Genomic DNA, 57,671 nt, shown 5'->3' on the forward strand with positions numbered 1-57,671 from the left:
GATTATTTTTAATTCTAAATATTTTTAATATTTTAAAAAAGAAAAAGAGCGAAACAAAACTGAAGATTAGTTTTGTTTCGCTCTCAATCTCTATTTAATCCACCCGATACTATTAAATGGTGCAAATCTAAAGGAAACAACTCCCTCAATTGCCTGTCCATCAACCAATCCAAAGGTTCTACTATCACTAGAATTATTACGATTATCTCCCAAAACAAAATAATATCCTTTTGGGATCTTTTTAAATTGTGCCATTTGATCCAAGCTATCCTGCGACAAATTTACTTTGATTGTCCCATCTGGTAATTCATTTGCAGCAGATAACTCAGAAGCTTTAGGTAAAGACTCGGCTTGGTGATTGATAAACAAATCGTTCCCTTCAGTCCAAACTAGATCTCCTGGCATTCCAATCACTCGTTTTACATATTGAAACTCACTTTTCACAGGTGGTTTAAATGTAATGATCTCATATCGTTTAGGTTCCTTTGTACGACGAACAATAACACGATCGCCATTGAGCATAGTGGGTTTCATCGAATCTCCATCAACCATATGTGGTGACGTATTTAAAATAAAGAAAAAGACCAAAACGGCAAATAATACAACTGGAAGCATAAATTTAATGATTTCAATGATATTCTCTTTTCTTTTTTTCTTTTTTCTTTTTTCAAATTCTTCTTTGGTTAATTTTTTCTTTTTTCGCTTTTTCTTGCTTGGCCCGGCTTTTCTATCTAGTTCCACTTTCGGTCTTGCACTACCTCTAGGTTCTTCTCGAATTCCTTCAATGCGTTCTCTATGTTGTGGACGTTTCTTTTTAGGACCAGCTGGTGGGCGTTTTCTATTCTTCGTGTTGTTTTTCACTTTTTGCTTTTTAGCAAATTTTCGTTTTATTTTTCGTTTTAGTCGTTCAAAATATTCCTTTATTTCATCCATGATACACCTCAATCATACCGATTAATACTCTCAATTAAGGATAACAGACTGCTGTCCATTTTTCCATATAAAAACTAGCTAATCAAAACCCTGCCATAAGTTCTCTTCCTAATAAAAAAGGGGAGCTAAGCAAAACTCTAAAAGTTTCGCTCCCCCCACCTAAACGTACTATCAATCGAATACTAATTCTTGTCCCTCAACAATAACACTACTGCTAAGCTGATTTTTGTTCATCAATGTTTGTATAGATACACCTGAATCTTGAGCAATTTCCCATAAGGTCTGACCTTCTTTTACGATGTAGACTTCTTTAGGTACTTCTTTTTCCTTACTTACAGCACTAGCATTTTCAGCTTCTGTTGTCTTTGGCTTTTCTGCTGTCTGTGTCGTTGGAATCGGAGCTACTGGTGTTACAACTTCACCGCCACCTACCGATGCGCCCAAGATCATTGAACTAGACATAAAGTAAATAGCAGTACTAAACAATATTGCAGAAGAAATCAACAGGATAAGATATTTTTTATTGATTCGTTTTTTCATATTGTTCTTCCCTTCATTCGATCGCTGATCGATCGTTTAGTTGCCAGTTTTATCTAGACGTGATAATTTGCTTAAGCGTTCTTCTAATTCACGATAAATCGTCATAACTTCATTCTTAGATTCTTCCACTTCATTAGAGATATTTTTCGCACGGTTGCCAATATTCAACATTTCAAGTTCAGCTGAGTTGACCATGTGTTTCGCTTCAACTTGTGCTTCACTGATGATGCGATTCGCTTCTTTCTTAGCAGAAACCATTACTTCACCGATTTCTTGTTGTGATTTCAAGGCTTCTTCTTGTAATGATTGGTTTTTCAATAATAAGTCATTGATTTGTTGTTTCGCTTGTAATAACTCAGCTAATTGGTTACCCGTTGCTTCACCTGTTGTAGACATGCTGCGCATTGTTTCAAGCTCTGCATTTAAGTTTTCTAATTCTTCTTCTTTTTCTTTGTAAATGCTTCTTAATCCAGCTAATTCAGATTCAAATACATTTTTTTGGATAGAGTATTTATCATTCAAGCCTTGGATACGGCCAAGATTTGTTTCTAAATCACTTTTCTCTTTAAGCACTGACTCTAATTCTTTCTTCAATTCTTCAACACGGCTATTGTCTACAGATGCATCACTGCTTGTTGACAAGGTGATTTCTTTATCTTTTAAGTCTTGATTTTCTTGTTGTAATTGGTGCATTTGTGCTTGAAGATCAGCAAGTTTTTGTGTTAACTCTTGATTTTCTTTATCAGTAGTTTGAAGTTTTTCATTCAATGATTCTAATTCCATCTTCACCGTCTCCAATGCTTCTTGTTTTTCTCCGATTGTTCCTCGGGCTGCTAGATCTGCTTGTAATTGTTGGATTTCTTTTTCTTTTTCAAGAATTTTTGTATCTAACGCTTTGTCTTTTTCAACAAGTGCTGTTTCTAAGTAAGCAATTTGTTCTTGCCCATTAGTATTTTCTTTTTTCAGCTCTTCGATTTGCGCTTTTAAGCGATTGATTTCTTCTGTAGAATCAGCGGATTCATTAGCATCTTCTAACTCAAAAATTTCTGTTTCTTTTTGGTTAAGCTGTGTTGCCAGCTCATCATTTTTTTCTTTTAATAATTCAAGTTCATTTTGGTTACTTTCAACCTTGATGACCAATTGTTTGTTTTGTTGCGATAAACGGAAGTTTTCCTCTTTATTTTGTTCAAATTCAGTTTCCTGTAATCTATATTCTTCGATCAACTCTCTTAAGCGTGTGATCTCTTGTTCTTGTTCAGCTAATAAGCTGCTATTATTTGTTGTCGTTACTGAAACTGGTCGTTGTTCCTCTTCCGAATTGAACTCGATATCTTGCGTCAATTCTTCCTCAGAAACCTCGTTAATTTTTTTAATTAACCGTCTCTTTGCCATCCTTTTTACACCCCGTCTTTTATTTCTAGCTTACTCTATTTATCTAATGTTACTTTTTCTAAGTTATTGTCTTTAGACTCTCTTGTATAAATAATTGACTTTTTAGATAGTTTGTTTGTTTTATCTCGATATGTAAAGTTAAAATCAATCATCGTGATTTCTTTTACAGGCTGTAACTCTTTGATAAAGGTTTCAATGTTTTTCTCAGCTGTTTGGAAATCACTAAATGTCAATGCTGTTGGAAAGACTGAAACTGTTAATGTCTCTGTTTTTTGGCTAATCAAAATTGCTACATTCGCTTCTCCAAAAAAGGGCTGCCAATCTCTTAGAAGTTGAAGTTCGTAGTTATCCAGTGCTTGAGCATCTCGGCTTTCCACGACTTTTTTCCAAGGAAATTCAGCCAATTTCAATGAGTTCTCTTTATAGCTTTCGATTTCAGCGCCAGAAGCTGTACCTCTGGCATCTTTAATCTCTTCTATCTTCAATTCTAAATCTTTATTATCTTTTCTCAAAGTATCTTGATTATAAAGTATCCCAAAAAATAGTAAGCAAAAAATAATTGCTGCAATCATCAAAAATAATAATGATCGATTATTCTCTTGATATTTATAAAAATTGATCTTGCGTTTCATTTTTGGACTATCAGAATCCAAGCTCTCCAGCTGGAATCGGACGTACAACTGATAACTGAAAAAAAGAAACAGTATTACTACTAATACAAACATGAAAATCGTCATCAAATATAAACTCCTTTATTCCTTAATAAAAAAACACTAAATATATCTATTTTTTTGAAAGTTATCCACTTTCTACCCAATTATACATAGTTTATTGTAACATTACGTTACGTTATTGCCAACTTTTTTTTATAAACACAACGAAAAGTCAATAAAAATAGGAGTTTAAGTAGTAAATTTTAGTGGTTTTTTATCATTTCATTCGAATAAAGACATGTATTATGCTGTTAATTTACAGTTTATTCTTTTTGATGTTAGTATTTTCACTAATTATTAATTAATCGTAAAAATAACAACGACTTCCTAGTAAGATTATGTGGTTAGAAACAACTGTCCCTGTACTTATAGCAATTGGTCTGTCTTATGTTCTTCAATTCAAACACCCGATACTTTTACCGATATGTACCAAGATTTTCTTCTAGCTCAGCTTCAAAAATACCTACGCTAACACCTAACGCACGGTCGACTGAATCCATGATGTCGATTCCTAAATGGCAAACTTTTTCTTTTAAGCGTATTTTATCAATGGTGCGGATCTGTTCCAGTAATATAACTGAATCTCGTTCGATTCCAGTTTCTTCTGAGTTGATACCTATATGTGTTGGCAACTTTGGTTTAGCCATCTTTGCTGTAATCGCGGCTACGATAATTGTTGGACTAAAATGATTGCCTAAATTATTCTGTATGACTAGTACTGGACGTACTCCCCCTTGTTCTGATCCTACAACAGGGGATAAGTCTGCAAAATATATGTCACCCCTTTTGACCATTTGAAGCCTCCTATTCTATTTATACTCCCTTGGCATGCGTTCAGAAAATGTACATGCCACTTCATAGTGGATCGTCTCTAATTTATCTGCCACCATCTGTAATGTGATATCTGCTCCGTGATCATGTCCAATCAATGTGACTTGTGTGCCAGCAGTTGTTTCCCCAGGCAATCGAATCATGCATTGATCCATGCAGATTCTTCCGATAATTTCACACGGTTGCCCATCAACTAATACTGAAAAACCTTGTAAATGACGCAACCAGCCATCGGCATAACCGATTGGTATTGTGCCGATCCATTCATTTTCTGTGGTCGTATAGGTGTTGCCATACCCAATTCCTTCTCCAGCCGGCAATTCTTTCACATGAATCAATTCCGATACTAAGCTCAAGGCTGGTTTTAAAGGATAAACCTCAGGCAGGATACGGCCAGATGGATTCAACCCATACATCGCTATCCCAAATCGAATCATATTCCCTACATTATCTGGGTGCCATAATGCTGTTGCACTATTGCTCACGTGGACATATTTTGGCAACTCAAAAAGTCCTGATAACACTGCTTGAAAACGTTCTGTTTGTTTTTCAAAATAGCTGACGTCTTGTTCATCTGCTGTTGAAAAATGAGTAAATAATCCTTCCCAAACCACCATTTGTGTTGATTGCACTAATTCAACTGTTTGTTTTACATCTTTTGGGGTCCTAAATCCAATACGCCCCATACCTGTATCAACTTTTATATGTATTTTTAATGGTGTTAGTGTTTCTATATAATTTAAGCGATCAATTGCTTGTTCCAGCCAATCTTGAGTTGCGACTGTGACAGACAGGTCATATTTCAGCAGCAATTCTATGTAAGAAACATCCACGATACTTAAAATGAGTATCGGCTCTGTAATACCAGCTTCACGCAGTTCCATCGCTTCATCCAAGATTGCTACACAAAAACCTGTAGCACCACCCTGAATGGCTGCTTTAGCTGTTTGAACAGCTCCATGTCCATAACCATTTGCTTTCACTACAGCAAATAATTCTGTCCCTTGCGGCATTCGTTTTACTTCATTGTAAACATTTTCCTTGATTGCTTGTGTATCGATCACTAACTTTGTGGGACGATGCCATCCTACTGCCATATGTGTCCTTCTTTCTTTTATGCTCGAGATAAAAATAAGCCATACTCAGTATTTACTTCATATGAAAAATATCAGCATTTGTCAGATCAATACCGTCTATCTCGACCTTTATTCGATAAAAATTTTAGCTGGCTTCCAAAATAATCTGTGCAATCGCAAAAGTATCTGTATGCGAAATGGATACAAACACCTTTCCATCATGAGGTGATTTTGTCACTTTAGGAGCACCATTGTCTTCTTTTAAAACCTCAATGTCATGTAATCCCACGCGTCCGATCCCAGTTCCCCAAGCTTTAGAAAAAGCTTCCTTGCAAGCAAAGCGACCTGCTAAAAACTCGATCTGGCGTTTATGTGGTAATTTCTGAAAAAGTACATATTCATTATCGGTGAGAACTCTCTGAACAAAAGACGTTTTATTTTCGATAATTTTTTCGATTCTTGACAGTTCTACCATGTCTATACCAATTCCCTTAATCATCCTTCTGAGTCCTTCTTTTTTTATTTTTATAAATCACTCTTATTCTATCAAATTTTAGCAATTTTTCCACACAATAATGTAAAAAATTAATAAAAAGCTGAACAAGTTCGTTCAACTCGTTCATCCAGATAAACAAAAGAGGGCAGAACACAGCTTTTAAGCCTTGTTCTACCCTCTTAAAATTCAATAATTAGCTAAATTAAATTAACTTTGACTTTTTATTGATTTATTAGTTTGAGTTATCTCTAATAACAAAGCTACGTTTTTTATCGTTATGACGTTTTGCTGAACGATTGTCTTTGCTCTTATTGTAGCCGCCACCGTTTCCGCTGCCGCCTGTGCCTTTGTTATTTTTGTTCCCACGGTAACCACCACCGCCATTTTTGTTACGATTACGGCTATTACCACCACCGCTGCGATTGTTTTTGTTGAACCCTTTTTTATTTGATGGTAATGGGCGTTCTGGTGTAATTTTTACTGGTACAGCATCTGATGGATCTTTAGAAATTGTTTTTAGTAATAATGCAGCTAAATCTTCTGCAGAATATTTTTCTAAAAGATTTTTAGCAGATGGTAAGTAGTTTTCTAGACCATTTTCTGAAATTTTTTCTTCAACTGTTTCGATTGCGGCACCCAATTGTCCTTTAAATGCTTCTTGTTCATTTGGTGGACGTAATGGTGTCATACGTTTTTTCGTTAATTCTTCAATGACGTGTAAATAGCCCATTTCATTTGGTGTAACGAAAGTCACAGACATTCCGCCTTTACCAGCACGACCAGTACGGCCAATACGGTGAACATAGCTTTCAGGATCTTGTGGGATATCGTAGTTGTAAACATGTGTGACTCCTGAAATATCTAATCCACGAGCCGCAACGTCTGTTGCAACTAAAATATCTAAGTTTCCGCTCTTGAATGAACGTAAAACGCTCATACGTTTTTGTTGAGATAAGTCGCCATGAATTCCTTCTGCTTTATATCCGCGTGCTTCTAACCCACGAGCTAATTCATCTACGCGGCGTTTAGTACGACCAAATACGATTGTTAATTCTGGTGTTTGAACATCTAATAAACGAGTCATTACATCGAATTTTTCGAAGTCTTTTGAACGAACATAGTATTGATCGATCAAATCAGCAGTCATTTCTTTAGCTTTGATTTTCACGTGTTCTGGTTCTTTCATGAACTTCACGCCGATGTTTTTGATTGCTGGTGGCATTGTTGCTGAAAATAGTAATGTTTGACGTGTTGACGGAATTTTAGAGATGATTTTTTCGATATCTTCTAAGAATCCCATATTCAACATTTCATCTGCTTCATCTAAAACTAATGTTTCGATTGCATCTAATTTTAGAGTGCGACGATTGATGTGATCTAATAAACGTCCAGGTGTACCTACTACAACATGTGGATTTTCTTTTAATCCGCGAATTTGACGGCCGATGTCTGCTCCGCCGTATACTGCTTGAACGCGGATTTTTTTATCGCGGCCTAAACGGTATAATTCCTCTTGTGTTTGGATTGCTAGCTCACGTGTTGGTGCAATTACGATTCCTTGTAATACACGGTTCGAAGTGTCGATTTTTTGTAACATTGGCAAACCAAACGCAGCTGTTTTACCAGTTCCTGTTTGTGCTTGTCCAATTACGTCTTTACCTTGTAATGCTAGAGGGATTGTTTCCTCTTGAATCGGTGTTGCTTCTTCAAATCCTGAGCGCTCGATTGATGCCAATAATTCTGGTTCTAAGCCAAGTTCTTTAAATTTCAAATGATATCCTCCTAATAGTGTTTGTTGCAGAAGAAATTTTTTCTTCTAACATGATGTTACAGGTGATTTGACTTTCACTAACTTCGAAAATGTTCATGGAATCAGTAAACCTTCTACATAGGTTTCGCGTATTTTCTCATTAGTGTTACCGAAAAATCCACCTTATGAAGCTACAGGCACTAGAAAAGCCAAACGAGTTCGTTCAGCTTTTTTAATCTTTATATGATAGAAAAGTATCTTCAATAGGTACTTTCGATTTATCTACTTCGATCTTCCGGCAATAGGTTATTTTAGCATAGTTTTATATTTTCAGCAAGTTTTATGAAAGCTTGCTACATTTCAAGAAGTTTTGTAACGACTTCATTTAATCCCATACCATTACTTGCTTTTAAAACAACCATATCTTCTGGTTCAAGGAGTAACTTTAATGTGTTTATCAATATTTCTTTTTCTTCTTTATCAAAATAGTGAATCTTATCTTCTTGATATTTTTTCTTAATTTCATCATGTAATGCCTGCATCTCAGTTCCGTAGAGAATAACATCCGTAACTTCCGCAGGATTTAAATGCTCACTCACAGAAGCATGCATCAGTGCTGAATCAGGTCCTAATTCAAGCATATCTCCTAACACGGCTACTCTCTTGCCTTGTGTAGGCATTTGGCTAAAACTATCTAAAACTAATTTCATAGCGGTTGGATTCGCATTGTAGACATCACTTAAAATTTCGATGCCTTTACTACTTTTTAACCATTCCGTTCGATTTTTTGTTAATTGAAATTCAGATAAGCCTGCTTGAATTTTTTCTTCTGATAAATCGAACCATTGCCCAATAGTAATTGCAATCAAGGCATTGCCAACGTTGTATTTCCCTGGAACTGGGATCGTAAACAGTGTTTTTGACCCATTGACTTTAAAGGAAGTATATTCTTTTTGTACTTCTATGATTTGGGCCTGACAATCTGCTGCTCCTAAACTAAATGTTTTGATCGTTTGTGGTTGCTCCTTTGTCAACGATACTAGTAAAGGTTCATCTGCAGGAATGATCAGCAGGCCATTTTTAGCAAGACCTGATGCAATTTCCATTTTTGCTTTGGCAATGCCTGCTCTTGATCCCAAATTTTCAATATGTGCTTCGCCGATCATTGTAATTGCTGCTACTTCTGGCTGAGCCAATTTGGATAAAAAATCGATCTCATTTGCATGATCCATACCCATTTCTAAAATCAGTTTTTCAGTTTCATCCGGCATATGTAAAATAGTATACGGTAGCCCGATATCATTATTATAATTCCCTTGTGTTTTATAGGTTTTAAACTGTTTAGCTAAAACGGCTTCGGTCATATCTTTTGTTGTCGTTTTACCATTGCTTCCTGTAATCGCAATCACTGTTGGCTGCATTTTCTTTAGATAATACACAGCTAAGTCCTGCATAGCCTTCAATGTATCCGCTACTTGTAAGATCGGTAATTGAGCAGGTGCGGCCTCTGTTCTACTCCAAAAGGCTGCGTGCGCTCCTTTATCCATAGCACCTTTAATAAATGAATGCCCGTCATTTTCACCTTTCAACGGAACAAAAAGATTTCCTGGTCCAATCAATCGGCTGTCAAATTCGATCCCTGTCAATTCAAAATCTGCCCATTGTCTCCAATCATTTGTCGCTTGTACCGCTTTGGCTGCTTCCCAAAAAGTAAGTTTCATTGGTCTCTCTCCTTAGATTTCCTTTAACATCAACGTTTCTTATAAACAGCTACTCATACATAAAAGGGCTGAAACAAAACTGATTCCGTTTTGTCTCCTCCCTTTTTGTCGTTTATCTTTCGTAAAAACTTTGTCTTTGTTTGAATCGATTTAACGCTAATTGAATTAGTTCTTCAATCAAATCGTTATATTTCAAGCCCATATTTTCCCACAATAATGGATACATACTAAATTCTGTAAAACCAGGCATTGTGTTTAGCTCATTTAAGAACAACTCATTCTTACTTGTTAAAAAGAAATCACATCGGCTTAAACCACTGCCGTCTAATATAGTATAGGCTTTTTTAGCAAATTCTTGTGCTTTTTGATGTACTTCATCGGGCACTTCAGCTGGAATTTGCATCGTGATTTGGTTATCGATATATTTTGAATTGTAATCATAAAACTCAACATCTTTAACGATTTCGCCTGGTAAGGTTGTTCGCACATCTTCATTACCTAAAATCGCTACTTCGATTTCACGCGCTTCGATTCCTTGCTCAACAATTGCTCTGGAATCATAACGGTAAGCTTCTTCTAATGCATTTTGTAGTTCTTCACGATTTTCAGCTTTACTGATTCCCACACTAGAACCCATATTAGCAGGTTTGACAAAGACTGGATAAATCAATGAACCTTCACATTGCTCAAAGACTTTTTTAGGATTTTCTTTCCAATCGCTTCTTAGTACGGGAACAAATGGCACCTGAGGAATCCCAGCTGTTTGTAGTAAATATTTAGTCATGATCTTATCCATTGCATTTGCACTTGCTAAGACGCCTGCACCAACATACGGTAGTCCTAAAGTTTCTAAAAATCCTTGGATCGTACCATCTTCTCCGTTAGGTCCATGTAAAACAGGGAAAACAATCGTATCTTCTTCCTTGATTTCACACGGCATGATCACACGACCTGTAAACTCGCCCCACTTATCTACATCACCATCTTTAGACCAAGTCAATTTAAGAATATCTTTACTCTCAGGTTTTTCTGACAAAAGCGGCCCTTTGACCCATTCACCATCTTTACTAATAAAAACCAATTGAACTTGATAATAATTATAATAAATCGCATTTAAAACTGAATAAGCAGATAATATTGAAACATCATGCTCCTCACTTCTCCCACCATATAGCAAAGTAATCTTCAAATGCTTTTCCTCCTAATTTTTAAAGCTGAAAGAGCTCATTTAGTCTTGACAGGAAAATAGGAAAAATTGACTGTGTCGTTCTTTGGCACATTCCATTTTTGTCTTTTTTTCGAAGGGTTAGTCCGCGAAGCTAGATAATTTTTAAAGTATCCAGATATCACAAGGCTCCTATATCCAACAAAGAAATTCAAAATAACTCTTTCATATTTTAGCATAAAAGAACTAGTCCGAATAGAAACAAATCATCAAATAAAAGAAAAAGTTTCATAATTACTGTTGTTTCAAACTAGAAGACTATTTTTATTTACTTTCCCTGATAGCTCTTAATCATATAAAACTAAGATCCTTACTTTGATAGAACGAATTTAACCTATTCTGTAATCAAAGTCACTAGTTTCGCTCTAAATTTCTCCCGATCATCCTGTGTGAAAGCCTTTGGTCCTTTCGTACGACCACCGCTTTTTCGGACTTTTGCACTAAAATAGCGTTGCTCCAATAAACTATCCATATTTTCCCCAGTATATTCATAGCCTAATTGATGCAATACTCGCACCCCTTTAGGTAAGACTAAAGAAGCCAGTCCATAGTCTTGGGTTACTAAAATATCGCCTTTGTCGATCAGCTGAACAATCTTATAATCTGCTGCATCGGCTCCTTTGTCTACATACACAAAAGAAACATTTTTAGGGTATTCTTTCAGTGAATAGTGATCAATGCTTGTTACGATCACAACATCGAGCGAGTGCTTTAGTGCAACGTCAATTGTCGTGTCTTTTACTGGTGAGCCATCACCATCAATAAAAATTCTCATCATCGTTCCCTTTCAGCGGTTTGTATTTAATTTAAATACCAAGCTGGATGCCGTTTTAAAAAGGTTGCTACTTCCGCAAAAACAGCTTCCTTCACGATTTTATACAGCTCTGGATTCCTGATTTTCTTTTTGATCGCTCCAGTGTACCTTGGTCGTTTGACTTTAATTGAAAGTACAACATCGAATCGTTCAGGAAAATTATCTATGGTCAGGTATTTCAAGCGATTGGTTTCTTCTAAAAACTGATTGATAGCATCCACCGTTCCTTGAACAAAACCATCAAGGTGCGTCCCACCATCTGAGGGCAAATGACCATTGACAAAGCTGTCTTTAATGCTAGTCGAACCGTTTTTAGAAATTACAGCTTGGATCGTGACACCTTCGCTGATTGTATTGATAATCAACGGCTGACCGCTTCTCGTAATACTATCATCTTTTTGAAAAATATAGTCTACAAGTCCTTGTTCATAATGAAAATAATTTTTTTGCTGCTTCCCATCCGTTAGTGAAATCGTCAAACCGCTGTTCAACATAGCGAGCTCTTGACAGCGATTGAATAAGATAAAATAGGATAATGGCTTGTTTCCAAATAATGTTTCATCCGGTGTGAAAGCGAGTTCGATTCGTTGCCCTTCATCTTCAGAAGGGATCAATGCTTTTTTATTCAGCTGTCCATTTTGATAGATTTGGATTGTCCGCTTGCCTAATTTTTCCACCCCAAAACCTAATTGTTCCGATAAAGCATTGACTACCGATAAAAAAAGATAGGGCGGTGTATATTGTTCTTCTGGAGTTTTATCTAAAAATAATCCTTTTTTACTAAAAAAAGAAAAAATAAATTGTTTCTCGGAAAGCTCGATCGAAAGCTCTGTCTGCTTTAAATCAACCGCTAATTGCAGTAGATGATCCAATACTTGCAGGACCATGCTCTCTAAGCCAGTCGGACCAATCCCACCAATGTACATACTTGGTCGTTTTCGAATACTATCTTTCAAAACATCATCATCTAGTGCTTTCCAAATATTTTCATCGGTCATATGATCTCCTCCTGTAAACAGATTTTCCTATCTAAATAACGTACAAAATAATAACTGTCGATCTTAAGCATACCAATTTATCTGAGCTACGTAAATGGTTTCGCTAAATTACCTACTCTTCTTATTATAATGAAAAAAAGAGTAGAACGAAAGTAGTATAAACGCATTTACACTATTTCATTCCACTCTTTTTATTAACGGATCAAATCCACTGTCGGTTGTTCCATGATATGTCGGACTTGTTTGCGCGTTGTTAAAGGCACATCGCCTTGGATCGTATGCGCTAAAACACCATTTGCTATGGCAAACTCTACACTTTCAACTAATGACCAGGATTCACTATATCCAAGTAAAATCCCGGCAGCATAGCCATCACCAGCCCCGATCCGATCTAAATTAATGATTTCTCTTGGAGCTGCCTGAACATAGTTTTCTGAATCAAATAGAAATCCCGTCAAATAATGTTTATCCCCTTCACCTTGACGAATAGTTCCAGCAAAACGCTCAATCTGATATTTCGTCATAAATCGATGAACTAATTCTTTAAACTGATTCGCACAATCCACTGTTTCACTTAGCGGCATGTCTAATAGATCAGTCAAATCTCGCTGACTACCAAAAACTAGATCACAATAGGGTAACATTTTTTCATATTGTTCTTTCATAAAAGCAACACCATGCACTTCATTCAAACTAGGCCGAAAATTAAAGTCAAAACAAACTTTTTTCCCCAATACGTGAGCTTTTTCAGCTAAAACAAAAGCTGCTTCACGCGTTTTTTCTGTCAAACTTAATGAAATCCCACAAATATGCACTAAATCAGTTTCAGCTAAAAAAGCATCAAAATCATAATTAGAAGCCCCACTCACACCAAACGAACTGTTGCGGCGGTTTTGATACGTAACTTGTGTAGGTCTTGGACCAAAGCCCATTTCAGCAAAGTATGAACCTATATGATCACCAGAAATACCAACCCAGTGATCTTGAATCCCTAACTGTCGAACGCTCGCTTTGGCGGCTTCGCCTAATCGATTATTAGGAAGGTTCGTCAACAGACTTGTTTGACAGCCAAAATGAGCGAGATTACTTAAAATATTAACTCCTGTTCCTGTAAAATCTAAACGTAATTCTTTGGTTTGTTCCAACATCAGATATTCTGGTGGGGTCAAACGCATCATTATTTCACCAAATGCCGCAATTCTCATGTCGATCCCTGCCTATTTCTTAGCTTCACGAGTTCGTTCAGCTTTTATTTTTATCTCGCTTTGTGAACTTGCGTTTCGGAAAAAAGACAAAATATGAATGAGGCACATTTCGCCTCAGTCATATTTTCCTATTTTTCTGTCAGCGCCGAACGAGCTTCACTCAGCTTTTATTTTTTTAATGTATTTTTGATCATACCAAGTAATGTTTTCACATCTTCTGGTCTTGTGTCTCCTGTTGTTGAATCGATGATTGAGCTATAAACGTGAGGGATGATTTTCTTCACTCCGGCATCTACTGCGATTTGTACGATTTCTTCAAAGTTTTCTAAATCGATTCCTCCTGTTGGCTCTAGATAGAAGTCATATTTAGCACATGCTTCAGCCACTGCTTTGTATTCTTCGATATGGGCTAACCCTTTCATTGGGAAGAATTTGATGGAGCTGCCGCCCATGTCTTGTAACAGATGGATCGCCGTTTCAATCGTCACTTCTCCTGCTGGGCTTTGTGAGCTTAGGGGACCTGTAGCGATATTGACGATGCCGACTTTACCAGTTGGTGAGACTAAGCCATTGATGATGGTTTCGTTTTGACCTAATAAGGCACGAGAGGTGCCTACACCTGTAAAGACTTGGTTTACGTGTTGGGGTTGTAATTCTTTTGAAATTCTTGATACCATTTGGCTTTGATTCGGATCGCCTGCGCCTAAACCGACTGATAAAGCGTTGTTTGTTGCAGCGGCGTATTTTTTCATGTCTTCGATTGCTGCTTCGTCGGTTGGGTAATTTTTTGATAATACCCCTAACACGATATGGCCTTCGGCGGCTGTGTAACAGTCTTTCGCGTTTTCTACTGAGTTCGCTAATACGTTTAAGCAAATACGGTTTTCTAAATAGTTTGGTGTTAATGTCATAGTTGATTCACTCCTGTTTCTATTTTTTAGTTCATGATTGTTGTTAATCGTGTCACAATTTTGTTCATTTCCTCTTCATTCACAGAACGGATATCGAATTCGATGATCCCATTGTTGGCTTGGTATTCACGGGTATAAATTGCGGGACTCTCCGCTTTTAATGCTTGAATGACTTCTTTGGCTGATTTTGTGCCGCTTACTTTGATGCTGGCACGGTAAATCTCTCTGCCCGCTCCATCTTGAACCACTTTGGCTTCGATGTTTGTGATGTTATTCAGAGCTTCGATAAACGGTTCTAATCGTGCTTGCATCGATTCGCCTGATTCACTGCCGTTTTTCACGTAATCTTCCACAGCTTGGGTAAAGCCTAAAATGTTGTCTTTGCCGATTTTCATTGCACGGCCGATGCCTTTGCCTTGGAGACGGATCCACTCGATGTAGTCCTTTTTCCCGATCACCAGTCCAGCGCTTGGGCCTTCGATGGCTTTGGCACCACTGTATATTACTAAATCTGCGCCCGCCTCGATGTATTTGAACAAATCTTCTTCCGCTGCGGCGTCAACGATCAATGGTAATTTACGAGCTCGCGCTACGGTTGCGGCTTCTGCCACACTTAACATACTTTTTTGAACGGTGTGATGGCTCTTTATATAAAGAATCGCAGCTGTTTGATCCGTGACCATCATGTCGATATGCTCGGGTGTACACATATTGGCATAGCCCGCTTCGACCACTTGTCCACCGCCTTGTGCCACCATTACTTCGACAGGTGTGCCGTAATCGACGTTATGCCCTTTTGGCAGGATGATTTCACGTTTGGTCACTTTATCAGTATACGGATGATACGCATGATAAACGGACCCTTCACCGATTAACGCTGCCACACTTTGCGCGATTCCGGCAGATGCAGAGGACACGACTTGCGCATCTTCAACGTTTAAGAGTTTCGCTAAATAAGCGCCTGTTTGAATACTTAGTTCGCTTATTTCAAAGAAATGTTCCCCACCAAATTTTTGTGCAGCTAAGACATTTCCAGACACTTTTGAGACGCCTAAGATCGTCATTCTGCCTGAAGCGTTGATGACTTCTTTTAGATTGAATTTTTCGTAACTAATTGTCATAAACTGTTCCTCCAATAATGGTTTTTACAGGTTTGATCAATTCTTTTGCTTCTCTGGTATACCCATTTGAATCAGTTAAAGTCTTCTGTCCTTTTTCGATTGTAAAGATTGTAATATCCGCATCATAGCCTTCTTTCAGATGACCTTTTGTATCAAAATGAAAGTTTTCAGCAGGTGCTTCAGTCACTTTTTTAATAATTTCTGTCCAATCATAGCCTACAACCCGCAACTTTTCCATTGTCGTTGCTAAATCATGAACTGGACCATTTTCGCGGTTGCGGATATAAATATCGGTACTGATCGATGTTGCTTTTAGACCTTCTTCCATAGCTGTTTCAGCAACATGGAAATTGAAACTATCTGTCCCATGACCAATATCAAACGCAATCCCTTTTTCATATGCAGTTCGCGCAAAAGCTTTAATCTTATCTGTTTCTTGATTTAAAATACCATTTGGTTTTCCATTAAAACAATGAGTCAATACATCACCTTTAGACATATGTGCTAAGATTTCATCTAATTCTGGCGGTGCTGAGCCCACATGTACCATCAAGGGTAGATTATTATTTTCTTTTTGGATGTTTTTGGCCATTTCTAACGGAGTGATGCCATTATCTCCGATAACAGTTTTACTCATGCGTGCTTTGATTCCTACGACAAAGTCAGGCAGTTCACTCAGCGCTTTATATACTAATTCTTCTTTGACTTTGCTCAGATCTGCTAGTTCATCTTGCTCAACGATACCCCACTTTGAAATATTCAACAACGCATACACATTGGTTGTCGCTTGTTTCGATAAGTCATAAAACTCATGGATATTTTCAGCTCCAGTTGTACCAGCATCGATCACTGTCGTTACGCCTTTTTTAACACCAATTTCATCTGGAAAATCGTAGTATAAAGTCATTTTTTCAAAACAATGAACATGATCGTCAATCCAACCAGCTGATAGATAAGTATCGGTGGCTAATTCCATTCGTTCTTTACTATCTGCTTCGATTTTTTCTGAAATTTTTACGATTTTTCCAGCATTGATTGCTACTTCTATCGGTTTTCCCTCAATGGTTTTGCCATTTTTTATAATTAAGTCGTAACTCATTTTATCCCCTACTTTTCTGTAAATCTAAATTTTGTCCAGGGTTTTACAAAATCTAACAACAACAATTCTTTCTCTGTTATTTGCCCTACTTTATTTTTACGGTCGTCTGAATGCGGCTGTAAAACAATTTGCAGTTCATTTTTGTATTTCCCGAATGCATCATTACCGATCACAACATCACCTACTTGAAACTCTTGGGTATTATCATGCGCTGGATTGGCTTTATGTTGGTATTTTTTACGAACTTCAGTAGAACGAACCACTTGATCTGTAATGTCTCCACGGCGAAAATGCTGTTCTGTCAATGTAATTGCTTTTTCAACGTCACTTGCCTCTTTCGTAAATTCCACTGCTAATTCTAATTGATAACGATTTAAGCTACCTAACAACTCTAATTCTTCATCTGAAGCATAAGCATTGCCTATAATCACATCATCGATCAGACCTGTCGCAAATAAATGTTTCGTTTGAACATCCACTGGTAAATGTCGGTGCATTTCTAATGTTGGCAACCCATCATTGACATCCCATGGACCGATTTTGCCTGCTTGAGAATTGATAAACGCTGCTGTACGAATGCCATGTTTTTTGAAGCGAACACTACAACGCTCAAAGAAATCATACGGCAATGCCGTACCTTCTTGCGGATAAAAATTATGACAGCCGTAAAGAAATGGCACATTGGCTTCATAAGTCAAAATATTATCTAGGTAAGCCACATCATTACTCATATTCAATTCGATCGCTAAATCAAAAGGATTAAAGGTCAACTTTGCTTCTTTATTACCATCAAATCCTACATCCAAACGAATGCCATCAGCGCCCGTTTCATAAAAGAAGGTTAAATCATCATACGAAATTTCTAATTCGTCAAAAATATTCGGCGCTACATCTAAAATCGTTTCATAGCCTAAATCTTTTGCATAGGAAATCAATGACTTAAACTTTTCTTTCACTACTTCTTTTCCTTCAGTTACTTCCAACATACTCATAAAGATCCGTGAAAATCCACATTCACTTGCCTTTTTTAAATAAGCTTTGTCTTTTTCTATTTCACTATGATCTGGGTAAACGGATACTCCTAATGCTCTTTTCATTGATTTTGCCCTCGCTTTATATGGTCGAATTTATGTCTGTACTTCCAAGAAATAACTGAACTGCACAAAATGGTTACACTTCCTACTATGAATAGCGGTTGTTTAACTAAAATTCCAACTACAATTGCTAGAAAAATCAACCCTATTGAAGCTAGACATAGATGAAATAAGCGTAAATCTGTAAATCTTGTAGGTAGCCAGTTTCTTTCAATCATTACCTGACTAAGAATAAAAAATACGATGAACCAAATTATCATGACCTTAATCACCATAGAGGGTAGTACAGCGACTACCCTCCCTCTCATTTTAATTAAGCAGCTGCTTTCGCTTTTTGTTCAGCTGCTAACTCTTCTGCTTCTTTGTCTAATTGTTGTTTTTCGTATACTTTGAAGAACGGGTAGTAGATCGCCAAAGTAATTGCAAAGTTGACACAGACAAGTAGGGCTGCTGGAATACTCCAGTTTGTACTCATCCAAGCAGCAACAGGTGCCGGTATGGCAAATGGTAAACGGGCCGCCATCATCGGGATGACATTTGTAACCGTTAAAAAGTAAGAAAATGTTGTTGTGATCAAAGGTGCCACGATAAATGGAATCCCTAAAATCGGGTTCATGACGATCGGTGTACCAAAAATCACTGGTTCATTAATATTGAATAAACCTGGTAAGAAAGATAAACGACCTAAACTTTTCAGATAAGTTGATTTAGAAAACATCATTAAAACGACTAAAGCTAAAGTAGTTCCCGCGCCGCCGATCCAGATAAACCATTGTAAAAATTGTTCAGTAAAGATATTCGGTAAATTATGAACAGAGGCACCTTCTTGGAAAGCAAGTGTATTTTCTGCAATCGACATATCCCAAAACGGTCTGATAACAGGTCCCATAATCGCAGGTCCGTGAATCCCTAAAACCCAGAAGAAACAGATCAAGAAGACTGTAAGTAGTCCACCAAATAAACTATTCCCAGCTAACGTATCTTTCAATGGCATTAATAAAGTACTTAAGAAACCATTTAAATCAAAACCAATCACATGACGAATCACCCAGAATAGCAATAAAATCACAGCGCCAGGAATCAACGCGATAAATGAATTAGATACTTCTGGTGGAACACCATCTGGCATTTTGATTGTAATATCCTTTTGTATAAAGAAACGATAAATTTCAACAGAGACAAGTGCTGTCACGATTGCTCCAAATAATGAAGCTGAACCAATATTCGCTAAATTAATATAACGCCCAGCCCCAATAACATCTTTAACATCTTCAAAAACTCTTGTTGGGGGTGCTGCTGTGACCAAAAAGGCCATCACCGCTAAGATTCCACAAGTCAAAGAATCCAATTTGTAACTTGTTGCCAAGGAAGAGGCAATCCCAAAAGTTGCATACAACGCCAAAATCCCCATTGTATAACGAGATGGAATATCCAACACTACTTGATAAGGCTCAATAAACTTCATATAAGCATCAATTGGAATATTCTGAAATACGGTAAAAAAAGCACCAACAATTGTCAAAGGCATCGTTGCGATAAGTCCCTTTCTAATTGCTGTCATGTGTCTTTGAGAGCCAAATTTATTGGCAATCGGCATCAATTTTACTTCCATCCACTGCACAAAACCATTCATTTCTTTTGTCCTCCGTTCAAAAAATTAATATGAATAAAAATCAAATTATTTCCCATTCATAATAACATGGTAACATTATAATGTAAACGTTTTTCAAAAGAAAAGTGCAACATTTTTTCATCTTTAACTAGGTAAATCAACCGGGAATATTGCACCAAAGATCATTGCACCTAGAATTGCGCCACCAGCAATCGGCTTTTTCCACACATAGAAAATCACAGCTCCAATAATAGAACCAATACCGATTGGAGCAGAAGCACCACACGCACTAATAATGATCAATGGACCTAAGAATCTCCCTGAAGCATTTCCAGCGCCCATCATAACATCAGCACCAAAAGTGGAATTTGACTGGTTGATCGTAAATTTGCGAATCACAATAATGATACCACCGATAAGCAAACCAAGGACCATCCCAGTTAATAAAGAAAGGCCAAAATTTTCAACAGGTGTTGTGATCCCCATACTTAACAGAATCGCTGGAACACCAATTCCAACTCCAGTTAGGATTGCACCACCAATATCTAAAATCCCAACAAGTGACCCTTCCAAAATTCGGGCAAATAAGAAACTTGCGCCAAATGCTGCAGCTGCACCATATGAACCACCGTCCATTCCAGCTTTTAACATAGCCACGATCGCTACCTCATTAAAAGCTCCCACACCATGTTCAATATACATATGTGTTCCAGCAAAAACGCCTGCTGACAATAAACCAACTAAAATTGGAAATGACCAATCAGCAAACCAAAAATTCTTTTTTTCCAACTCTACTATTTCATCCATCTCAGTTCCTCACTTTCTTCTGAATTATTTACCAATACTAAAAACATCATGCATATTTTGTAACCAGTTTGGAATCTGTAAGCGGAAGCTTTCAATCATTTGTAGATCAAAGCCACGGAAAAAGGCACTAAAGACAAATAATAGAATAACTGCTGCCATCATACTTTTCGTTACCTTGTTCCAACCAATTTCATCTACACCTTTACCAATCAAAATTCCAAGTACAACACCAGGAACAGCATTACCCATGATCATCGTTGCAAGTCCGCCAAAAATCGTTGCCCAAAGACCTGAACGTTTACCCGCATCGATTGCTGCTAACCAGAATAAAACTGGCATTACTGTGTTGATCAAAAGATTTGCTGCTGGCACTAAGACAGCGACTGCCGTTACTTGTAGTGACTCAGGAATTGCGGAAGCTGTCGTATTTAAGAATGCAACGACCAACATCCCAATGATTGCACCTGAAATCCCCATTTTCTTAGGATTATGCATTGTTTCAGCAATATTTTTATTTTTTACTAATAAAGCTGCAGCTGCCCAGTTAGGTATTACACGATGATCTACATCTTGGGTAAAGGCTCCAGCACCCACTGTCGACGCCCAAGCATTAAAAAAGAACCCTAGCCCAAAAGAAAAATGACTCGCCGCATCTCCCTCACAGGCATTCATCTCACCTAATGTTCTAAATGCACCTAATCCCTGTGTGCTTGGTGCATGAAACATTCTGGCAGCTCCTGCTCCTGCCGCAAATCCAACTACTCCCCCAATCAATAAAGACTTGAGTAAAACGACTAAAACATCCATTTAATTTGCCTCCTTCTGCATTCTTTTTTTCTTACCAAAAGGGATTGGAAGACCATTGGGATCAGTAACTCTTTTTTCTACAAACGGAATTGTTTCCATTTCGATCAACGTGATTTCCACTTCCACATCCAGTAATACACGATAATCCGCACGAGTACGAGGTAAAAAGAAAAAGAAAAACCGTTCTGTAAAGGTCTCTTGCTCTGCTTTAACAACTTGAATGTCAAGCGGTTCAATGCGTACAATCACATCATTTTTTTCTTTCAGCACACGATTGTGGATTTGATTCAGTGCATTTGCAAACGCCAAATTCTTTTCTTTTCCAGTTCCTTCAACTTGAATGTTCTGACGTTGTTTCATTGTTACGTTTTCCATTGATTGTTCCTCCCCTTATTTAAGCTCGTTCAACTCTATCTGAAAAAGCTGAAACATTAACTGCAACGCTTTTGGTCACATTTTATTTCCGTTTTTTTCCGAAGCCCTTCAATCCTTAGAACTTCACCTACTAGCCATTCTTTTTCATATAAGCTTCAACGATTCGTTTACCTAATTCTTCTTGATCCATAAAACCAAAGCCTAAAACTGTTTTGCCATCATTGATCGCCGTAACACCTTCATCGATCGAACGCATACCATGGCGTTCTAGATACCCATATTTTGTTGCAGCTGTTAACGCTCCAGCACCACCACTACCACAAAATGAGATTCCAAGATCTGCGTTTTCTTGCTGCATCACGTCACCTAAACGCATATCTGCACCCATTCCTGGAACAACAACTGCTTTTGCTCCTGCGGCTTCTACCCCTTTTGCTACATTTTGACCTTTTCCTAAGCGATCTGCGATTACTACTGTTATCATAATAATTCCTCCAATTTTTAAAAGCTGAACAGGCTAGCCTGCAAAGCTAGATAGTTTTTTTACTCTAATAATAGCTAGTCTTTCTTATGCTTCATTTTGTCTAGCTGCTTCAAAATGAATGGATAATACGTACATTTCATCTTGCGGTAAATTACCGATGTGTTGAACAACTTTATTTGAAATCATTAGTGCCTCTTTAGATACTTCTTCAAACATTTGTGGATCGACCCCAGACATTTTTTCTCCTGCAATCGACCGTTTGATCATTTCATTGACGTGATTGATCAAAATCGTCCATTGTAATTCAGTCGGTTGAATTACTTGTTCTTCTAATAACTCGTTGATTTGTTCAAGTGCTGCTTCTAACTCAACTTTATTCGGACTTTCATCAATGATTTTTTGAGCATCGTCAGTTAACTTCATACGTGCTCCTCCTCTCTTATATAATTCAATAAAGCAGTAATTTCTGCTTGATTAACCATCAAATCATTCTTAGCAAAAATCCGTTCTATCTGCTCTACCAGTTCTTGTTGAGCTAATAATGTTTCTTTCACGATATTGCCCTCATTTTCATATTGACTATCAAACGTAATTCGGTGGACCATCAACATCACGTGTAGTAAAAATGCTTCCTTATATTCTTGAGTCAATTTCTCTGCAAACGCCTTGAGCAGTTCTTCATAAATCACATAGGCTCGTACAAGAATATCTCGACTTTCCGCCTCAATTCCTTGTTTTTCTTTGACCTGTTGCCGAGGAATCAAGCGTGGTACTTTTCCTGATTTCGTGTGCGTCAGAATTTTATTGACCTCTTCTTGAACGGTATGAAGATCCGCTTGTGTCGGTAGCGGATTCACTTTGATAAACGGACGATTCACGATTTCTATTGGAAAAATACTCAAAACTAAGTCGGGATTTTTTTCTTCTATTACATCAACTGCATTTAAGACAGAAGCAAACCCAGCAATCTCAACATTTGAAACTTCTTCTAAAATTTTTTGCTCGATCAAACTCGTTACCCCTAAACCTGTGGAACAAACATAGACAATTCGGACAACATTGACTTCATGAAGATTTTTCTCGTAAGCCACCAAAAAGTGCAACGCAATATAGGCGATAAATGAATCATTAATCAACAATGCTGATCCGACAATACTACTTTGACTAGCCAGCTGGATCGCTGAAAATAATTGTGGATACTTTGCCTTGATATCATCAACAAACGGATTGTACTCATTTATAAAGAGGTGTTTCTTGGTCAGTCGTAAGGACAAATGAGCAAAAAGATTTGTAAATAATTGCCGATCTCGATAAAAGGGAAATTTGATTTCTTCTGAGACATCCTTGATCAACTCTTCCGTCAGCCTTACGATGTCCTGCTGATTATTCGCTACAAAGACATCGCTATAAATATAGAAATATTCATCTGCTAAAAGCGGTAATTCATAATGATTGAAAACTTTTTTCATCAATAAAAACGGCAACTCTTGTTTTTGCTGCAACATTTTTTGATTCGTCAACATCTTATAAGTACCGACCGTATGATGGAGCTGCATTCTAGACGCCGCAATCGCCACTCGTAATGTGATTGAAAGAATTTCAGCATAGTTAAATTGATCGAATAAAGAAGGATCCAAAAGTCCTGTCATTTCCTTTAGAGAAACTTGATAGATTTTTTGAAAAATCGTATTGACACCAACATGAACTTCCTGCATTTTTTTCTGTTGTCCAGACTGAACAAAGTAACTCATGATTTGATAAATATCATATTCGGTTATTTCCTTTTGCGTGATATATTCCATCAGCAAACGAATCTTGCTTTCTTCACCAATGATCGAAAATCCTTGGCGACTTTGACGATTAAGTTTTAGGTTATAATGTTGAATCAACTCGTCTACACGATCCAAATCATTAATGATGGTATTTCTACTCACCTGCAGTTCGTCCGCCAACTCCTGAGAAGTCAAAGCTGATTGAGCTAACAACAAACGGAAAATCAACTGATTGACACGTAATTCTTGATCCGGATACGTTTCAAATCGCTCAACTTCGATAATTTCATTTTTCAAAGTCAAACGTTCTGAATCAGGTATTTCTAACCAAATTCCTTTGTTGCGGCGGGTTTGTAGCAATACGTTTTGTTCTTTGAACCAATCACGAACATTTTCTAAGTCATATTTGATTGTCCGTACACTGACTTGAAAAGTTTCTGCCAATTCTTTTGTTGTCACGCTGTCTTCTAAATCTAAAAGCAGTAGCAAAATTTTTATTTCCCGTTTTGATAAGTGCAGCGACATCCTACTCACCAACTTTCTTTCCCTTACACTTGAACTATAGCTTGATTTTTATCCCATAACAACACAAAAAAGTTGCACTTACACAAGTGCAACTTTATTAGTATACTATTATTAGTTGACTATTTATATTCTCTTATTCGTTATTTAATACTACTTTTCCTTAGCATTTTAACCGTGGATACTTACTTTTTTTTTAGTGCAACAAAAACTATCCATTATTGAATATTTTTTGCACCAACTCAAACTAATTCTATTTCAAAAAGATAAAATAACGCTAATAAGCAAAAAAGAAGACCGAAGTCTTCTTTTTTACCACAGTATTTATAAAAATAAATAGATAACATCTTCTCCACAAAAATATTTATCCGACACGCCTACATCCGGTAGGTATGATTTAACATATGTGCCTCTGTTGTTTTGTTAATCACTAGCCGTCAAAACGGAACAGTCGAAACTGTCTGATTAAGTCAACTCGTCGCATGAGGATTACTTTAACACAGATATCCCTTGTTTGCAACCTCTTTATGCTTACTCATCTTCTATCAGCCAACCGGAATATAATTGTTCTACTATGTTTACTGTTTCTAAAGTCATTTTTCTTGTCATTACTGGACTCTCCAACAAATTATTTTGCAAGCATTCATTCACGTGTTCAACTTCAAAAACAAATTCACTTTTAAAATCGCCAGTCAGTTTTTCTTGGCTTCCATCTTCATAATGAATAGTTGCTTGCTTCGTTTTCCAGAAATAGGGAATTTCTATCCGCCCTTTTTCACCATAGATCGTCATTTTACTCGGAATAGCTAATTTTACTGAAATAAAAATATTGGCAACTGTTTGATTTTGAAACTTCAACGTTAAATTTACTTGATCATCCGTTGCACCTTTTTGTCTCGTCACACTACCACTGGTCTCTTTAATTGGCTGGTCTAATAGAAATTGCATATACTGGATTGGGTAACTTCCCGATCCATGTAAGGTTCCTCCGCCAGCTTCAAGCGAGTGAAACCAACTAATGTGATCAACATTTGGGTAAGCTGTAATCGACTGTAGCCAATGAACCTTTCCAATTTTATTCATTTTGATTGCTTCTTTTACTTGTAAACTAATTGGTAAAAAGACTGACTTCTGCGCTTCCATCAAAAAACAACCATTTTTTTCTGCCAGTTTAAATAATTCTTCCGCTTGATCTGTCTGTAATGTAAAAGGCTTTTCAACTAAAACATGCTTGTGATGTGCCAATGCCATTTTTGCAGCTGCGTAATGACCTTTATTATAGGTTGCAACATAAACAACATCTATCTCATTATCCATACATAATTCTTCATAACTACCATAAGCTCTAGTGATAGCCAGCTCTGTTGCCATCTTTTCTGCTTTTTCCAAGCTTCTTGATGCAATTGCGGTTGCTTGCCCCATCCGGCTTTTTTTGATTCCTTCTACAAAGCGCGGCACGATTTGAGCGGTACTCAAAATCCCATAGTGAATTTCCTTCATCTTGATCGACTCCTTTGATCATACTATAGCTATAAACAAAGAAAATTTCAAAAAGTTTCTTTGAGATGATTCCTTCATAAAAAACAAACAGGTGTGAGACAAAAGTAAAAAACACTTTTGTTTCACACCCTAAATACAAATAAATGATAGCTCATTCATCTGATAAAAAAGCATATTCGTGAATCGTTTGTCTAATCATTCCATACACCCTAATTTATTCAATCCATTGTCTACGAATATTTATGTATATCTTTATCTATGTACTACTCCCATTCAACGAATCCCAATACTTATTTTCAATGCTTGATTGACCTTCACCATATCCTCTTCCTGTAGCTGACAAATTTTGTGAAGGATTCGTTCCTTATCCAATGTTCGGATTTGTTCTAGTAATACCAATGACGGCGTCATACGATCGTCATGAGGTATATCCACTTTGACCTGAGTCGGCTGCATTTTCTTGTTCACATTCCGCGTGATAGGTGCAACGATCAACGTTGGACTAAATAAGTTCCCCTTATTATTTTGAATAATCAATACTGGTCTAATTCCTCCTTGCTCTGAACCAACAACAGGTGAGAGATTAGCATAAAAAATTTCTCCCCTTCGCATCATAATATTTTATCACCCCTAACTAACAAAACTGCACTTGTGTAAATTATATCATGCTTTTATTGAGGAGTTTTTCAATATTTTGTACCCATCCCTTAAAACTTTGATAAACTCTACAAAAAAGAGGATTTCATGAGAAAAAATAGTCATTTTCCTTTCATTCAAAAAAAACAATAATCTCTAAATAAATAAGGGCTAAAACCATTAAATAAAGAAAAAATAGAAATTTAAATCATAAAAATTATTATACATAATTTAAAATCACTTTATTAGCCATATTTAGATGAAAACAATAGATAAATAATCATTATTAAAAAGTACTTTGATTTTTTTTCGTTTCCATCAAAAATAGTATTTTTTTATAATTTTTTTCATTTATCTATGCTGCTTAATTTTCACTTCTGGTTCAATAAAAATCTATTTCTCACCAAAATTTCATTTTATAGTTTTTAGAAAAATGAGAAAAAGGAGGCAAGAAAACTCCTTTCTTGCCTCCTTTTTCTAGATTATGGCTGTGACATGTCCTTCTCCTCAGAACCTTTCTCAGGAGATTTAGGGGAGTAATTTGACCCGCCTGCTAGGTTGCCCAAACTAATTTCTAGATTCACCGTGTACTCTAACGGTACATATAGATTGTATGCACTCATGCCGACAACAGTTCCTTTAGGTTCTGCTGAATCAACGTATTTGACTGTGTACTGAATATTTGCACCTTTTGATTGGAATTCTTCATAGAATTTTTTTTGTAGATCCCCTTCTACTGTGTTTCCTCTCAAATCTTTGAGATAAGGTTGACCAGCAGAATAATACACTTTGACTTTCAAATCATCTTTACTCGTCAATTGAGTTCCCGCCTCAACACTTTGAGAAATCAACTGGCCGTACGGTACATTATTTGTAAAAACACTTTTGGCTTGAACTGTTAATCCATCTACAGCAGTTCCAGCTTCTTCTTGTGTATAGTCAGCGAAATTAGGAACTGTGTAACCTTTACCTAAAGATACCGTCACCGTTAAACTATCTTTTTTAGCCACCTTTTGGTCTTTGGCAACACTTTGAGATATAATGCTTTCTGCTGGAATTTCTGCTGAACTGGCTTCTTCATAGGTTACTTTTATATCATTTGTTTTAGCCCAGCTTTCAACTTCCGTCTTCATTTTTTTAGTAAAATCGGGAACAGAAATATTTTTTTCAAAGGTCTCTTTTCCTTTAGAATAATACATATTCGCTTTGTCTTTGCGTTTGTAATTCTCTTTTGTGACCTCTTTATTAACGATTTCAAATCGAGCTGGCTTGCCTTTTTCTAACGTCTCGTTGTATTCATCGATCAAAGAAATATTCTCTGCTTTATTTTCTTTGATCCATTTTTCCGCATCTGATTTTTTCATTGTCATAAAATCTGGCAATGTCAATTTTTCTTCTGGGTCAGCCCCTAAACTTGATTCTACTATTAATTCGGAACCTTTTTTAATTTTGCTCTCTTTTTTTGGCTTTTGTGAAATGACTTTATTGGTCTCTATCTTGTTATTATACGTTTGATCCACTTTTAATTTTAGTTTATTTTCAGTTGCCCATGCTCGTGCTTCAGATAGATCTTTACCAGTAAAATCTGGTAGTTTTACGTGGGTCATTTGATAGTAGCCAAAATACAGGAGACAAAGTGCTACAAAGGTCCCAATACCAATCAATCTAAATTTTTGTTTTCTTCTCTTATGGTAAGTTGGGTCTATTTCGGTTCCATCATCTGGCTGACTACTCCTTGTTTGTGTCATTGGTTCTTGCTCTATTTTATCCTGATCCTTTTTCGGCTCCGTTACATTAACTGGTCCGATGGGCTCTTGAACAGGATCTTTCTTTTCGCTAATTCGTTCGTTCGATGATGATCTTTCTGATTCCTGTTTGGTTTGTTCTTTTTTATCAGAGCCATCTTGTAATTTTTTCTCTTTGGTATTATCATAATTCGATTTATTGAAATTAGATAAAAAATCACTCATTCAGCATCAACTCACCTTGCTTTAAAAAATAGGTTTTATCTGATTGCTTTGCTATTTCATTTGAGTGTGTTACAACGATTACACATTTGTTATGTGTCTCGGCTAAATCTTTAAAGATATCAACAATTTCTTGCTCCATCCCTTCATCTAAATTTCCGGTTGGTTCATCTGCAAGAATGATATCAACGTTTGTTGCCAAAGCTCTGGCAATCGCTACCCGCTGCTGCTCACCACCTGATAACTGACCGACCAAACGATCTGCCTTTGCTTTATTGATCCCAATATAATCTAATAAGTTATAGGCTACTTCGCGATTATCTTTTGGCATGTCATTATCTGTGATCGACATTGCTACTAGCACATTTTCTAGAGCAGTTAAATAAGGAACTAAATTATAACTTTGGAAAATAATACTAATATCGTCTCGGCGGTATTTCTCTAATCCGATCGATTTAATATTTTGCCCTTTATAAAGAACTTCCCCAGATTTAGGTTCATCCAAGGCACTGATCAATGACAAGAAGGTTGTTTTACCAGAACCAGAATGTCCTAAAATCGTATAGAATTGTCCTTGTTCAAAATTTATCGATGTATCTTGTAAAATCATGCGACGTTTATCTCCGTCTTGATAAAAATAGCTCACATTCTTTGTTTGTAAAATTGTCATATTCGTTTCCTCCTCGTTTTAAAAGCTGAATAATCCCGTTTAGCATCGACCAAAAATAGGAAAATATGAATATGACGTTTCTTGTCACATTGATGTTTTATCATTTTTCCGAGATGCTGACTTATGATGTCGCTACATCATGATTTTCTTTGGATTCAACCGCAAAACATAGGTTAAAGGTAAAACCGCAGATAATAGAACCGTACTTAATCCTGCAATCAAGAATGTCAGGATATAGCTGATTGAAAATTTCACTTCATATGCGCTGGAAACATCTTCCGTTGTTAAAGTCGGCATACTCGCTCCGGCCCCTCCTATCATCATGGTACCACCACTATTTGCGGCGTCTCCTGCTTGAGCAAAGGCATCACTCGCAATCAACGATTCTGAAACCATTTTTCCAAGCAGATTTCCAGTGATCAACGATAAGCACATCGCTACTAGACTGATCAACAATAATTCGATTAGAATCTGCTGCATCACTTTTGTCCTTGTTTCACCTAGCGATAAGTAAATGCCCAATTCATGCTTACGGTCACGCAAGAAGAGAATAACGACTAATGAAATAATCAATAAGGTTGCGCCAATCGCTAAAAGAACTACATAACCAGAAATTTGCGACATTTTTTTAAACGTACCGCCAACTTGATCATACTGATCAGTCGATGCGGTCAATTTATACCCCTCTGGAATCGAAGATTTCGCTTCTTCTTTAAAGGCCTCCACATCTTCTGGCGATTTAAGCACATAGATAGGGGTAATTTGATTCATATCTTCTACACTTGCATCTGTACCATCGGCCTTTTTATAGCGATCAGGCACTAATGCTTTCCCTTTTTCAAATTCGACTTTATTAATAGTCATCACAGCATCATTTGGCATATAAACCGTATTAAACTGCTCTGTTTCCATAAATTGTGCTTCGAAGCCCTTTTGATCTTTGCCATCTGACTTTTTCTTCTCAACACTTGTAGGTTCAAATATCCCAATGATTTCAACGGGGTGGTCTTGACTAGCCAGTTCTTCCATTGATCCATCTTGCTTAAAGTCCATCACAGAACTATCTAAAACAACTTTGTCGCCAACATTAAATCCATTTGCTTCGGCAACTTTCTTTGAAATGATTGCAACATCTTTGCCACTATTGATCTCATCTTGTTTAAACGTTCGTCCCTCGACTAATTTCACTTTTTTATCCTTAAAGTCCAAAGGTTCGAGTAAATTATTTCCTTTAAGACTCAAGGTTTTTGGCATATTACTCATTGTCGAAGCATTTTCCATTTCATACGTTTTGATTTTTTTCACAAAAAGATTGGTTTTTACATTATAGTCAAATTCTTTAACATACGTCGAATCGCCTAATTTTTTGATGTCCTCGACTTTTAAGGCATCTGGTGAAAATGACTGACCTTCATCCATCATTTTTTGATAATCTAACTCAACACTGACCGTTGCACCTAGGTCATGTTTAATTTTCTTTTCGACATTTGCGGTTGATTGCTGTATCGCGATCGATCCTGCAATCACATTGCCTAATATAAAAATAACTGCAAATAAAATAATTGATTTTCCTTTTCTTCTTGTAACACTGCATAATGCTCGATTCCAATAGTTCATATAGTCTTCCTTCCTACTTAAAAACAATGAAGAAACGGCTTAGTCAGATATCATTACACTATTCAGTCGAATCAACAACAACCTTCGATATCCTTTAAAACGTTTTTTGTTCTACATTGTCTTTGATAAATGATAGTTTCCCACCATTCAATCCCCATAACTCATCAACATGCTCTGCGATCGCTTTTGATCGTGAACTGATGATGACACACTTGTTTTCATTTTTTGCGTATATACGTATGTACTCCATGACCATCTCTAGCGAAAGTTCACTTAATGACTCAATCGGTTCATCGATCAAAACAATCTTAGGATCCTTGATCACCGCTTGGGCCAAATAGACTCTTTGCTGATTGGCAACAGATAATTTTTTTATTTTCTGCTTGGCCAATTTCTCATTGATCCCAACTTTTTTTAAAGCTTCATAAAAATAGGGATCACCTTTTCCTTGCACAGTCGAATTGAGTGCACACAATTTAAGCATCGTCAAAGCTGTTTCATTAGAGAGAACATTGTACTGTTGGAAGATGGCCCCTAGCTCTTGTTGACGATAATGGTCTCGATTAATTGCATTTAGATTATGATTTTTAAAAAGAATGTCACCCGAACTGACCTTGTCCAGTCCGGCAAGCAGTGCCAGTAACGTCGTTTTACCCGCACCACTTTTCCCTAAAACACCATAGACCTGCCCCAACGAAAAATCGATGGTTACATCGTCCAACACAGTCACGTTGTTCTTTTTATGCGTATATACTATATTTTTAAGAGAGAGAATCATCACTCGTCTACGTTCCTTTCTAACAAAAATTCAAGTGGTTCAAATTTGAAAAGCTGATAACTATCAATGGCTGTAATTGTCATTAAAAATAGGCTGGTGATTCCCAATGTGTTGAAAAAGGAACGCTTGTTGAGCATCATCGGAATTGATTTTATAGTTTCAGTTTTCCCATTAGGCATGTTGCTGAATAACTGGTCAACATTTCCCATCCACATTTTCTGATTTAATAATTGCCAATCAGCGATCGGTTGTACGATCCAGTTTGTCACTAGTAGGGCTATGCCAAAACTAAATCCTGTCACGATAAGTAATTCAAGTAGCCGACTTTTGATCAATTGTTTCTTAGTAATGCCTAGATTACGCAATACACAAATCTCCGCCTGTCTTTGCCTAAATTGTCGCAGTGAAAACAATGCCAATCCAAAATTGCCAAAAATAAAAATCCCTAGCAAAATAGTCCCATCAAGTGTTCCTACTCCATTAACTGGACTTAAAAGCATTTTAAGATTAGCTTCGTTCGTCATAACTTGGTACTCACTAGGTAACCCCTTTGTTTCCATTTCCTTTAGAAAACGATCAAAATCGTTCTGGTTTTTCAATTCATATGACACATTGTTATAGCCAACCTGGTCGAAATTTTCCACAGCATGGATCGTTTCCCAATTTGTAAAAATATCATTGCTTTGAATCACCATAAATTCACTAGTTCCAACTATTTTGGCTGTTTTTTTAGGTTGATATATTCCGGCAATACTCAACGTTTGAGGCGCCAGTTTTTCATTTCCTGTTACCGTTACTTGAATCGAATCCCCTATTTTCAGTTCATTTAGCTGAGCGAACGCACTGCTGACCAAGCACTCATTCATCTTTAACGTTGAATTTCCCGTACTGATTTCCATGCCACTTTCAGCAAGCTCTTTAACCAAATCTTGTGGACCTACACCAAACCAATTTGCGCTGACTTGATAGAAACTCTTTTCCAGCTCATTTCCCTCTATTTTCTGAAACTGAATAGGACTTGGTATTTCGATTGGTTTTAACGTATTGAATGAAATCGGAATACTAGCCATCATTTTTACACTATTGACATATTTAGACTCTCCAAATTTGAGATACTGTTCTTTTGTTAGTTTTTTTTCATGCGTTGAATTACTTAAATCTGGTTCTATAACCGTTGCGACAGTGGAAAATTGTTGGCTGTAGTCACTTGTAAAGCGTTTGGCTGAAGTATAAATAGTTTCAGTAACGATGATGCCTAAAATCAACAGAAATAAAAAAATACAGACAACTAAACATTTCCAACTATGTCTTCTAAGATTTAAGAAAGCATGTTTCAAGACGAACATGTTCTTGCTCTCCTCCTTTCTTGTTCCTACCATACCAAACCAATTGTTAACTGAATGTTAACTTTCAGCAACTTGGGGAAATGACAGATAAAAAGTCGACCCCAAATTCTTCTTGCTTTCTACATACACAAAGCCCTGACATAAATCACATACATGGGAGACTACGGATAAACCGATCCCGTAACCATCTTGTTTTAGTCCATTGATTCGATAGTTATGGTCAAAAATAGTCGCATGCACATTGGGATCAATTCCTTTTCCCTGATCTTTGATCTCAACGATAATACTCCCTTTACGATTATTGACAGAAACAGTTATTGGTTTTTGTTCACCGTATTTAATGGCATTATCGACTAAATTTGACACTGCGCGATAAATCCAGCGATTCTTTCCTAAAATAAAGGTTGAACCAACTTCGTCAAAAGAAAATGAAAGCTCTGGGTAACTTTTACGATAGGTATCACACACTTCCGCACAAATCAATGAGACATCTACTTGTTCACTCATCGCTTCGTCTGTACTATTTGACAAGGTTAAAATATCATCGATACTATCCGTCAGACGGTCCAAAATATGCAGATTAGCGGTTTCGTTTTGCTCTAATTCTAGATTAGCTCTTAAAACTGCGATCGCATTTTTTTGCTCATGTGTTAGATAGCTGCTTAAGCGTTTATAATCATTCAAATGCCCATCAAATTTATCTTTAAGCTGTTTAAACGCTTTAGCAACTGCTTGATCTTCCACTTCTTTTTCTGAGAATTTTTCTAAAAACTGCAGATCATGGATAATCGTCACCATTTGCTTCGTGTAAATGCGCCGCAGCACATACCATAATGTCATGGTCAAGACTAACAAAGCAGAACATACGACCAAGATGATCATTGGTAAATACTTTAAGAGGCTATTTAAATAAATATCATCCAGCGCTTTGGTGCTGACCATCTCATCAGCCCTAACTTCTAATGTAGTAGCTGGTTGGGCCGTCATTTCCGTTGAATCATTGATGACATAGACAGCAGAACCAAGCGATTGACCAATATTCATAGAACTCCAGTTACTTTTTATTGCAAAAAAACCACCGCTAATAATCAAAATGACAAAAAAGGCAAACGTCAATACAGTCAAACTGATTTTCAAATTTACTCGCATAATTGATATCCTTTCGCTCGAATTGTTTTAAGTAGTTCTTTGTCTGAAACCTGAGCTAGCTGTTTTTTTAAGCGAGCCAAGTGTACTCGTAAAACAGAAGAAAATGGATCAAAGTTTTCGTCATAGACATGCTCCGCAATCTCTTCTGTTGAAACTACAGCAGGATAGCTTTGAGCGATACACAATAAAATATCAAATTCTTTAGGCTTTAAAATAACTTCCTTACCGCTATAGCTGACAAAACGCTTGACTGGATCAATCGTTAATTGCCCAATCTTGATATGTGGCGAGGAGCGCCCATGAAAACGCCGAATAACCGCACGAATGCGGGCAACTAATTCTAATAATTCAAAAGGTTTCACTAAATAATCATCCGCTCCAAAATCAAGTCCCTTCGCCCGCTCTTCAATTTCATCTCTCGCTGTGATAATGATAATCGGGCTATCTATATTGGAATTCCTTAAAAAGTTTAAAATCGATAAACCATCTTTATCAGGTAAATTTAAATCTAATAAAATAGCATCATATGTATTTACATAAGCTTTTTCTTCTCCAGCCAAACCAGAAAAAGCTAAGTCTACTACGAACTTTTCTCGTTCTAAGCCTTTTTGTACAGATAATGCCAACTCTCGATTGTCTTCAATAATTAATATTCTCATCTGTCACGTTCCTTTCCAAATAGCCGACACGGCTCAATAGTTATCTCATAAGATACTACACCCAAGAATGATTTGTCTATGCTTCATTTTTTAGTGCGAAAATAAAATAACAAAAATCCAGCAATTGTATTTGGGAATTTCAAATACAATTGCTGGATTTTTTTGCCTATCTTTATTGATCATTCGTGTAAAATACTAGCGACTTTTGTCGTGATCAAATCAATCGCTACATGATTTTCGCCACCTTCTGGAACGATCACATCTGCATAACGCTTCGTAGGCTCAATAAACTGATGGTACATTGGTTTTACCACAGTCAGATACTGTTCAATAACAGAGTCTAATGTTCTACCACGCTCTTCCATATCACGTTTGATTCTACGGATGATCCGAATATCATCATCAGTATCTACATACAATTTAATATCCATTAATTCTCTTAAACGGCTATCTTCCAAAATTAAAATACCTTCTAAAATAATTACTTCTTTTGGTTCTTGAATAATGATATCCGAACTTCTTGTATGGGCAACATAATCATACACTGGTTTTTCAATCGTCTGATAGTTTATCAACTGCTGTAAATGTTCGATCAACAGGTCTGTATCAAAAGCAAACGGATGATCATAATTTGTGGCCAGTCTTTCTTCAAAACTCAGATGGCTTTGATCTTTATAATAAGAATCTTGTTCCAACATCATGATCGAATGATTGGGGAAATGATTGAAAATCGCCCGACTAACACTGGTTTTTCCACTGCCGGAACCGCCAGTAACACCAATCACGATTGGTTGAGTATTTTTCATTCAACGAAACCTCTCTCTTATGTGTAATAGTCATAATAACCTTTTTCTATTATAATAGAAACGAGCAAGAAAGCCACAATTTTATCTATTTAATTAAAAAAACTGTTCATTTATTCAATCAATTTATTAGAAAGGAACGATCCGATGATAATTAAAGAAATCCGAGAACTTCAAGCTGCCCACTACGACCTATTATTATTAGCCGATCCAGACAAACTTTTAGTTGAAAACTACGTCAAACGTAGCATTTGTTTTGAAGCTGTGTTTGACGATACCGAAGCAGGTATTTTAGCTTTGCTTCCTACTAGGCCAGAAACCTTGGAAATCGTCAATATTGCTGTAGCTAAACCATATCAAGGTCAAGGAATCGGCGAGGAATTGCTTCAATTTGCACTGAGTTATGCTAAAAATGGCCAGTACAAAACAGTAGAAATCGGCACGGGTAGCACTAGTTTTGGTCAATTATATCTGTATCAAAAATGTGGCTTCCGGATGACTAGTATTGATCGAGACTTCTTTCTTCGTCACTATGAAGAAGAAATCGTAGAAAATAAGCTGATTTTAAAAGATATGGTTCGCTTAAGTATTGATGTATAACCTAAAAAAAGAGAGCAAACGTCTTTGTAGTGACTCCAAAAAGTTAGACCAAAAATCTAATTTTTGGGGTCGGTTCAGTCTTCACAAAGCGTTTGTTCTCTTTTGTTATTATTCTAATACATCAAAAATCTCATCCAAACGACTAATTTCATACGTTGGCTGAATCTCTGAATGTGCTGGTTGTTTTGATGGATTTAACCATAATGTTTGAATTTTAGCTAAATTCCCCCCTTGAATATCTGAAGCCAAGGAATCGCCAATGATCATTGTTTTTTCATGTTCAAAATCAGGAATTCGTTCAAACACATAATCAAAATATTCTTTCATCGGTTTTTGATAACCTACTTCTTCTGAAACAAAAATATCGTTAAAAAATTCAGTCATACTTGAATCTTTTAGCCGTTGATACTGCGTCTTTGCTACACCGTTTGTCACAATATATAAGTCATAATCAGGTTTAAGGCGTTCAATAATCGCTTTACTATTTCCAAGCAAATCGTGACCTTGACTTAAATGTTCACGATATTGTTCTCCCATTTTTTTCCCATCTACCTTTTTATCAAGCTGCGCAAACAACAAACTAAAACGAGTATCAGTAACTGTCTTTTTATCTGTTTTTCCTTGCTCAAATTCACGCCATAATTGACTATTGATTTTTTTATAAGTTGCTTCTATTTCATCCGTCAACGTTATATCTTCTTCTTCAAAAAGTGCCTGTAATGCTTTTTTTTCTGTTAATTGAAAATCTAGCAATGTATCATCAACATCAAATAATAAGGTTTTAAATTTCATAGTCCACTCTCTTTTCTTTTTTATGAATCGTAAAATAAGGCAGTAGCGTCTTTAATTCCTCTTGGTTCAACGAACGATACTCGCCTAAACTAAGGGTAGGATCTAATTGGATCGGTCCCATGGATAAACGTTTTAAATAAACTACTTTTTTTCCAACAGATAAAAACATTTTTTTCACCTGATGAAATTTGCCTTCCGTAATATCTAAGTATGCACGACTTTTCTTTGTTTCTGAAGATAAAATCGTCAGTTCTGCTGGCTTACATTTTTTACCATCTGAAAAAATGATTCCGTCCGCAAAGGTTTCACAGTCAGCTTCAGTCAATCGTTCATTCACCACAACCTCATAGCGTTTCGTTACTTTTTTGTGCGGGAGTAGCAATTGATAACCCAACTGACCATTATCAGTAAGCAACAACAGCCCTTCTGTATCGCGATCCAACCTCCCAATCGGATAGATTCCTGCTCTTTGATCCTTTACATCCAGTAGCTCAATGACTGTTTGATGGTGTGCATCCTTGACTGCAGTCACGACACCTTGAGGCTTATTCAACATATAATAAACATGAGCGCTTCGCTTGATTTTTTTATTACCAACATAGATATTTTGCAGCTCGGCATCTACGTTTTGGCTTTCATCTAGTATGATCTGTCCATCCACTGTGACTTGTTTACTGCGAATCAGTGCTTTGACTTTTCTTCTAGAACCAATCTTTTCTAGTTCCAATAATTTATCTAAACGCATCTATTTTTCCTCATTTCAACTAATAGTTTAGTATAAACTTTGGAGAATGAAAAGAAAACAGGATTCAAAAAAGACACATATTTTAACAAAATAAACTTTAAGTAATGTTTAAAAGACTTCCTTCTATTCCTCACTTCCCTTGACTTAACTTTGGATTCGCGTTATGGTTGATATAGAAAGTGAATAAGGTTTCTCAAAAACAGCGTAATGACCTGGGAGAGAATAACGTATTATAGGAATTTTCCCCTGGATAATTGTGCACAATTATTCGGGATTTTTTGTTTTTGCAGTGCATTTTGTAAAGGCTCTTTGTTCAATTTTTATTTGGACAGGAATGCTTAGCTAAGTAATTGACTTTACATGGATTCACAGCAACAAGTAAGACTCCTATTTTCCATCATTTTGCCTTTTGCAGATAACCAAATACAAATTCATTTTGATTTATTTAGCTTCACGAGCTAGCCTTTCGGAAAAAAGATAAAATATGCCTATGACAAAAAGCGTCACAAACATATTTACCTATTTTTCTGTCGAGACTAAACGAGCTCGTTCAGCAATAAATCACATCAAGCTGCTCAAATCAATCCTTAGGAAAATAGATAAATTGCAATGAGACAAAAAACGTTTCAATGTCCATTTCCTAATTTTCTACAGGATCAAGCGATTTGTTCCGCTTTAAATTTAAGGAGGATTTTGGTTATGTCAGTATCATTAGAAGTTAAAGAAAGAGCTGTCCGTCCACGTTCCCTAAGAAATCAACTACGTCACTCTGGTCAAGTTCCTGCAGTCGTTTATGGGTATGATATCGAAAGCACACCTGTTTCAGTTGATCAAAAAGAATTAACAAAAATTTTACGAGATAATGGTGCCAATGCCGTAATCACAATGACGATTGGTGGTAAAAAAATCAATACGTTAGTGTTTAAAGTGCAATTGGACACTTTCACAAGTCAAATGAAACATATTGAATTTCTAGCTGTAAACATGAAAGAAACAACAGAAGTTGAAGCTGAGATCGTTCTTGTTGGCGAATCTGAAGGTGTAAAAGTTGGTGGTGAGCTAGCACAAAACTTATATAATGTTTTAGTTTCAGCGACACCTGATAAATTACCAGAACGTGTTGAAGTAGACATTACAAAACTTGCTATTGGTGATGCAATCACAGTTGCTGATTTACCAGTTAATAAAGATTACGACATTGTAACGGATGGCGAAGAACAAATCGCAGCGGTTGTTGAAGCAAAATCTGCAACTGAAGAAGAAACTTCTGAAGCTGCCGCTGAACCAACAGTGATCGGTGAAAAAACAGAATAATTAGCTTCATTAACTATACTTTTAAAGAGGTTGGGTCAGAAGTGTTTAATTCCGAAGGAGTTGCTTCTGTACCCACCGTTTATTCAGATTCCTTGAGGATAGGATATGACTCATAGAGTTATGTCCTACCCTCTTTTCTTTCATTTATCAAGCATTCTACTTGATTTTTTCATCAAACATGACAGAAGCCAGTTTTGACTAAATAAGGTATACTATGGATATTAGATAGCTAAAGGGGGTCAAATAAATGGTTGAAAGTTTTGATAGTAAACGTAGTCGTTATGCTTCTCTTGGTGTGGTTGAAAGGTTACCAGGTGCTTTGATTGACAGTATCTGGCTGATTATTGATTTGGATTTAAAAGGAGTCATTCCTCTGACGAACATGTTATATTTTGATTTGATTGATAATGGCGGAAAAGTAACGATTCATTTTTCACAAGAAATCAGTGATGTCCAAATGGCTGTTGATTTGCCTTTTCCTTACTATGAAGAATATCCATCTCAAGTTTTTGCCTTTGATGATGGAAACAAAGAAACGATTTTACTGCCAGCAGAAATGTTGGAATAACGATAAAAAACAATACCAGACAGTTTATTAAACTGTCTGGTATTGTTTTTATTTTTATGATTATGCCATTCGTTTCGCAATAAATGAATAAATCGCAATACAAATTACAGCACCGATCAAAGCTGATATAATTGGAAATCCTCCAATGATCGGACCAAAATTACCTAGCAACATTGTACCGACCCAGCTTCCGATAAAACCGACAATAATATTGCCGATTACACCACCTGGCACATCTCTCCCTAAAATCGCTCCGGCAATCGCACCTAGCACACCACCTACGATTAATGACCAAATAAAACTTAACATAATAATTTTCCTCCTTAATATATAAGTAACAACGTTCCGCTTCGCAGCACCTTGTACTTTTCAACATTAAAATAATAGATTACTTATTCTAACGTACGCGTACTATTTTCGTTTGTTTTTTCAGACTCACTATCTTCTTTTTTCTTATTTTCAAACTTCTCAGCATATTGATCTTTCGTCATGATATCATCAACATTCATATTGAATTCAATCACATCTAACCCTGTCATATTTTTAACTTCTTCTGCAACTTTTTTCGTAGCAGTGTCAAATACTTGGGCAATATTTTTACCATATTCGCCAATGACATCCAAATCAATCGCCACTTGCTTCGTCCCCACTTCGGCACTGATGCCTTTCGTCGGATTATTGCCATTCGTAAATTTTTCGGTCAAGTTAGTAATGGCATTTCCGCTCAATCCTAAAATACCAGGAATTTCCGATACGGCGATACCAGCAATTTTTTTCACGACTTGATCGTCAAATGTTAGTTTCGTTTTGATTCCTGTTGCATTTGTTCCTTCAGTTGTGTTCACATTTGCTTTGTTATCCATTTTCTTCTCAACCTTTCTGTGATTTGTTTCAATTTATTTTCATCTTTCAAAAAAAGCCTGTATGGACGCTAAAATTGAAGAGATAGAACGTTTTTCATCTTGCATCGTTCCAATAAAATAACCAATGCAAGGAAATAGAATGAGTAAAACAGTTTTCCAAAAACCAATCGTCATCAAAAGAATCGCTACAACGATAAACAAACTTGTAAAAAGAATCTGGTTTCGATAAGGAGCTAATGTCTTTAGTTTTTTCAAGCTAGTTCCTCCTTTAAATCACACGTGAGCCTTTTTTATTACTTGGCAACAAAGAAGCGTCTGCTTTACGTTTTTTAAAAACAACTTTCGTCTTATTTGTCTCAAGTTTGGCCATCTGCTGTAATGCTTGCGGGATTTGCTCTTGGATTTGTTTTCCTTTACTCAAAAGTTGTTGCTGTTTTTCGTCGATTACGGTGACTTCGACATCCGCTTTTTTGGTGTTTTGTCAGTCTTATTTTCACCTGTGTCTCCTCAATGTTGACAATGTCACGTAACGAAACTCTAGCAATTGATTCTAATGAGCGTAATGGTACATTTACTTGCCCCATTTCTTTTTTCAGATAGATTTCTTTTTTGCGGATTGGCTTGAATAAAACCAACCCAAATGCTAAAACTAAAATCGCTAATAGCGTGAACATAACCACTTGATAAAAATAGAACAACCAATCGTACTGAAACGATAAATCTTGGAAAAATGTCGTCACAACGCCTAGGTTTTCCAATTGAGAATACAAGCCAAGAATACCAAAAATACCTGCTATTAATAGTAAAGCAATAAGTCCTTTGATCACTCGCATAGAATGTCCCTCCAACGTTATTTTTTCAACTATTTCTATTTCCATATCTACTTTTTATGTTAAACTCATTTTCCGACAATTACAAAAGATACGCATACCTCTTGTCTGACTTTCAGAATGCATCCCCCTTCTAAACCCCGGTATGAGTTCGTTCAAGCAATTAAATTAATTCACAAAAAAAAGTTGAATGCTACAGTTTTCACCATAGTCACTCAACTTGTTTTTTACTTACGCTACATAAGCCAAACGATAAGAAACAGTTCTTCCGAATGGGAATACTTGTAGATCTTTTAATTTATCGGCTTTAAGATAGCCGATTGCGCCTTGATACAAAGGAAGTACAGCGGCGTCTTTTTCAATCAGTGTTTCTTCTAGTTCTTTCAGTTTGTCCCAGCGTTTTTCTGGTTCATTAGCTAGAGTGATTCTTGCATCATTCAACCCTTTATCATATTCTGGATTATTATAGCCTGCCGTATTCAATCCACTTTTAGAATCATAGAACTCTAAGAAATTGATTGGGTCAGCGTAATCTGGTGTCCATGTACCAAAAACTAAATCAAAGTTGCTAGCTGTTTGTAAATCTAAACGATTTTGCAGTGGTACTGATTTTAATGTAATTTTTAAACCAGGTAGATTTTGTTGTAATTGTCCTTGAACATATTCAATTGTTTTTTTAGCCAGCGCAGAATCAGCTGAAAGCAATTCTAATTCGATTTCTTCTTTGCCTAATTCTTTCTTAGCTGTTTCCCAACTTTTTTGAGCCGCTTTTAAATCAAATGGCAAGAAATCACCATTTTCTTTGCGGAAATCTTCACCATTCTCTGGATCTTTTGCAAAATCTTTAGGCACAAAACCGTTGATTGCCGTTGAACCATCACCTAAGATATCTTTTGCAAACGTATCTTTATCGATTGCTTGTAAAATCGCTTTGCGAACATTTACATTTCCCGTAACTTCACGTTTATGGTTAGGGCTCAAATATCCGACCATGGCTTTAGGCGTAAAATGTGCTTGAGGTGAATCTTTATATTGCAATGCATAAGTATCTGCTAAAACAGTATAATCCAAATCGCCTGCATCGAATAAATTTGTACCTGTACCGATTTCTTTCACAACATTAACATCGATCGTATCTAGTTTGACATTTTTTTGATCCCAATAATCTTTATTTTTTGTCAATGTCCAATTTTCTGTGTTACCGTCCCAACCAGAAATAACAAATGGACCATTTCCAACAAAATTATCCGTAGAGGTTCCATACGCATCGCCTTTTTCTTTGACGAATTTTTCGTTTTTGGGCATAAATGGTGTCCCAACTAAGACTTGAGCTAAATAAGGAATTGGATATTCCAGTGTCATTTCCAAGGTTTGATCATCGATAGCTTTTACACCAAGCTCATCTAACTTGGCTTGTCCTTCACGGATTTTTCGACCATTTTTAAAAATATCCATTTGATTACTGCTACTTGAACCAAAACTTGGATCAACAACATTTTTAAATGCAGATACAAAATCGCCAGCTATAACTGGATCGCCATTGCTCCATTTGGTTTCTTTTAGTTTGAAGGTGTAGACAAGCCCATCATCACTAACAGTTGGTTCACTTGCTGCAACTGCCAATTCTGGATCATGATTTTTATCCATTCGATAAAGACCTTCGACCACTTGACCGATCATATCTGAGCTATAAACATCTGTGTAATGAGCACTATCCAGTGTTGACAATTCGCCCCCTGAAGCAACTTTGATTACTTGCGTCTCTGCTGTTTTTCCGTCATCTTTTTTACCAGACGTATCCGTTGCCCCATTACCACCGCCACAGGCCGTTAATAACAATCCCGCCGCTAAAACAAAAACACCAAATTTTTTCTTCATTCTCTAATTCCTCCTCTTTTTTAAAGCTGAATAGAACGCTTACTTCTTGAATAGTTCTGTCAAGCTAAATACTTTATAACTCTTCAACAACATAACGAAAAACCGCCTGCTCTTGTTTTAAATGATCATAAGCAAAATCAGGATGCCACTGTACGCCTAAAAAAGCTAAACTAGGATCGGTACTTTCTACACCTTCGATGATGCCATCTTCACTAAGAGCTGTAACACTTAATTCCTCTGCTAACTCTTTTACTGCCTGAAAATGAAATGAATTAACAATTGTTTCTTTCCCATAAATTTTACGTAAAACACTTCCAGCTTCTGTCCGAATCTGATGTGTGGGAATTTCTCTAGCTATCGGTGCTTGCATGTGCGCAACAGTACTCTTGTTCAACTGACTAATATCTTGATGCAAACTCCCCCCAAGTGCTACATTGACTAACTGTAGCCCGCGACAAACTGCAAAAATAGGCTTTTTTTGCTTGATAGCTTCTTCAATCAAAGCTAATTCAAATTGATCACGTTCTTCAGATAACGACGCTTCTTCAACTTGGATGGTTTCTCCATATAATGTGGGTGAGACATTTTGCCCACCTGCTAAAATCAACTTATCGATTTGATTTATATACTCTCTGGCTAAAATAGGCGAGCCAACTGGTAAAACTAATGGCAATCCACCAGCATTTTGAATGGCTTTTACATAGCCGCAAGGTGTGTAACTGATCGGTAAATGATACAACTTTGCTCCCGCGTCATTAATCTCATTCGCTGCAATCCCTATAATTGACCGTCTCAATCAACACCACTCCTTTTTACTATCCGATAATAATTGTACATAGTTTATCAGATATATAGGTGAAAGGATAGTACAAATCAAGGCTGTGCGATAGTTTTTAACTATCACCGTTTACTTACTTTTTAAAAGTGAATAACTAATACTATTTTACCCTAAATTCATTGAATCAGTAACTTTTATGCTTAAAAGAAATTTTTTCTGAATATTCTATACAATCAACGGTTGACAGGCAGAAAAACTGGTGGTAAAGTTATAAAAAACAAAGAACAGAAGAGTACCTTTATTATTTCGTTAAAGAGAGTCTTTGGCTGGTGGAAAAAGACAGGAAAATAAAGCGAAACACATCTGGGAGTTAACTTTTTGAAAGTAGTCAGTAGGAAAGTTCGGGAGTGCCCGTTAGCGCATGGAAGTCTATGACTTCATGAGATTACCGTTGTGAGACGATAATGAAAAAAGGTGGAACCACGAATTTTACGTCCTTTAGCTTAATTGCTAGAGGGCTTTTTGATGTGAATCACTGTGATTGGCCAAAGGACAGAACAGATGATGAACAATACTTGGCGACCAAAGGGAGCGAAGTTTCCTTACTAGTGAATCACCCAGCACGCTAAACTAAACAACAAATAGAAATCAACTACTTTATTGATTGAACGGCTGATACTCATAGAGTGTTGCACAATAGATGACGAATAACACTTGGCTAACAAAAGGAGCGAAGTTTCCTTACTAACATCTAAACAACAAACAGAAACAAACCATTCCAATAAAACGAACACACAATCAGAACAAGTAATCACAGACCATTTCCTGACAGAGACTTTTTTATTCGCTGAGAAAAAAAGCTGGAAACCTGTGATGAACACATCTGATTCAGTCATCTTCTGAAATAAGTAAGAAGATGCGGCTTTCTCCGTTATCAGAAAAGAATCTTTACTAACACTAAAGATTCCATGAGGTTACTATCGCGAGGTATTAACAAATTGAGGTGGAACCACGATTCTTTCGTCCTCTTGGCATACTTGCCAAGGGGACTTTTTGCATTATCTTATAACACAATATTACACGAAACAAAAAATGGAGGAGAAATTATGGAGTACATTTTAGAAATCATGCCGGCATTATTAGACGGTGCACTTATGACATTGAAAGTCTTTATTTTTACACTACTGGGATCCATTCCGCTCGGGATCATCGTTGCATTTGCTTTACAAACCAATTTTAAACCCTTGAACTTTTTGATCAATATTTATATTTGGCTAATGCGGGGAACACCTTTACTATTACAACTTATTTTTGTTTTTTATGGTTTACCCTTGATTGGAATCGTTTTTGAACGATACGATGCAGCATTATTTGCGTTTATCTTAAACTATGCGGCTTATTTTGCTGAAATTTTTAGAGGAGGAATTCAGTCAATTCCAGAAGGACAATATGAAGCAGCAAAGGTTTTACGTTTGACTCGTTTTCAAACAGTTAAAAAGATTATCTTACCTCAAGTGATCAAAGTCGTCTTGCCTTCAATTGGCAACGAAGTTATTAATTTAGTGAAAGATACTTCATTGATTTATGTACTTGGTTTAGGAGATTTATTACGAGCAGGTAAAATTGCGATGAGCCGTGATGTTAATCTATTACCATTGGTTTTAGTAGGGATTATTTATCTATTGTTAACCGCAATATTGACTTTAGCATCGAAAAAATTAGAAAAACATTATCAGTATTATAAATGAGTTGAGGATGGGGAACGTTATTACCATATAATATCCAGCTTCTCGGGCTAACCTCTCGAAAAGTTGAAAAGTACAAGGTGTAGCAAAGCGGAATGTTGTTACTTATATAAGGAGGAAAATCATGTTATTAATAAAAAATTTAACAAAAAGCTTTGACGGTCGGCGAATTATCGATCAATTAAATTTAGAAATTAAAGATGGCGAAATTTTAACTATCGTCGGACCTTCAGGTGGTGGAAAAACAACTTTGCTACGTTGTTTAGCTGGTTTAGAAACGATTGATTCTGGTGAGTTGACGATGGATGGAGTAGCCTTTAATCCTGTTGAAATGGACAATGCGGATCAAGTGGTTGGGATCGTGTTTCAGGATTTCCAATTATTCCCTCACCTTTCTGTATTAGATAATATCACCTTGGCACCGATTCTATCTCTCAAACAAACGAAAACTGAAAGTGAAGCAGAAGCACTTGATTTGCTGACAAAATTTGGGCTTAGCGGAAAAGAGTCCTTGTATCCTTATCAATTATCTGGTGGTCAAAAGCAAAGAGTCGCTCTTGCTCGCGCCCTTGCCATGAAACCAAAAGTATTGGGCTACGATGAACCAACTAGTGCACTTGATCCTGAATTGCGTCAACAAGTCGAAGAAGTGATCTTAACGCTTAAAGCTCAAGGCATGACCCAAATCGTGGTCACACATGATATGACATTCGCTGAAAATATTGCTGATAACTTATTAACAGTAAAACCTGTTCAGTAGAAAGGACAACAAACTATGAAGAAAAAAAAATATCTACTATTTACTATAGCCACTTTATTCTTTGTTCTAACAATAGCTGGCTGTGGTAGAAAAAAAACAGATACAGATCAGTGGTCTCGGATCAGTTCTGAAAAACGAGTGATCGTTGGCTTAGATGATTCGTTTGTTCCCATGGGCTTTCAAAATAAGGCGGGCGAAATCATTGGTTTTGATGTAGATTTAGCTCGAGCTGTGTTTGATTTATACGATATCACTGTTGATTTCCAGCCAATTGATTGGTCAATGAAAGAAAATGAATTACAAAATCAAACGATCGATTTGATTTGGAATGGCTATTCGAAGAGTGCTGAACGAAAAGAAAAAGTCCTTTTCAGTGATGAATATATGAAAAATGAACAAGTAGTCGTTTCGCTAAAAAAGAACAATATCAATCGTTTCGCTGATATGAAAGGAAAAATTTTAGGCGCACAAAATGGTTCTTCTGGTTATAACAGCTTTGAAGAACAACCTGAAATTTTAAAAAATTTAGTCAAAGATCAAACCGCTATTTTATATGATGGCTTTAATGAAGCTTTCATGGATTTGAAATCTGGACGAATCGATGGGTTACTGATCGATCGAGTTTATGCTAACTATTACCTTTCTCATGAAGATAATTTAGCCGATTTTTCGATTGTTAGTGGTCAATTTGAAAGTGAAGCATTTGCTGTGGGCTTGAGAAAGTCAGATAAAATAGTAGCAGATAAAATCAATATTGCTTTTGCAAAGCTTAGAGAATCCGGTAAACTGGCTGAGATCTCTAAGGAATGGTTTGGAGAAGATGTAACGAAATAAAATGATGTTCTTCAGATACAATAGTTTTTAGTTTACGTATGCTAAAATGAAAAACCCCAAGAGAAGCTCATTCTCTTGGGGTTTAATGTTTCCATACTATCGCTATTTGTACACTAATTATATTATTTTTTTAAACGATCAAAAGAGACTATTTTATTCACCAAGATACTTGCTTGTTACTTCTACCAAACGTTTTGTTTGATCTTGAATAGCAGCTTTCACTTCGGCAGCTTTCAACATATTTCCTTCACCATCAATAGATGCACTTGTTCCATAAGGATTGCCTCCTGCTGCAAAAGTTGATGGATTTACGTATCCAGCTGGTACGATAATGGCACCCCAGTGTTGCATTACTGTATAAATTCCTTGAATTACTTGCTCTTGTCCGCCATTTGGATTTTGTGCAGAAGAAAAGGCTGTTACAAATTTATTTGCTAATTTCCCTTGTGCCCAAAGACCACCTTGTAAGTCAAAGAATTGTTTTAACTGACTAGCCATTACACCAAAACGTGAAGGTGAAGAGAAGATATAAGCATCTGCCCATAATAAGTCATCACTTGTTACTTCTGGGATATCAGCACTTGCTTCAACATTTTTACGCCAAGCTGGATTTGAATCGATTGCCACATCAGGAGCTAATTCATGGACTTTTCTCAAACGAACTTCAGCACCATTTGCTTCAGCAGCTTCTTTCGCCCAGTTTACCATTTGTGTTCCTGTTCCTGTTGAACTGTAGTATGCAATTAATAATTTTGTTGTCATGTTTTTTTCCTCCAATAACTATTGGTTTCTTATCTACATTTATATACTAACAAAAAGTAAGTGAATTGACAAGCATTTTTACTTACTAAAAATAAGTTTCTTTCAAATCCCTTTGTTTCATCAACAAAAAAGCCGTAATGAGTGCTTACTCATCACGGCTTCTCTTATCTATAAGTATTGACTTTACTTTCTCCATCCCAAACGGACATGCCTTCTGACACTGAGACAACATTGTATCCATAATTTTCAAGAAATGAACAGGCATGCTCAGAACGCACGCCATGTTGGCAAATAACATAATGGGGTTGCTCCCGATCAATTTGTGACATTGCTTCTGGTAAAGTAGACAGTGGATAATTTTTGGCTGTTATAATATGACCTTCCGCAAATTCATCTACTTCTCGTACATCAATGATCGAAACTGGTTCGTTCACCGTTAATTCGATTAATTTTTTAAGTTCCTTGATTGATACTCTTTTCATCCTAGTATTATTCCCCCTGCAGCTTTTTCAATTATCCGACTATTAGCATTCAATGCTGTAATCAGTAAATTTTCCTCATTAGCAGTATACCACGGTTGACTTTTACTACAACATTTTACGTCCATTTTTTGAATTTTATAAAAAAACTTACTTCAATTTCTTGAAGTAAGCCCAATTTTGCTTAATCTTGTCTGCCATTTGCGGCAATGACCTTTTTATACCAATAAAACGACTGTTTTCTAGAGCGATCTAATGTCCCATTACCGTCATCGTCCATATCGACATAAATAAAACCATAACGTTTTTTCATTTCACCAGTTCCAGCTGAAACTAAATCAATACATCCCCAAGGCGTATACCCAATCAATTCAACACCGTCTAATTCGATTGCATCGCTCATTGCAGCGATATGTTTACTGAAGTAATCGATCCGGTAATCATCTTGGATCGTACCGTCCGTTTCAACTTGATCCACCGCACCAAAACCGTTCTCTACAACAAATAATGGTACATTATAACGATCATACAGTTTACATAAAGAAATACGCAACCCTAATGGATCAACCGCCCAACCCCAATCTGATTCTTGTAAGTATGGATTTTTAACAGCGGGCATTTGATTTCCCCCCACAAATTTGACTTCATCTGGATTAGATGCAGAAACGGTTGACATATAATAACTAAAGCCAATGTAATCAACTGTTCCAGCTTGAATAAGCTCGTCATCACCAGCCTCTTTTTTGATCACAATATTTTCCCGTTCGAATTCTTTCAGTTTATGAGCTGGATAATACCCCTTAACTTGCACATCAATATAAAATTCTTGCTCACGATTAAATTGGATTGCTTCCATCACATCTTCTGGATTGCAGCTCATTGGATAACTTGGGATATAAGCCACCATCATTCCAATATTAAAATCCGGATTGATCGCATGACCTAATGTAACAGCTTTAGCACTTGCTACAAATAAGTGATGGGCTGCTTGATATTTTGCTTGTTTATCATTTTGATGGATACCGATTTGAGTCCAACTACGTAAAAAATTAATTTCATTAAACGTCATCCAGTATTTGACTTTATCTTTATAGCGTTTAAATAACGTTTCACAGAAAAATAAGAAGTAATCAATTACTTTTCTACTTGACCAACCATCTAGTTCATCTGCTAAATACATGGGGATATCAAAATGATTAATCGTTACGATTGGCTCAATGCCATAGCTTAATAGCTCATCAAATACTTTATCATAAAAGGCTAATCCTTTTTCATTGATTTCAGTCGTTCCTTTTGGACAAATTCTAGACCAAGCGATCGATAGTCTAAAACATTTAAACCCCATCTCTGCAAATAGAGCAATATCTTCTTTATAATGATGGTAAAAATCGGTTGCTACATGACTTGGATAGTATTGGTTAGGATCCACATACCCAACTGCCCCTTCTGGCAACGCAGCTCCCCTCGTACAGGTTTCGATCTTACCTTCTTTAGTTTTATAAGTGATCATTCTTGGTGTTGTATGGTTACCACCTGTGATTGCATCTAAAGTGCTTAACCCTTTGCCACCTGAAAGATACCCACCTTCATATTGATTAGCAGCTGTCGCACCGCCCCATAAAAAATTGTCTGGAAATACTGATTTACTCATTGATCATTTCTCCTTATCTAATAAACTAGCTGCTTCCTCATCAAGAATAATTGTCAAATGCGGATGCATTTTCAAAATAGAAGCAGGGATTTCATCAGTGATTGCGCCTTCAATAAACGCTTTCATAATTTTCGCTTTTTTTGTACCACTAGCAAAAAGAATCAAGTGTCTTGCAGCCATCACACTTCTAGGTCCCATTGTAACATAAAAATCTGGTGTTTCAGCACGATCTTCAAAATGCGGAGCAATCCGTTCTTTCATCGCTCCATCACAAATAACTTTCGTTGTAAAATCAGTAAACTTAGTTGTTCCAGGCAAGTTTCCACAATAGTGTCCATCTGAACCGATTCCTAATAAAATTGCATCTAAACCACCAGCAGCCTCAATTCGTTCATCTTGCTTTTCATAATTTTCTCCATCTAAAATATGGATTTGATCCTCTGAAATCCCTGCAGGATCAAAGTATAATTCTCTTAGATCTCCGATCGTTACTCCTTCACGTATCCCTGATTTATAAGGGATTTCATCAAAATTATAGTAGTGTACATTAGAAAAATAATCTTTATTTTTCACTTCCGCAACCAGTTTTTCATACATCCCAATCGGTGTAGTCCCAGCTGTAATAGCTAAATTCACCCGTTCATGACGTTGAAACATTTCTCCTATCAACAGTTGTGCTGCAACTTTACTTAATTCATCATAATTTTTTACTGTAATAATTTTCATATTATTTCCTCCTAAATTTAAAAGCGTAGCGGGCTCGTTAAGCCTCGACAGAAAAATTGGAAAATATGAGGGTGACGTTCTTTGTCACAATCAGATTTTATCTTTTTTTCCGAGAGGCTAGCCCGTGAAGCTAGATAACATTAAAAGCGTAGCGGGCTCGTTCAGCTCTGACAGGAAAATAGGAAAAATCGATTGTGGTGCTCTTTACCACAAACTATTTTTATCTTTTTCCCGAAGAGCTAGCCCATGTAGCTAGATAACTATAAAAGCGGAACAAATCGTTTAATCCTGTAGAAAATTAGGAAATTGGCATTGAAACGTTCTTTGTTTCACTGACAATTTATCTATTTTCCTAAGGATTGATTTGTGCAGCTAGATAACATATGGTAACATCGTTCCGCTCCACTTCACCTTGTCCTTTTCCACATCTTTTTCCCACTTACTCCAAAACTAAATCTACCTCATCCTCAGCATGCGATAGTCCAGGCACAATCGTGATCAACGTCTCTTCTTCCGTTATCTTTTTTTGATCATCAAGTGCCAAAACAGATAAATACTCATCCGAGTTTGTAACAACAACTATCACACTGATATCGTACCCTAATTCGCTGATTTTCTTACGGTCAAATTGAATCAGAGGCGTTCCTACATGAACTGTTTGTCCTTGTTTACACAATAACTCAAAGTGCTCTCCTTCCAGCTCCACCGTGTCTAACCCTACATGGATCAATAGTTCGATCCCCTCTTTTGTCGTTAAACCAATAGCATGTTTTGTCTTAAAAGCGATTGTGACTATACCGTCGATCGGCGAGACGATTCTATCTTCATCCGGCATAATCGCAATTCCTTTGCCAACGAGTTCTTTTGAAAATGTTTGATCTGCAACATCACTAATTGGATATACAGTACCTGAAACTGGAGTCCCAATTGTTACAACATTTTGTCCCTTCTCAATCTGCCCTTCTTTCACCTTACTTGTTTCAGGTTGATCATCGATTTTAAGGATACTCTTGGCTAATAAAAACGTAATGAGGAAAGTAGCAATCAACGTAACAATCAAACCAATAATAAATCCCGCTGCCCCATCATTCAGAAAAACTGGAATAGACAGAACACTTGGCATTACCGGTGCCATCGATTTCGCCCCTAAAAGAGCCCCAACAGCACCACCGATTCCACCACCTAAAGACGCACCGACAAAAGCAGCTTTATACTTTACTAAAACACCATATAAAGCAGGTTCAGTAATTCCAAGATAACCTGAAACCGTTGAAGACAATGCTACTTGTTTCATTTTTTTATTTGAAATCAAGAAATATATAGCAAAAGCAGCCGTAGCTTGAGCCATTGTGCTCATAAAATTCATTGGTCCCATTGTGGAATAGCCATAAGTTGCGATTTGCTGTTGCGTGATTGGACGAATCGCATGATGCATCCCCATTAAGACTAGTAACGGTCGACTTGCACCAATCACAAACCCGGATACTAATGGTGAAAAATTGATCAATGCTTCAATTCCTTGGGCAATATATTCCCCGACATAAAAACCAATCGGTGCTAAAACGACTAGCATCACTGGAACCATCAGGAGCAACGTAAGCAATGGTGTAAAAATCACTGTAATCATACTTGGAATCACTTTTTCAAAGAAACGATAAACATAACTCAATAGCCAAACCGCCAAAATAATCGGTAAAATCGAACTGCTGTAATTGACAACTGGAACAGGTAAGAAACCTAAAAACTGAACATTGGTCATCTCACCTGCAAGCGCCGCATTAAGCAATGTTGGATACATCAAAACTCCCGCCAAACTTAATGCCATGTACTCATTCGTTTTAAATCTACGTGCACTGCTCACCGCTAATAGAAATGGGAAAAAATAAAACATTGCATCCCCAGTCATATTTAGTACAAACATCGTACCACTTTCTGGATCAGCCCACCCTAGACTAGTCAGCATAAATAAGAATCCTTTTAGCATCCCTCCGCCTACAATTGGCGCCAAACTGGGAACAAGAATCGCTGATAAGGTATTGATCAAACGGTTTAATAAAGAATCTTTTTCTCCACTCGTCTCTTCTTGCGCATCATAGTCATCTAGACGAGGCAAAATTTTGATAATTTCAGCGTAGACTTTTCCGACTTTTCCGCCAATGATTACTTGATATTGTCCGCCCTGTCTTTGAACCCCCATCACTCCATCAAGTTCTTCAAGCGCTTTTGTTTGTGCTTTAGATTCATTTTTTAAATTGAACCGTAGTCTTGTGACACAATGAGTCAAGCTGTTGATATTCTCATCACCGCCCACAAGTGTAATGATTTTCTTGGCTAAATCCTGCATATTTTCTCCTCTTTTCTACTCAATAGTTTCTTTATATCCAACACTTTCATAAAAAAACAAAACCTGTTCAAAAAAACTATTTTCTTTAGAAAATAATCTTTTTCAAACAGGTTTTGCCAGCCAAACTGTAACGAATCCTTGTATTGATATTTACGAATGCAACAAGCGGACCAAATGCAATGTTAAGTACAACTGTTCATCAAAGGTAGCTTGTTTATTGTAGCGTTCTTCTAAATAATTGCTAATTTTCAAACTGCATTTGAATTCTTTTGGGTATTTCTTTTTAACAGTCAAAACGATTTCCTCATTATCAAGTGGATTCATCGTTTCTTGTGTATTCAAACGCATTAAATAGTAACGTAAATGATTTAAGAAACGCTGATAGTTGATTGAAGTTTCGTCTAACTCTACTTGAAAGTAGTACCGAACGAGCTGTGTAATATCCCCCATCGCTTCCATATAATCCATAGTTGTCTCCATTGACTCTTGATCAAATTGATAATTCACAAAATGCATCGCGATAAAGATAGCTTCTGATTCGGCTAAAACAATCTCTTTTTCTTCCTTTATTAAGCTGATTGCCTGCAAACCAACTTCAACTTCTTTTGGATAAAATTGTTTGATCTCCCATTCGATTGGACTACGAATTCTCAAGTTTTCTTCATGCCGCTTAAAAGCAAATAATAGATGATCCAATAAACTAAATAAAATAACTGGGTTGATTGTTCTACCTAGCTCAGCTTCACCAATTTTAACTATTTTCTCTACCAATAAAATCTCTTCAAAACTTGCTTCATTCAATAAAACAGCCATTTGCTTAACACTCATTTTTTCAGTAGGCAGATAGATTTTTTGAATCAGTGTTGTGTCTATAGGATCATTAGGATATACCTGAAAGCCTAAGCCTTTACCAACAACGATCACTTCTAATTCGCCATCCATAGCTAATACAACATTATTATTGATCCGTTTTTTTATATGCATGTTCCACCTCCATTCTAAAAGCTGAACGAGCTCGTGAAGCTAGATGATTCTAAAAACGTAATACTAAACCACGAAGTCAGATAATTGAAACAGTAACAACATAAAATAAGAAAAACCATAACATAGCAAGAACGATAAAAAAACGATTTTATCATCTTTACTATATTATGGTTATGCCTGAAAAAATCAGTAACAATTCCATCAACTACACTAAATATAGCACAACAAGAAAACGCTGTCAATTCCTTTTTTACTACTTTTATTGTTGAAATGCAATTGAAAGAACTTCACTATCTACTCTGAAAAAAGCCAGCCACAATCCTTCAATTCTTAGCACTCAGAAAGAGTAGTAGTTCTCTCTGCTCCCACCATTTCTTCGAATACTAAGAGCCTAAAGCATAACTTTTGGAGTTACGCTTTAGGCTCTTCATCATTTATGAGTAGTTTTTCTATGTGCTTCCCATCTATTAAGTAGTAAATAAATCAATAGCAATAATAACCCAATGGGCGTGATCACTTCTATAATACTACCTGTACTTGGAAATTCTCTTAGTCCTATGTGTGTTTGTTTCGGCTGTGCTAATTTTTGATTTGGTTCTGATTCGATTTCTTTTGGCGGTTGTGGCTGCGCATTCGTTTTATTTCCACCGATTTGCCCATTCACTTCAACTTCCGCTGAAACAGCATAGATAGCTTCTTGATGAAAACCAATTCCCACAATCAAAAGAATGAGCATAATGATGTGACAACTAAATTGCTTCATTGTTTATCACAGTCCTTTATTGAATTATGGTGTTACACCAAGTGTCGTCCCATCTTTTTGGATCGATGTGAATTTTAATGTCAATGTGTAGTTTTCTGCTGTCGTGTTTTGCTCAACATTTGCTGGTAAATCAGCAACCGTTGTACCTGTATAGTAGAATTTTGCAGTGTTAGCATACGCAGAGGCAGCATCTGTATCAATATTTAAACGTCCATCTTTATTAGCTAAACGCATCCAAACAGGTGCACTTGTCAAATCTGCTAATGCATTGCTCTCAACTAAATTAGTTGCTGTAGGGGCCGCAACTAAACCACTACCTTTAGCATTGATTGTTAGGGTGTCGACATATTTGGGTGTTCCCACCATTTTATTCAAGGTCACAGCAACACCACGACCTGAATTATTTGTAATGCTATAATCAGCGGACTCAATGTTTTTATGTGCGCTTGCAGTTGTTGTATGGAATGCAGTTGTTGTATCCACTGTAACATTGATCCATTCATCAGACCCTTCTGGAATGTTTGTATCTGGATCTGTATTATCTAATTTACCAATCGTTCCATTGATAATAACATCTGCTGAGTTTTCTCCATCGATTGTTTCAGCTGAAGCTAGTTGTGTTAATCCTGATATGCTTAGACCTAGCATCATTGCAGTAAGTAAAAAATTCGTTTTTTTCATATTATTTCTCCCTCTATGTGTTAGATGATTTATTTTTAACAGAAAACCTGCTAAATAACGATATTAGTTGTTGACACGAATTGTAATTCCAGCTTGTACTTGTCCACGTTTTTCAGTTGTTTTTGCATCATAGATGTCAAATGTGGCCGTTGCTGGATGATCTCCTTGAGCAAGTTTTTTATCCAGTTTTGCTCCATTTATTTCATAACCTGGTTGAATTGCGCCAGATGAATAAATCTGTTCATTATTACTGTCTAAACGAATCACCACATTGATTGGATAGCCGTTTTCAACTGGATTTTGAATATATAGACTACCTTCACTGTCACCAGTCTCAAAGACAGCTTCTGATTTGATGACCATATTGAACTTACTCGCATCAACTGCTTTTTGTTCAGCCTCTTTTACTTCCTTGTCGTTCATTTTCTTAGCACCTTTTGTATCAGGCAAGTAATCTCCGGAAACGACTTGAACTGGTTCTGTTTTTGTTGAAAAATAATAATATAAGCCACCTGCTGAAACAGCTAACAAGAGTAGTAAAAGTATGAGCAGTAATCGTTTCTTTTTCTTTTTTTCTTCATCAGTTTGAGTTGTTTTATCCATAGAATCCCTCTCATTCTTCATTTTTTTCAACTTTAAACGTCATCTTATACGATGGAAATATCGCTTGTTTCGTTGGGTTAAAATACTTTCCTCTAAGCGTCAGATTTTTTTGTTCATTGGCATTCAATGTACCGATCGATAAAGGATTGCTTGTTAAATCACTCGTTAAAAAAAGTGGGGCTGCTTGATCATTATTGATCAGCATTTGTAAAGCAAGTTCATTTTGCCCAGCATTTCCAGAAAGACTGTTCAATAGTAGCAACTGATCAGCATCTTTATTTTCTTTAATTAGATTTGTTATTGACATCTTTGTATCTGTATTTCCTTTATTTATAACCTGATAATCTCCAGATGATAATTCACCTGCTTGAGCTGTGCCAAGATCTTTATTCTGTGTCTGAAAAGCCATTTCGATCGGTACTTCAACTTTGATGATTTCCGTTACTGTTTGAAATTCAGTCAAAGGCGTCATCGCCAAGATAACTTCTTCACCAGAAATGCCAATGACTCTTAACCGAACATAGTACGTGACGTCACCAACTAAGCCTTTTAATTTGGTTGAGAATTTTTGGTTTTTGTCGCCTGAAAGATCTGCAAATTGGGATTTTGTTTCCTGAGCTGGAAAGTCTTTATTTTGGCTATACTCAACCTTGACTTGTTGATAAACACCGCCATAATAGGCTGGTTGACCAGGAATAGCACCATCTTCTCCATTTGAATAATCGGTCCATTGTCCCGTATCGCTAGCTAGTTCGCCATTAATGAATGCTGAAGTCGTAGTAACATCTGCCGTGATTTTTTTTAGTTGAGGCTTCGTAACAAACTGCTCAGAATCAGAAAACTCACTTGCACCAGCTTGATTGATAACAACCATTTGCGCCCAATACGTAGTATTCGGGTTTAAATCAGCAATCGTTACCTTATAAGTTGAATTAAGTCTGGTATTTTCTTGCTCGGTAAAGTCATCCAACGTCACAATGTGCTTAGCTTTGCCCAAATCATTCGTATCTTCTTGTGCAGTAAACAAGAAAAATTTCACTTCTGTCGCCGCGCTGCCATTGTTTATTGATGAACCGTATAGTGAAACTGACGTATCTGTTTCATCAGCCGCAGTCAAGCCTAATTGATCCGGAACTTCCATAAATTCACTAAAAACAAGTTTCTTAGCCCCGTTTAAAGCACTAATTTCTTGTGCAGTAAAAGGATCTGGCGAACTAGCGATATTGCTAAAGTTACTTCCTTGGACACTTAAATCAGAAGCACTTTTAAATAGTTCTTGTGTGGGCGTGTTATTCTCTTTACTTGAAAATGTCTCAATTTTTTGTAAGTAATTACTTGTAAATGACAAATTATTAGCACCACTAGCACCATTAAGTCCCAAAGTTCCAGGACTTGTACCAGCAAATGAAGCTTGTTTGACTTTGTTCATATTAACTGCAAAAGAGCTGGAAGCAGATGATGAAAAGACACTGCCATTTGCGACATCTATTGAAACATCTGCATTTTCACCAATTGTCATACCACCATTAGCCGTATAAAGATTAATAG

General features: G+C 36.6%; 59 protein-coding genes and 2 other annotated features (1 of these 61 cut by a window edge). Of the genes, 6 read left to right on the forward strand and 53 right to left on the reverse strand.

Features of this window, described 5'->3' with window-relative positions:
- Nucleotides 1-90: 90 nt before the first annotated feature.
- From lepB to udk, 34 genes are all read right to left on the reverse strand, one after another.
- Nucleotides 91-933 carry a signal peptidase I gene (lepB, locus tag A5819_RS03475; protein ID WP_086281822.1) on the reverse strand — a complete coding sequence of 281 codons (843 nt, stop codon included), beginning with the start codon at nt 931-933 and terminating at the stop codon, nt 91-93.
- 171 nt (nt 934-1,104) lie between these two features.
- Nucleotides 1,105-1,473, reverse strand: coding sequence for a LysM peptidoglycan-binding domain-containing protein (locus A5819_RS03480; protein WP_086281821.1), 369 nt, complete (start codon nt 1,471-1,473; stop codon nt 1,105-1,107).
- Between the two features lie 36 nt (nt 1,474-1,509).
- Nucleotides 1,510-2,865, reverse strand: a complete 1,356-nt coding sequence (locus A5819_RS03485; RefSeq protein WP_086281820.1) for a hypothetical protein — start codon at nt 2,863-2,865, stop codon at nt 1,510-1,512.
- A 35-nt stretch (nt 2,866-2,900) separates the two neighbouring features.
- Nucleotides 2,901-3,602, reverse strand: coding sequence for a hypothetical protein (locus A5819_RS03490; RefSeq protein ID WP_086281819.1), 702 nt, complete (start codon nt 3,600-3,602; stop codon nt 2,901-2,903).
- Nucleotides 3,603-3,994: 392 nt separating this feature from the next.
- Entirely contained in the window at nt 3,995-4,372 is a 378-nt protein-coding gene (locus A5819_RS03495; protein WP_086281818.1) for a type II toxin-antitoxin system PemK/MazF family toxin, read from the reverse strand.
- Nucleotides 4,373-4,387: 15 nt separating this feature from the next.
- Nucleotides 4,388-5,506 (reverse strand): alanine racemase, encoded by a 1,119-nt coding sequence (gene alr, locus A5819_RS03500; protein ID WP_086281817.1) that lies wholly within the window; start codon nt 5,504-5,506, stop codon nt 4,388-4,390.
- A gap of 124 nt (nt 5,507-5,630) precedes the next feature.
- A complete protein-coding gene (gene acpS, locus A5819_RS03505; protein WP_086281816.1) occupies nt 5,631-5,984 on the reverse strand; it encodes a holo-ACP synthase in 354 nt (117 codons plus the stop codon).
- Between the two features lie 229 nt (nt 5,985-6,213).
- On the reverse strand, nt 6,214-7,752 hold the full coding sequence (locus A5819_RS03510; protein WP_086281815.1) for a DEAD/DEAH box helicase: 1,539 nt from the start codon (nt 7,750-7,752) through the stop codon (nt 6,214-6,216).
- A gap of 332 nt (nt 7,753-8,084) precedes the next feature.
- Nucleotides 8,085-9,452 carry a UDP-N-acetylmuramoyl-tripeptide--D-alanyl-D-alanine ligase gene (murF, locus tag A5819_RS03515; protein ID WP_086281814.1) on the reverse strand — a complete coding sequence of 456 codons (1,368 nt, stop codon included), beginning with the start codon at nt 9,450-9,452 and terminating at the stop codon, nt 8,085-8,087.
- A 112-nt stretch (nt 9,453-9,564) separates the two neighbouring features.
- The gene (locus A5819_RS03520; protein ID WP_086281813.1) at nt 9,565-10,641 is read right to left on the reverse strand and encodes a D-alanine--D-alanine ligase; all 1,077 of its coding nucleotides are present in this window, start codon (nt 10,639-10,641) and stop codon (nt 9,565-9,567) included.
- Between the two features lie 370 nt (nt 10,642-11,011).
- Nucleotides 11,012-11,452 carry a YaiI/YqxD family protein gene (locus A5819_RS03525; protein ID WP_086281812.1) on the reverse strand — a complete coding sequence of 147 codons (441 nt, stop codon included), beginning with the start codon at nt 11,450-11,452 and terminating at the stop codon, nt 11,012-11,014.
- 26 nt (nt 11,453-11,478) lie between these two features.
- Nucleotides 11,479-12,489: a hypothetical protein gene (locus A5819_RS03530; protein ID WP_086281811.1), complete on the reverse strand. Its 1,011-nt coding sequence runs from the start codon at nt 12,487-12,489 to the stop codon at nt 11,479-11,481.
- 194 nt (nt 12,490-12,683) lie between these two features.
- Nucleotides 12,684-13,694: a sugar kinase gene (locus tag A5819_RS03535; protein WP_086281810.1), complete on the reverse strand. Its 1,011-nt coding sequence runs from the start codon at nt 13,692-13,694 to the stop codon at nt 12,684-12,686.
- 167 nt (nt 13,695-13,861) lie between these two features.
- The gene (locus tag A5819_RS03540) at nt 13,862-14,605 is read right to left on the reverse strand and encodes a KDGP aldolase family protein (RefSeq protein ID WP_086281809.1); all 744 of its coding nucleotides are present in this window, start codon (nt 14,603-14,605) and stop codon (nt 13,862-13,864) included.
- Nucleotides 14,606-14,631: 26 nt separating this feature from the next.
- Nucleotides 14,632-15,726 carry a DgaE family pyridoxal phosphate-dependent ammonia lyase gene (locus A5819_RS03545; protein ID WP_086281808.1) on the reverse strand — a complete coding sequence of 365 codons (1,095 nt, stop codon included), beginning with the start codon at nt 15,724-15,726 and terminating at the stop codon, nt 14,632-14,634.
- Complete coding sequence (locus tag A5819_RS03550; protein ID WP_086281807.1) at nt 15,716-16,825, reverse strand: amidohydrolase/deacetylase family metallohydrolase; 1,110 nt, start codon at nt 16,823-16,825, stop codon at nt 15,716-15,718. The genes A5819_RS03545 and A5819_RS03550 overlap by 11 nt, the downstream gene beginning before the upstream one ends.
- A gap of 8 nt (nt 16,826-16,833) precedes the next feature.
- Entirely contained in the window at nt 16,834-17,922 is a 1,089-nt protein-coding gene (locus tag A5819_RS03555) for a DUF871 domain-containing protein (RefSeq protein ID WP_086281806.1), read from the reverse strand.
- Nucleotides 17,923-18,232: 310 nt separating this feature from the next.
- Complete coding sequence (locus A5819_RS03565) at nt 18,233-19,552, reverse strand: PTS sugar transporter subunit IIC (RefSeq protein ID WP_086281804.1); 1,320 nt, start codon at nt 19,550-19,552, stop codon at nt 18,233-18,235.
- A gap of 123 nt (nt 19,553-19,675) precedes the next feature.
- On the reverse strand, nt 19,676-20,338 hold the full coding sequence (locus A5819_RS03570) for a DUF4310 family protein (RefSeq protein WP_086281803.1): 663 nt from the start codon (nt 20,336-20,338) through the stop codon (nt 19,676-19,678).
- A gap of 24 nt (nt 20,339-20,362) precedes the next feature.
- Complete coding sequence (locus A5819_RS03575) at nt 20,363-21,145, reverse strand: DUF4311 domain-containing protein (protein ID WP_086281802.1); 783 nt, start codon at nt 21,143-21,145, stop codon at nt 20,363-20,365.
- Nucleotides 21,146-21,520: a DUF4312 family protein gene (locus A5819_RS03580; protein ID WP_086281801.1), complete on the reverse strand. Its 375-nt coding sequence runs from the start codon at nt 21,518-21,520 to the stop codon at nt 21,146-21,148. It abuts the gene before it with no gap.
- Nucleotides 21,521-21,650: 130 nt separating this feature from the next.
- The gene (locus tag A5819_RS03585; protein WP_086281800.1) at nt 21,651-22,004 is read right to left on the reverse strand and encodes a glycine-rich SFCGS family protein; all 354 of its coding nucleotides are present in this window, start codon (nt 22,002-22,004) and stop codon (nt 21,651-21,653) included.
- An 84-nt stretch (nt 22,005-22,088) separates the two neighbouring features.
- Nucleotides 22,089-22,427 carry a PRD domain-containing protein gene (locus A5819_RS03590; protein WP_086281799.1) on the reverse strand — a complete coding sequence of 113 codons (339 nt, stop codon included), beginning with the start codon at nt 22,425-22,427 and terminating at the stop codon, nt 22,089-22,091.
- The gene (locus tag A5819_RS03595; RefSeq protein ID WP_086281798.1) at nt 22,424-24,301 is read right to left on the reverse strand and encodes an HTH domain-containing protein; all 1,878 of its coding nucleotides are present in this window, start codon (nt 24,299-24,301) and stop codon (nt 22,424-22,426) included. Before A5819_RS03595 ends, A5819_RS03590 begins: the two co-directional genes overlap by 4 nt.
- Nucleotides 24,302-24,829: 528 nt before the next feature.
- A complete protein-coding gene (locus tag A5819_RS03600; RefSeq protein ID WP_086281797.1) occupies nt 24,830-25,798 on the reverse strand; it encodes a Gfo/Idh/MocA family protein in 969 nt (322 codons plus the stop codon).
- A gap of 273 nt (nt 25,799-26,071) precedes the next feature.
- Complete coding sequence (locus A5819_RS03605; protein ID WP_086281796.1) at nt 26,072-26,413, reverse strand: type II toxin-antitoxin system PemK/MazF family toxin; 342 nt, start codon at nt 26,411-26,413, stop codon at nt 26,072-26,074.
- A 503-nt stretch (nt 26,414-26,916) separates the two neighbouring features.
- Nucleotides 26,917-28,404, reverse strand: coding sequence for a PASTA domain-containing protein (locus A5819_RS03610; RefSeq protein WP_086281795.1), 1,488 nt, complete (start codon nt 28,402-28,404; stop codon nt 26,917-26,919).
- On the reverse strand, nt 28,397-29,071 hold the full coding sequence (locus A5819_RS03615; RefSeq protein ID WP_086281794.1) for an ABC transporter ATP-binding protein: 675 nt from the start codon (nt 29,069-29,071) through the stop codon (nt 28,397-28,399). The genes A5819_RS03610 and A5819_RS03615 overlap by 8 nt, the downstream gene beginning before the upstream one ends.
- Nucleotides 29,072-29,203: 132 nt before the next feature.
- Entirely contained in the window at nt 29,204-30,688 is a 1,485-nt protein-coding gene (locus A5819_RS03620) for an ABC transporter permease (RefSeq protein WP_086281793.1), read from the reverse strand.
- A 94-nt stretch (nt 30,689-30,782) separates the two neighbouring features.
- A complete protein-coding gene (locus tag A5819_RS03625; protein ID WP_086281792.1) occupies nt 30,783-31,466 on the reverse strand; it encodes an ATP-binding cassette domain-containing protein in 684 nt (227 codons plus the stop codon).
- Nucleotides 31,466-32,812: an ABC transporter permease gene (locus A5819_RS03630; protein WP_086281791.1), complete on the reverse strand. Its 1,347-nt coding sequence runs from the start codon at nt 32,810-32,812 to the stop codon at nt 31,466-31,468. Before A5819_RS03630 ends, A5819_RS03625 begins: the two co-directional genes overlap by 1 nt.
- Nucleotides 32,813-32,869: 57 nt before the next feature.
- Nucleotides 32,870-33,961 carry a sensor histidine kinase KdpD gene (locus A5819_RS03635; RefSeq protein WP_086281790.1) on the reverse strand — a complete coding sequence of 364 codons (1,092 nt, stop codon included), beginning with the start codon at nt 33,959-33,961 and terminating at the stop codon, nt 32,870-32,872.
- The gene (locus A5819_RS03640; protein ID WP_086281789.1) at nt 33,952-34,620 is read right to left on the reverse strand and encodes a response regulator transcription factor; all 669 of its coding nucleotides are present in this window, start codon (nt 34,618-34,620) and stop codon (nt 33,952-33,954) included. Before A5819_RS03640 ends, A5819_RS03635 begins: the two co-directional genes overlap by 10 nt.
- 179 nt (nt 34,621-34,799) lie before the next feature.
- Entirely contained in the window at nt 34,800-35,426 is a 627-nt protein-coding gene (gene udk, locus A5819_RS03645; protein ID WP_086281788.1) for a uridine kinase, read from the reverse strand.
- Between the two features lie 144 nt (nt 35,427-35,570).
- On the opposite strand from udk, the gene A5819_RS03650 reads away from it, so the two are divergent.
- Nucleotides 35,571-36,023 (forward strand): N-acetyltransferase, encoded by a 453-nt coding sequence (locus A5819_RS03650; RefSeq protein WP_086281787.1) that lies wholly within the window; start codon nt 35,571-35,573, stop codon nt 36,021-36,023.
- Between the two features lie 108 nt (nt 36,024-36,131).
- On the opposite strand, the gene A5819_RS03655 is transcribed toward A5819_RS03650, so the two are convergent.
- Together A5819_RS03655 and A5819_RS03660 are read right to left on the reverse strand one after the other, a co-directional pair.
- On the reverse strand, nt 36,132-36,815 hold the full coding sequence (locus tag A5819_RS03655; protein ID WP_086281786.1) for a YjjG family noncanonical pyrimidine nucleotidase: 684 nt from the start codon (nt 36,813-36,815) through the stop codon (nt 36,132-36,134).
- Nucleotides 36,805-37,560 carry a 16S rRNA pseudouridine(516) synthase gene (locus A5819_RS03660; protein ID WP_086281785.1) on the reverse strand — a complete coding sequence of 252 codons (756 nt, stop codon included), beginning with the start codon at nt 37,558-37,560 and terminating at the stop codon, nt 36,805-36,807. Before A5819_RS03660 ends, A5819_RS03655 begins: the two co-directional genes overlap by 11 nt.
- Nucleotides 37,561-38,259: 699 nt before the next feature.
- On the opposite strand from A5819_RS03660, the gene A5819_RS03665 reads away from it, so the two are divergent.
- Both A5819_RS03665 and A5819_RS03670 read left to right on the forward strand, forming a co-directional pair.
- Nucleotides 38,260-38,874, forward strand: a complete 615-nt coding sequence (locus tag A5819_RS03665; RefSeq protein ID WP_086281784.1) for a 50S ribosomal protein L25/general stress protein Ctc — start codon at nt 38,260-38,262, stop codon at nt 38,872-38,874.
- Between the two features lie 247 nt (nt 38,875-39,121).
- Nucleotides 39,122-39,442 carry a DUF960 domain-containing protein gene (locus tag A5819_RS03670; protein ID WP_086281783.1) on the forward strand — a complete coding sequence of 107 codons (321 nt, stop codon included), beginning with the start codon at nt 39,122-39,124 and terminating at the stop codon, nt 39,440-39,442.
- A gap of 60 nt (nt 39,443-39,502) precedes the next feature.
- Here A5819_RS03670 and A5819_RS03675 read toward each other — a convergent pair whose 3' ends face one another.
- The 7 genes from A5819_RS03675 to A5819_RS03700 all read right to left on the reverse strand — a co-directional run bounded on the left by A5819_RS03675 (nt 39,503) and on the right by A5819_RS03700 (nt 43,809).
- The gene (locus A5819_RS03675; RefSeq protein ID WP_069638886.1) at nt 39,503-39,751 is read right to left on the reverse strand and encodes a GlsB/YeaQ/YmgE family stress response membrane protein; all 249 of its coding nucleotides are present in this window, start codon (nt 39,749-39,751) and stop codon (nt 39,503-39,505) included.
- 83 nt (nt 39,752-39,834) lie between these two features.
- On the reverse strand, nt 39,835-40,305 hold the full coding sequence (locus A5819_RS03680) for an Asp23/Gls24 family envelope stress response protein (RefSeq protein WP_086281782.1): 471 nt from the start codon (nt 40,303-40,305) through the stop codon (nt 39,835-39,837).
- A 39-nt stretch (nt 40,306-40,344) separates the two neighbouring features.
- The gene (locus tag A5819_RS03685) at nt 40,345-40,560 is read right to left on the reverse strand and encodes a DUF2273 domain-containing protein (RefSeq protein ID WP_086281781.1); all 216 of its coding nucleotides are present in this window, start codon (nt 40,558-40,560) and stop codon (nt 40,345-40,347) included.
- A 13-nt stretch (nt 40,561-40,573) separates the two neighbouring features.
- Nucleotides 40,574-40,726 (reverse strand): hypothetical protein, encoded by a 153-nt coding sequence (locus A5819_RS19680; protein ID WP_254907211.1) that lies wholly within the window; start codon nt 40,724-40,726, stop codon nt 40,574-40,576.
- Complete coding sequence (gene amaP, locus A5819_RS03690; RefSeq protein WP_254907212.1) at nt 40,719-41,138, reverse strand: alkaline shock response membrane anchor protein AmaP; 420 nt, start codon at nt 41,136-41,138, stop codon at nt 40,719-40,721. The genes A5819_RS19680 and amaP overlap by 8 nt, the downstream gene beginning before the upstream one ends.
- Nucleotides 41,139-41,366: 228 nt before the next feature.
- A complete protein-coding gene (locus A5819_RS03695; protein WP_086281780.1) occupies nt 41,367-43,013 on the reverse strand; it encodes a peptide ABC transporter substrate-binding protein in 1,647 nt (548 codons plus the stop codon).
- 73 nt (nt 43,014-43,086) lie between these two features.
- Complete coding sequence (locus A5819_RS03700) at nt 43,087-43,809, reverse strand: gamma-glutamyl-gamma-aminobutyrate hydrolase family protein (protein WP_086281779.1); 723 nt, start codon at nt 43,807-43,809, stop codon at nt 43,087-43,089.
- 253 nt (nt 43,810-44,062) lie between these two features.
- Nucleotides 44,063-44,293: a binding site (T-box leader), on the forward strand.
- A gap of 284 nt (nt 44,294-44,577) precedes the next feature.
- Nucleotides 44,578-44,822: a binding site (T-box leader), on the forward strand.
- Between the two features lie 75 nt (nt 44,823-44,897).
- Here A5819_RS03700 and A5819_RS03705 point away from each other — a divergent pair.
- From A5819_RS03705 to A5819_RS03715, 3 genes are all read left to right on the forward strand, one after another.
- Nucleotides 44,898-45,539: an amino acid ABC transporter permease gene (locus A5819_RS03705; RefSeq protein ID WP_086281778.1), complete on the forward strand. Its 642-nt coding sequence runs from the start codon at nt 44,898-44,900 to the stop codon at nt 45,537-45,539.
- A gap of 121 nt (nt 45,540-45,660) precedes the next feature.
- Nucleotides 45,661-46,296 carry an amino acid ABC transporter ATP-binding protein gene (locus A5819_RS03710; protein WP_086281777.1) on the forward strand — a complete coding sequence of 212 codons (636 nt, stop codon included), beginning with the start codon at nt 45,661-45,663 and terminating at the stop codon, nt 46,294-46,296.
- Between the two features lie 15 nt (nt 46,297-46,311).
- Nucleotides 46,312-47,130 (forward strand): amino acid ABC transporter substrate-binding protein, encoded by an 819-nt coding sequence (locus A5819_RS03715; RefSeq protein WP_086281776.1) that lies wholly within the window; start codon nt 46,312-46,314, stop codon nt 47,128-47,130.
- A gap of 153 nt (nt 47,131-47,283) precedes the next feature.
- Here A5819_RS03715 and wrbA read toward each other — a convergent pair whose 3' ends face one another.
- The 10 genes from wrbA to A5819_RS03765 all read right to left on the reverse strand — a co-directional run.
- Complete coding sequence (wrbA, locus tag A5819_RS03720) at nt 47,284-47,892, reverse strand: NAD(P)H:quinone oxidoreductase type IV (protein ID WP_086281775.1); 609 nt, start codon at nt 47,890-47,892, stop codon at nt 47,284-47,286.
- 164 nt (nt 47,893-48,056) lie between these two features.
- Nucleotides 48,057-48,374 carry a rhodanese-like domain-containing protein gene (locus A5819_RS03725; RefSeq protein ID WP_086281774.1) on the reverse strand — a complete coding sequence of 106 codons (318 nt, stop codon included), beginning with the start codon at nt 48,372-48,374 and terminating at the stop codon, nt 48,057-48,059.
- 181 nt (nt 48,375-48,555) lie between these two features.
- Nucleotides 48,556-50,022, reverse strand: a complete 1,467-nt coding sequence (locus A5819_RS03730) for a glycoside hydrolase family 1 protein (RefSeq protein WP_086281773.1) — start codon at nt 50,020-50,022, stop codon at nt 48,556-48,558.
- A gap of 3 nt (nt 50,023-50,025) precedes the next feature.
- Entirely contained in the window at nt 50,026-50,748 is a 723-nt protein-coding gene (locus A5819_RS03735) for a glucosamine-6-phosphate deaminase (RefSeq protein WP_086281772.1), read from the reverse strand.
- Between the two features lie 439 nt (nt 50,749-51,187).
- Entirely contained in the window at nt 51,188-53,092 is a 1,905-nt protein-coding gene (locus tag A5819_RS03740; RefSeq protein WP_086281771.1) for a beta-glucoside-specific PTS transporter subunit IIABC, read from the reverse strand.
- A 150-nt stretch (nt 53,093-53,242) separates the two neighbouring features.
- A complete protein-coding gene (locus tag A5819_RS03745) occupies nt 53,243-54,076 on the reverse strand; it encodes a PRD domain-containing protein (RefSeq protein WP_086281770.1) in 834 nt (277 codons plus the stop codon).
- Between the two features lie 430 nt (nt 54,077-54,506).
- Nucleotides 54,507-54,839, reverse strand: a complete 333-nt coding sequence (locus tag A5819_RS03750) for a hypothetical protein (protein WP_086281769.1) — start codon at nt 54,837-54,839, stop codon at nt 54,507-54,509.
- Nucleotides 54,840-54,863: 24 nt separating this feature from the next.
- Nucleotides 54,864-55,520 carry a hypothetical protein gene (locus tag A5819_RS03755; protein WP_086281768.1) on the reverse strand — a complete coding sequence of 219 codons (657 nt, stop codon included), beginning with the start codon at nt 55,518-55,520 and terminating at the stop codon, nt 54,864-54,866.
- A 63-nt stretch (nt 55,521-55,583) separates the two neighbouring features.
- Nucleotides 55,584-56,123: a hypothetical protein gene (locus A5819_RS03760; RefSeq protein WP_086281767.1), complete on the reverse strand. Its 540-nt coding sequence runs from the start codon at nt 56,121-56,123 to the stop codon at nt 55,584-55,586.
- Nucleotides 56,124-56,133: 10 nt separating this feature from the next.
- Nucleotides 56,134-57,671, reverse strand: the 3' portion of a protein-coding gene (locus A5819_RS03765) for a fibronectin type III domain-containing protein (protein WP_086281766.1). Its footprint extends 1,111 nt past the window's final position; the window shows 1,538 of its 2,649 coding nt (coding positions 1,112-2,649); its start codon lies off the right edge, out of view; its stop codon occupies nt 56,134-56,136.

This window comes from Enterococcus sp. 7E2_DIV0204 (assembly GCF_002140855.1).
GTDB lineage: Bacteria > Bacillota > Bacilli > Lactobacillales > Enterococcaceae > Enterococcus_L > Enterococcus_L lemimoniae.

Bases quoted from the DNA above. Each gene is read 5' to 3' on its own strand.
- lepB (WP_086281822.1), bottom strand. From the start codon at position 933: ATGGATGAAATAAAGGAATATTTTGAACGACTAAAACGAAAAATAAAA.
- A5819_RS03480 (WP_086281821.1), bottom strand. From the start codon at position 1,473: ATGAAAAAACGAATCAATAAAAAATATCTTATCCTGTTGATTTCTTCT.
- A5819_RS03485 (WP_086281820.1), bottom strand. From the start codon at position 2,865: ATGGCAAAGAGACGGTTAATTAAAAAAATTAACGAGGTTTCTGAGGAA.
- A5819_RS03490 (WP_086281819.1), bottom strand. From the start codon at position 3,602: ATGACGATTTTCATGTTTGTATTAGTAGTAATACTGTTTCTTTTTTTC.
- A5819_RS03495 (WP_086281818.1), bottom strand. From the start codon at position 4,372: ATGGTCAAAAGGGGTGACATATATTTTGCAGACTTATCCCCTGTTGTA.
- alr (WP_086281817.1), bottom strand. From the start codon at position 5,506: ATGGCAGTAGGATGGCATCGTCCCACAAAGTTAGTGATCGATACACAA.
- acpS (WP_086281816.1), bottom strand. From the start codon at position 5,984: ATGATTAAGGGAATTGGTATAGACATGGTAGAACTGTCAAGAATCGAA.
- murF (WP_086281814.1), bottom strand. From the start codon at position 9,452: ATGAAACTTACTTTTTGGGAAGCAGCCAAAGCGGTACAAGCGACAAAT.
- A5819_RS03525 (WP_086281812.1), bottom strand. From the start codon at position 11,452: ATGAGAATTTTTATTGATGGTGATGGCTCACCAGTAAAAGACACGACA.
- A5819_RS03530 (WP_086281811.1), bottom strand. From the start codon at position 12,489: ATGACCGATGAAAATATTTGGAAAGCACTAGATGATGATGTTTTGAAA.
- A5819_RS03535 (WP_086281810.1), bottom strand. From the start codon at position 13,694: ATGAGAATTGCGGCATTTGGTGAAATAATGATGCGTTTGACCCCACCA.
- A5819_RS03540 (WP_086281809.1), bottom strand. From the start codon at position 14,605: ATGACATTAACACCAAACTATTTAGAAAACCGTATTTGCTTAAACGTA.
- A5819_RS03545 (WP_086281808.1), bottom strand. From the start codon at position 15,726: ATGACAATTAGTTACGAAAAATTCAATCTAAAAGAAGTCATCAACGCT.
- A5819_RS03550 (WP_086281807.1), bottom strand. From the start codon at position 16,825: ATGAGTTACGACTTAATTATAAAAAATGGCAAAACCATTGAGGGAAAA.
- A5819_RS03555 (WP_086281806.1), bottom strand. From the start codon at position 17,922: ATGAAAAGAGCATTAGGAGTATCCGTTTACCCAGATCATAGTGAAATA.
- A5819_RS03565 (WP_086281804.1), bottom strand. From the start codon at position 19,552: ATGAATGGTTTTGTGCAGTGGATGGAAGTAAAATTGATGCCGATTGCC.
- A5819_RS03570 (WP_086281803.1), bottom strand. From the start codon at position 20,338: ATGGATGAAATAGTAGAGTTGGAAAAAAAGAATTTTTGGTTTGCTGAT.
- A5819_RS03575 (WP_086281802.1), bottom strand. From the start codon at position 21,145: ATGGATGTTTTAGTCGTTTTACTCAAGTCTTTATTGATTGGGGGAGTA.
- A5819_RS03580 (WP_086281801.1), bottom strand. From the start codon at position 21,520: ATGGAAAACGTAACAATGAAACAACGTCAGAACATTCAAGTTGAAGGA.
- A5819_RS03585 (WP_086281800.1), bottom strand. From the start codon at position 22,004: ATGATAACAGTAGTAATCGCAGATCGCTTAGGAAAAGGTCAAAATGTA.
- A5819_RS03590 (WP_086281799.1), bottom strand. From the start codon at position 22,427: ATGAAGTTAACTGACGATGCTCAAAAAATCATTGATGAAAGTCCGAAT.
- A5819_RS03595 (WP_086281798.1), bottom strand. From the start codon at position 24,301: ATGTCGCTGCACTTATCAAAACGGGAAATAAAAATTTTGCTACTGCTT.
- A5819_RS03600 (WP_086281797.1), bottom strand. From the start codon at position 25,798: ATGAAGGAAATTCACTATGGGATTTTGAGTACCGCTCAAATCGTGCCG.
- A5819_RS03605 (WP_086281796.1), bottom strand. From the start codon at position 26,413: ATGATGCGAAGGGGAGAAATTTTTTATGCTAATCTCTCACCTGTTGTT.
- A5819_RS03610 (WP_086281795.1), bottom strand. From the start codon at position 28,404: ATGAGTGATTTTTTATCTAATTTCAATAAATCGAATTATGATAATACC.
- A5819_RS03615 (WP_086281794.1), bottom strand. From the start codon at position 29,071: ATGACAATTTTACAAACAAAGAATGTGAGCTATTTTTATCAAGACGGA.
- A5819_RS03620 (WP_086281793.1), bottom strand. From the start codon at position 30,688: ATGAACTATTGGAATCGAGCATTATGCAGTGTTACAAGAAGAAAAGGA.
- A5819_RS03625 (WP_086281792.1), bottom strand. From the start codon at position 31,466: ATGATTCTCTCTCTTAAAAATATAGTATATACGCATAAAAAGAACAAC.
- A5819_RS03630 (WP_086281791.1), bottom strand. From the start codon at position 32,812: ATGTTCGTCTTGAAACATGCTTTCTTAAATCTTAGAAGACATAGTTGG.
- A5819_RS03635 (WP_086281790.1), bottom strand. From the start codon at position 33,961: ATGCGAGTAAATTTGAAAATCAGTTTGACTGTATTGACGTTTGCCTTT.
- A5819_RS03640 (WP_086281789.1), bottom strand. From the start codon at position 34,620: ATGAGAATATTAATTATTGAAGACAATCGAGAGTTGGCATTATCTGTA.
- udk (WP_086281788.1), bottom strand. From the start codon at position 35,426: ATGAAAAATACTCAACCAATCGTGATTGGTGTTACTGGCGGTTCCGGC.
- A5819_RS03650 (WP_086281787.1), top strand. From the start codon at position 35,571: ATGATAATTAAAGAAATCCGAGAACTTCAAGCTGCCCACTACGACCTA.
- A5819_RS03655 (WP_086281786.1), bottom strand. From the start codon at position 36,815: ATGAAATTTAAAACCTTATTATTTGATGTTGATGATACATTGCTAGAT.
- A5819_RS03660 (WP_086281785.1), bottom strand. From the start codon at position 37,560: ATGCGTTTAGATAAATTATTGGAACTAGAAAAGATTGGTTCTAGAAGA.
- A5819_RS03665 (WP_086281784.1), top strand. From the start codon at position 38,260: ATGTCAGTATCATTAGAAGTTAAAGAAAGAGCTGTCCGTCCACGTTCC.
- A5819_RS03670 (WP_086281783.1), top strand. From the start codon at position 39,122: ATGGTTGAAAGTTTTGATAGTAAACGTAGTCGTTATGCTTCTCTTGGT.
- A5819_RS03675 (WP_069638886.1), bottom strand. From the start codon at position 39,751: ATGTTAAGTTTTATTTGGTCATTAATCGTAGGTGGTGTGCTAGGTGCG.
- A5819_RS03680 (WP_086281782.1), bottom strand. From the start codon at position 40,305: ATGGATAACAAAGCAAATGTGAACACAACTGAAGGAACAAATGCAACA.
- amaP (WP_254907212.1), bottom strand. From the start codon at position 41,138: ATGCGAGTGATCAAAGGACTTATTGCTTTACTATTAATAGCAGGTATT.
- A5819_RS03695 (WP_086281780.1), bottom strand. From the start codon at position 43,013: ATGAAGAAAAAATTTGGTGTTTTTGTTTTAGCGGCGGGATTGTTATTA.
- A5819_RS03705 (WP_086281778.1), top strand. From the start codon at position 44,898: ATGGAGTACATTTTAGAAATCATGCCGGCATTATTAGACGGTGCACTT.
- A5819_RS03710 (WP_086281777.1), top strand. From the start codon at position 45,661: ATGTTATTAATAAAAAATTTAACAAAAAGCTTTGACGGTCGGCGAATT.
- A5819_RS03715 (WP_086281776.1), top strand. From the start codon at position 46,312: ATGAAGAAAAAAAAATATCTACTATTTACTATAGCCACTTTATTCTTT.
- wrbA (WP_086281775.1), bottom strand. From the start codon at position 47,892: ATGACAACAAAATTATTAATTGCATACTACAGTTCAACAGGAACAGGA.
- A5819_RS03725 (WP_086281774.1), bottom strand. From the start codon at position 48,374: ATGAAAAGAGTATCAATCAAGGAACTTAAAAAATTAATCGAATTAACG.
- A5819_RS03730 (WP_086281773.1), bottom strand. From the start codon at position 50,022: ATGAGTAAATCAGTATTTCCAGACAATTTTTTATGGGGCGGTGCGACA.
- A5819_RS03735 (WP_086281772.1), bottom strand. From the start codon at position 50,748: ATGAAAATTATTACAGTAAAAAATTATGATGAATTAAGTAAAGTTGCA.
- A5819_RS03740 (WP_086281771.1), bottom strand. From the start codon at position 53,092: ATGCAGGATTTAGCCAAGAAAATCATTACACTTGTGGGCGGTGATGAG.
- A5819_RS03745 (WP_086281770.1), bottom strand. From the start codon at position 54,076: ATGCATATAAAAAAACGGATCAATAATAATGTTGTATTAGCTATGGAT.
- A5819_RS03750 (WP_086281769.1), bottom strand. From the start codon at position 54,839: ATGAAGCAATTTAGTTGTCACATCATTATGCTCATTCTTTTGATTGTG.
- A5819_RS03755 (WP_086281768.1), bottom strand. From the start codon at position 55,520: ATGAAAAAAACGAATTTTTTACTTACTGCAATGATGCTAGGTCTAAGC.
- A5819_RS03760 (WP_086281767.1), bottom strand. From the start codon at position 56,123: ATGGATAAAACAACTCAAACTGATGAAGAAAAAAAGAAAAAGAAACGA.